Source organism: Frigoribacterium sp. CFBP9029, assembly GCF_034045305.1.
GTDB lineage: Bacteria > Actinomycetota > Actinomycetes > Actinomycetales > Microbacteriaceae > Frigoribacterium.
Genome location: NZ_JAXCWB010000007.1, coordinates 29174 through 86084, shown reverse-complemented (window position 1 = coordinate 86084; position 56911 = coordinate 29174). Strand labels below are relative to the sequence as shown.

Annotated in this window: 51 protein-coding genes and 1 tRNA gene; 22 read left to right on the top strand and 30 right to left on the bottom strand. The window is 71.5% G+C overall.

The features are described from left to right. The first annotated feature begins 65 nt into the window (after nucleotides 1-65). A complete protein-coding gene (locus SOM11_RS10775; RefSeq protein ID WP_192060065.1) occupies nucleotides 66-605 on the top strand; it encodes a Dps family protein in 540 nt (179 codons plus the stop codon). A gap of 86 nt (nucleotides 606-691) precedes the next feature. Next, complete coding sequence (locus SOM11_RS10770) at nucleotides 692-1870, top strand: FAD/NAD(P)-binding oxidoreductase (protein WP_320477997.1); 1179 nt, start codon at nucleotides 692-694, stop codon at nucleotides 1868-1870. Between the two features lie 110 nt (nucleotides 1871-1980). On the opposite strand, the gene SOM11_RS10765 is transcribed toward SOM11_RS10770, so the two are convergent. Continuing rightward, on the bottom strand, nucleotides 1981-2856 hold the full coding sequence (locus SOM11_RS10765) for an SMP-30/gluconolactonase/LRE family protein (protein WP_320477996.1): 876 nt from the start codon (nucleotides 2854-2856) through the stop codon (nucleotides 1981-1983). Between the two features lie 238 nt (nucleotides 2857-3094). Between SOM11_RS10765 and SOM11_RS10760 the strand changes: the two genes are divergently transcribed. Genes SOM11_RS10760 through SOM11_RS10750 form a run of 3 tightly spaced genes read left to right on the top strand, consistent with a single transcriptional unit; the run spans nucleotide 3095 to nucleotide 7631 of the window. After that, complete coding sequence (locus SOM11_RS10760) at nucleotides 3095-4915, top strand: glycoside hydrolase family 15 protein (protein WP_320478054.1); 1821 nt, start codon at nucleotides 3095-3097, stop codon at nucleotides 4913-4915. Continuing rightward, nucleotides 4912-7311, top strand: a complete 2400-nt coding sequence (locus tag SOM11_RS10755) for a phosphoketolase family protein (protein WP_320477995.1) — start codon at nucleotides 4912-4914, stop codon at nucleotides 7309-7311. The genes SOM11_RS10760 and SOM11_RS10755 overlap by 4 nt, the downstream gene beginning before the upstream one ends. Nucleotides 7312-7352: 41 nt before the next feature. Continuing rightward, entirely contained in the window at nucleotides 7353-7631 is a 279-nt protein-coding gene (locus SOM11_RS10750) for a DUF7218 family protein (protein WP_192060057.1), read from the top strand. A gap of 9 nt (nucleotides 7632-7640) precedes the next feature. On the opposite strand, the gene SOM11_RS10745 is transcribed toward SOM11_RS10750, so the two are convergent. Further along, nucleotides 7641-8588, bottom strand: coding sequence for a Ku protein (locus tag SOM11_RS10745; protein WP_320477994.1), 948 nt, complete (start codon nucleotides 8586-8588; stop codon nucleotides 7641-7643). Nucleotides 8589-8680: 92 nt separating this feature from the next. On the opposite strand from SOM11_RS10745, the gene SOM11_RS10740 reads away from it, so the two are divergent. From SOM11_RS10740 to SOM11_RS10730, 3 genes are all read left to right on the top strand, one after another. After that, nucleotides 8681-9568: an SDR family oxidoreductase gene (locus SOM11_RS10740; protein ID WP_192060053.1), complete on the top strand. Its 888-nt coding sequence runs from the start codon at nucleotides 8681-8683 to the stop codon at nucleotides 9566-9568. Nucleotides 9569-9752: 184 nt separating this feature from the next. Further along, complete coding sequence (locus SOM11_RS10735) at nucleotides 9753-12401, top strand: ATP-dependent DNA ligase (RefSeq protein WP_320477993.1); 2649 nt, start codon at nucleotides 9753-9755, stop codon at nucleotides 12399-12401. A gap of 182 nt (nucleotides 12402-12583) precedes the next feature. Then, complete coding sequence (locus SOM11_RS10730; RefSeq protein WP_320477992.1) at nucleotides 12584-14011, top strand: MFS transporter; 1428 nt, start codon at nucleotides 12584-12586, stop codon at nucleotides 14009-14011. 52 nt (nucleotides 14012-14063) lie between these two features. On the opposite strand, the gene SOM11_RS10725 is transcribed toward SOM11_RS10730, so the two are convergent. Continuing rightward, nucleotides 14064-14672 carry a MerR family transcriptional regulator gene (locus SOM11_RS10725; RefSeq protein ID WP_320477991.1) on the bottom strand — a complete coding sequence of 203 codons (609 nt, stop codon included), beginning with the start codon at nucleotides 14670-14672 and terminating at the stop codon, nucleotides 14064-14066. A 71-nt stretch (nucleotides 14673-14743) separates the two neighbouring features. Here SOM11_RS10725 and SOM11_RS10720 point away from each other — a divergent pair, with 71 nt between their 5' ends. Continuing rightward, nucleotides 14744-15259, top strand: coding sequence for a DUF4188 domain-containing protein (locus SOM11_RS10720; protein WP_243215169.1), 516 nt, complete (start codon nucleotides 14744-14746; stop codon nucleotides 15257-15259). Nucleotides 15260-15322: 63 nt separating this feature from the next. Beyond that, nucleotides 15323-15796, top strand: coding sequence for a 2'-5' RNA ligase family protein (locus tag SOM11_RS10715; RefSeq protein WP_192060043.1), 474 nt, complete (start codon nucleotides 15323-15325; stop codon nucleotides 15794-15796). Between the two features lie 76 nt (nucleotides 15797-15872). Here the strand turns inward: SOM11_RS10715 and SOM11_RS10710 are convergent, their stop codons facing one another. Next, nucleotides 15873-16424 (bottom strand): gluconokinase, encoded by a 552-nt coding sequence (locus SOM11_RS10710; protein ID WP_192060041.1) that lies wholly within the window; start codon nucleotides 16422-16424, stop codon nucleotides 15873-15875. A gap of 294 nt (nucleotides 16425-16718) precedes the next feature. Between SOM11_RS10710 and SOM11_RS10705 the strand changes: the two genes are divergently transcribed. Then, nucleotides 16719-17453: a FadR/GntR family transcriptional regulator gene (locus SOM11_RS10705; RefSeq protein ID WP_192060039.1), complete on the top strand. Its 735-nt coding sequence runs from the start codon at nucleotides 16719-16721 to the stop codon at nucleotides 17451-17453. A gap of 18 nt (nucleotides 17454-17471) precedes the next feature. Here SOM11_RS10705 and SOM11_RS10700 read toward each other — a convergent pair whose 3' ends face one another. Continuing rightward, the gene (locus SOM11_RS10700) at nucleotides 17472-18959 is read right to left on the bottom strand and encodes a fibronectin type III domain-containing protein (RefSeq protein ID WP_320477990.1); all 1488 of its coding nucleotides are present in this window, start codon (nucleotides 18957-18959) and stop codon (nucleotides 17472-17474) included. 177 nt (nucleotides 18960-19136) lie between these two features. On the opposite strand from SOM11_RS10700, the gene SOM11_RS10695 reads away from it, so the two are divergent. Next, nucleotides 19137-19448: a hypothetical protein gene (locus SOM11_RS10695; RefSeq protein WP_192060035.1), complete on the top strand. Its 312-nt coding sequence runs from the start codon at nucleotides 19137-19139 to the stop codon at nucleotides 19446-19448. A gap of 54 nt (nucleotides 19449-19502) precedes the next feature. Here the strand turns inward: SOM11_RS10695 and SOM11_RS10690 are convergent, their stop codons facing one another. The 13 genes from SOM11_RS10690 to rplU all read right to left on the bottom strand — a co-directional run bounded on the left by SOM11_RS10690 (nucleotide 19503) and on the right by rplU (nucleotide 28520). Continuing rightward, on the bottom strand, nucleotides 19503-19988 hold the full coding sequence (locus tag SOM11_RS10690) for a MarR family winged helix-turn-helix transcriptional regulator (protein ID WP_414655461.1): 486 nt from the start codon (nucleotides 19986-19988) through the stop codon (nucleotides 19503-19505). Next, nucleotides 19985-20245 (bottom strand): hypothetical protein, encoded by a 261-nt coding sequence (locus tag SOM11_RS10685; protein ID WP_192060033.1) that lies wholly within the window; start codon nucleotides 20243-20245, stop codon nucleotides 19985-19987. Before SOM11_RS10685 ends, SOM11_RS10690 begins: the two co-directional genes overlap by 4 nt. A gap of 104 nt (nucleotides 20246-20349) precedes the next feature. Continuing rightward, nucleotides 20350-21126 carry a general stress protein gene (locus SOM11_RS10680; RefSeq protein ID WP_243215166.1) on the bottom strand — a complete coding sequence of 259 codons (777 nt, stop codon included), beginning with the start codon at nucleotides 21124-21126 and terminating at the stop codon, nucleotides 20350-20352. Nucleotides 21127-21271: 145 nt separating this feature from the next. Continuing rightward, nucleotides 21272-21347, bottom strand: a tRNA-Ala gene (locus SOM11_RS10675). 219 nt (nucleotides 21348-21566) lie between these two features. Next, nucleotides 21567-21947, bottom strand: a complete 381-nt coding sequence (gene rsfS, locus SOM11_RS10670; RefSeq protein ID WP_192060030.1) for a ribosome silencing factor — start codon at nucleotides 21945-21947, stop codon at nucleotides 21567-21569. Nucleotides 21948-21986: 39 nt separating this feature from the next. Then, a complete protein-coding gene (locus tag SOM11_RS10665; protein WP_320477989.1) occupies nucleotides 21987-23228 on the bottom strand; it encodes a hypothetical protein in 1242 nt (413 codons plus the stop codon). Continuing rightward, nucleotides 23225-23875, bottom strand: a complete 651-nt coding sequence (gene nadD / locus SOM11_RS10660; protein ID WP_320478052.1) for a nicotinate-nucleotide adenylyltransferase — start codon at nucleotides 23873-23875, stop codon at nucleotides 23225-23227. Before nadD ends, SOM11_RS10665 begins: the two co-directional genes overlap by 4 nt. 38 nt (nucleotides 23876-23913) lie before the next feature. Beyond that, a complete protein-coding gene (locus SOM11_RS10655; protein WP_192060026.1) occupies nucleotides 23914-24132 on the bottom strand; it encodes a hypothetical protein in 219 nt (72 codons plus the stop codon). 35 nt (nucleotides 24133-24167) lie between these two features. Continuing rightward, nucleotides 24168-25436 carry a glutamate-5-semialdehyde dehydrogenase gene (locus SOM11_RS10650; RefSeq protein ID WP_192060024.1) on the bottom strand — a complete coding sequence of 423 codons (1269 nt, stop codon included), beginning with the start codon at nucleotides 25434-25436 and terminating at the stop codon, nucleotides 24168-24170. 10 nt (nucleotides 25437-25446) lie between these two features. Beyond that, nucleotides 25447-26271 carry a glutamate 5-kinase gene (proB, locus tag SOM11_RS10645; RefSeq protein WP_320477988.1) on the bottom strand — a complete coding sequence of 275 codons (825 nt, stop codon included), beginning with the start codon at nucleotides 26269-26271 and terminating at the stop codon, nucleotides 25447-25449. After that, nucleotides 26268-27803 carry a GTPase ObgE gene (gene obgE / locus SOM11_RS10640; protein WP_192060019.1) on the bottom strand — a complete coding sequence of 512 codons (1536 nt, stop codon included), beginning with the start codon at nucleotides 27801-27803 and terminating at the stop codon, nucleotides 26268-26270. The genes proB and obgE overlap by 4 nt, the downstream gene beginning before the upstream one ends. A gap of 121 nt (nucleotides 27804-27924) precedes the next feature. Further along, entirely contained in the window at nucleotides 27925-28179 is a 255-nt protein-coding gene (gene rpmA, locus SOM11_RS10635; protein WP_243215165.1) for a 50S ribosomal protein L27, read from the bottom strand. 29 nt (nucleotides 28180-28208) lie between these two features. Continuing rightward, a complete protein-coding gene (gene rplU / locus SOM11_RS10630; RefSeq protein ID WP_192058016.1) occupies nucleotides 28209-28520 on the bottom strand; it encodes a 50S ribosomal protein L21 in 312 nt (103 codons plus the stop codon). Nucleotides 28521-28607: 87 nt separating this feature from the next. Here rplU and SOM11_RS10625 point away from each other — a divergent pair, with 87 nt between their 5' ends. Next, complete coding sequence (locus tag SOM11_RS10625) at nucleotides 28608-29249, top strand: hypothetical protein (RefSeq protein WP_243215199.1); 642 nt, start codon at nucleotides 28608-28610, stop codon at nucleotides 29247-29249. Nucleotides 29250-29303: 54 nt separating this feature from the next. Here the strand turns inward: SOM11_RS10625 and SOM11_RS10620 are convergent, their stop codons facing one another. The 5 genes from SOM11_RS10620 to SOM11_RS10600 all read right to left on the bottom strand — a co-directional run bounded on the left by SOM11_RS10620 (nucleotide 29304) and on the right by SOM11_RS10600 (nucleotide 36198). Continuing rightward, nucleotides 29304-29642, bottom strand: coding sequence for a histone-like nucleoid-structuring protein Lsr2 (locus SOM11_RS10620; protein WP_192058014.1), 339 nt, complete (start codon nucleotides 29640-29642; stop codon nucleotides 29304-29306). Between the two features lie 197 nt (nucleotides 29643-29839). Continuing rightward, nucleotides 29840-31078, bottom strand: a complete 1239-nt coding sequence (gene manD, locus SOM11_RS10615) for a D-mannonate dehydratase ManD (RefSeq protein ID WP_192058012.1) — start codon at nucleotides 31076-31078, stop codon at nucleotides 29840-29842. Nucleotides 31079-31203: 125 nt separating this feature from the next. Then, on the bottom strand, nucleotides 31204-31539 hold the full coding sequence (locus SOM11_RS10610) for a TraR/DksA family transcriptional regulator (RefSeq protein ID WP_320477987.1): 336 nt from the start codon (nucleotides 31537-31539) through the stop codon (nucleotides 31204-31206). Beyond that, entirely contained in the window at nucleotides 31536-32558 is a 1023-nt protein-coding gene (locus SOM11_RS10605; RefSeq protein WP_320477986.1) for a glutathione S-transferase family protein, read from the bottom strand. Before SOM11_RS10605 ends, SOM11_RS10610 begins: the two co-directional genes overlap by 4 nt. Before the next feature lie 115 nt (nucleotides 32559-32673). Further along, nucleotides 32674-36198: a DNA polymerase III subunit alpha gene (locus SOM11_RS10600; RefSeq protein WP_320477985.1), complete on the bottom strand. Its 3525-nt coding sequence runs from the start codon at nucleotides 36196-36198 to the stop codon at nucleotides 32674-32676. 111 nt (nucleotides 36199-36309) lie between these two features. On the opposite strand from SOM11_RS10600, the gene SOM11_RS10595 reads away from it, so the two are divergent. Together SOM11_RS10595 and SOM11_RS10590 are read left to right on the top strand one after the other, a co-directional pair. After that, nucleotides 36310-37671 carry an FUSC family protein gene (locus SOM11_RS10595; RefSeq protein ID WP_320477984.1) on the top strand — a complete coding sequence of 454 codons (1362 nt, stop codon included), beginning with the start codon at nucleotides 36310-36312 and terminating at the stop codon, nucleotides 37669-37671. Nucleotides 37672-37874: 203 nt separating this feature from the next. Next, the gene (locus SOM11_RS10590) at nucleotides 37875-39239 is read left to right on the top strand and encodes a glucose-6-phosphate dehydrogenase (RefSeq protein ID WP_320477983.1); all 1365 of its coding nucleotides are present in this window, start codon (nucleotides 37875-37877) and stop codon (nucleotides 39237-39239) included. Between the two features lie 94 nt (nucleotides 39240-39333). Here the strand turns inward: SOM11_RS10590 and SOM11_RS10585 are convergent, their stop codons facing one another. The 5 genes from SOM11_RS10585 to SOM11_RS10565 form a co-directional block, all read right to left on the bottom strand. Then, complete coding sequence (locus SOM11_RS10585) at nucleotides 39334-41121, bottom strand: glycoside hydrolase family 15 protein (protein ID WP_320477982.1); 1788 nt, start codon at nucleotides 41119-41121, stop codon at nucleotides 39334-39336. A 21-nt stretch (nucleotides 41122-41142) separates the two neighbouring features. Next, complete coding sequence (gene pnuC / locus SOM11_RS10580) at nucleotides 41143-41832, bottom strand: nicotinamide riboside transporter PnuC (protein ID WP_243215599.1); 690 nt, start codon at nucleotides 41830-41832, stop codon at nucleotides 41143-41145. Nucleotides 41833-41956: 124 nt separating this feature from the next. Beyond that, nucleotides 41957-42283, bottom strand: a complete 327-nt coding sequence (locus SOM11_RS10575) for a DUF6504 family protein (RefSeq protein ID WP_192057999.1) — start codon at nucleotides 42281-42283, stop codon at nucleotides 41957-41959. Between the two features lie 107 nt (nucleotides 42284-42390). Then, complete coding sequence (locus SOM11_RS10570; RefSeq protein WP_192057997.1) at nucleotides 42391-43434, bottom strand: App1 family protein; 1044 nt, start codon at nucleotides 43432-43434, stop codon at nucleotides 42391-42393. 17 nt (nucleotides 43435-43451) lie between these two features. Continuing rightward, nucleotides 43452-44174 (bottom strand): SOS response-associated peptidase, encoded by a 723-nt coding sequence (locus SOM11_RS10565; protein ID WP_320477981.1) that lies wholly within the window; start codon nucleotides 44172-44174, stop codon nucleotides 43452-43454. Between the two features lie 147 nt (nucleotides 44175-44321). Between SOM11_RS10565 and SOM11_RS10560 the strand changes: the two genes are divergently transcribed. Continuing rightward, nucleotides 44322-44969, top strand: a complete 648-nt coding sequence (locus SOM11_RS10560; RefSeq protein ID WP_192057993.1) for a TetR/AcrR family transcriptional regulator — start codon at nucleotides 44322-44324, stop codon at nucleotides 44967-44969. Nucleotides 44970-45030: 61 nt separating this feature from the next. On the opposite strand, the gene SOM11_RS10555 is transcribed toward SOM11_RS10560, so the two are convergent. Further along, nucleotides 45031-45690 (bottom strand): DedA family protein, encoded by a 660-nt coding sequence (locus tag SOM11_RS10555; protein WP_243215593.1) that lies wholly within the window; start codon nucleotides 45688-45690, stop codon nucleotides 45031-45033. An 86-nt stretch (nucleotides 45691-45776) separates the two neighbouring features. On the opposite strand from SOM11_RS10555, the gene SOM11_RS10550 reads away from it, so the two are divergent. From SOM11_RS10550 to cydC, 4 genes are read left to right on the top strand one after another with little or no spacing between them, the layout of a single operon-like run. After that, complete coding sequence (locus SOM11_RS10550) at nucleotides 45777-47189, top strand: cytochrome ubiquinol oxidase subunit I (RefSeq protein WP_192057989.1); 1413 nt, start codon at nucleotides 45777-45779, stop codon at nucleotides 47187-47189. Next, nucleotides 47189-48190 (top strand): cytochrome d ubiquinol oxidase subunit II, encoded by a 1002-nt coding sequence (gene cydB / locus SOM11_RS10545; protein WP_320477980.1) that lies wholly within the window; start codon nucleotides 47189-47191, stop codon nucleotides 48188-48190. The genes SOM11_RS10550 and cydB overlap by 1 nt, the downstream gene beginning before the upstream one ends. A 10-nt stretch (nucleotides 48191-48200) precedes the next feature. Next, nucleotides 48201-49862: a thiol reductant ABC exporter subunit CydD gene (gene cydD, locus SOM11_RS10540; RefSeq protein WP_320477979.1), complete on the top strand. Its 1662-nt coding sequence runs from the start codon at nucleotides 48201-48203 to the stop codon at nucleotides 49860-49862. Then, nucleotides 49859-51628: a thiol reductant ABC exporter subunit CydC gene (gene cydC / locus SOM11_RS10535; RefSeq protein WP_320477978.1), complete on the top strand. Its 1770-nt coding sequence runs from the start codon at nucleotides 49859-49861 to the stop codon at nucleotides 51626-51628. Before cydD ends, cydC begins: the two co-directional genes overlap by 4 nt. 72 nt (nucleotides 51629-51700) lie before the next feature. Here cydC and SOM11_RS10530 read toward each other — a convergent pair whose 3' ends face one another. Then, complete coding sequence (locus tag SOM11_RS10530) at nucleotides 51701-52669, bottom strand: aminotransferase class IV (protein ID WP_320477977.1); 969 nt, start codon at nucleotides 52667-52669, stop codon at nucleotides 51701-51703. A gap of 12 nt (nucleotides 52670-52681) precedes the next feature. Here SOM11_RS10530 and SOM11_RS10525 point away from each other — a divergent pair, with 12 nt between their 5' ends. Both SOM11_RS10525 and leuS read left to right on the top strand, forming a co-directional pair. After that, the gene (locus SOM11_RS10525) at nucleotides 52682-54073 is read left to right on the top strand and encodes an anthranilate synthase component I family protein (protein WP_320477976.1); all 1392 of its coding nucleotides are present in this window, start codon (nucleotides 52682-52684) and stop codon (nucleotides 54071-54073) included. 147 nt (nucleotides 54074-54220) lie between these two features. Then, a complete protein-coding gene (leuS, locus tag SOM11_RS10520) occupies nucleotides 54221-56851 on the top strand; it encodes a leucine--tRNA ligase (protein WP_414655460.1) in 2631 nt (876 codons plus the stop codon). Nucleotides 56852-56911 lie beyond the last annotated feature (60 nt).

The window sequence follows — 56911 nt, the reverse complement described above, 5'->3', positions numbered from 1 at the left end:
CACCGGTGCGACGCACCCGCCGGTGCACAGACTCCGAAACGAACCCACGACGAACGGGAGACATCATGTTCCAGGGATCCGACACACTCCGCGACAACATGCAGAAGGTCCTCGTGGACCTCATCGAGCTGCACCTCCAGGGCAAGCAGGCCCACTGGAACCTCCTCGGCTCGAACTTCCGCGACCTCCACCTGCAGCTCGACGAGATCGTCGACGCAGCCCGCGAGTTCTCCGACGAGGTCGCCGAGCGCATGCGCGCCGTGTACCTCATCCCCGACGGCCGCTCGGCCATCGTCACGAAGAACACCAGCCTCGAGGAGTTCCCCGCCGGGCCCGTCGAGACCACCGCCGTCGTCGATCTCATCGTCGACCGCATGTACGCCGTCACCGAGACGATGCGCACCGTGCACGACGACGTCGACGACGAGGACCCGACGACGGCCGACGTGCTGCACGGCATCCTCGAGCGCCTCGAGCAGCTCGCGTGGATGACCGGCGCCGAGAACCGTCACCCCGAGAAGGACGCCCGCTCGCCCAAGACCCGCGATCGTGACGAGTCGGCCGCGGCCGAGGGTCTCGACCGCGTCGGCGCCATCGCCAACTGACCCGACCACCCCCTGACGGCACCGTCCTGGACCGCGCGACCCGCGCCTCCTGGGCGGTGCCGTCTCTCGTCCAGAGGATCGACACCATGAGCACGAGCTACGACCACGTCATCGTCGGCGGCGGCATGACCGCAGACGCCGCGGCGAAGGCCATCCACGAGACCACCCCCGAGGCGACGATCCTGATCGTCAGCGCCGACGTCGACGCCCCCTACACCCGACCCGCGCTGTCGAAGAAGCTCTGGATCGACCCCGACTACACCCCCGCCGACAACGACCTCGGCACCGTCGAGGCGTCGGGCGCCGAGCTGCGCCTGGGCACCATGGTCGAGTCGATCGACCGCGAGGCCCGCACCGTCACGACGAGCGACGGCGACACGGTCGGCTACGGCCGTCTGCTGCTGGCCACCGGCGGCAGTCCGACCGCGCTCGACCTGCCCGACGACGACCGCGTCGTGTACTTCCGCACCGCCGCCGACTACCGGAGGCTGCGCGAGCTCTCGGGCGACGGACGCCACGTCGCCGTGGTCGGCGGCAGCTACATCGGCACCGAGATCGCCGCCGCCCTCGCGCGGAACGACACGCGGGTCACCCTCGTGTTCCCCGACGACGTGCTCGGCGGGTCGATCTTCCCGGCTCCGATCGCGGCGACCTTCGAGAAGGCGTTCGAGGAGGCGCGGGTCGAGCTGGCCCGCGGTCGTCGCGTCGAGAGCGGCACGGCCGACGACGCCGGGGTGCACCTCGTGCTCGACGACGGGTCGACCCTCGACGCGGACGCCGTGGTGGTCGGACTGGGCATCTCGCCCGACGACTCGCTCGCGGCCGACGCCGGTCTCGACACCGACGACGGCGTCGTGGTCGACGAGAGGCTCCGGACCTCGGACCCCAACGTGTTCGCAGCCGGCGACGTCGCGGACTACCCCGACGCGATCCTCGGTCGGCGCCGTGTGGAGCACGTCGACAACGCGAAGTCGCAGGGCGCCGCGGTCGGCCGCATCATGGCCGGTTCGGACGAGGTCTACGACCACACGCCGTACTACTACTCGAAGGTGTTCGACATCTCGTACGAGGCCGTCGGCACCCTCGACGCCTCACTCGAGACGGTGCTCGACGACAAGGGCGAGGGTCGCGCCGTGGCCTACTACCTCGGTGACGACGGCGTCGAGGGCGTGCTGCTCTGGAACGTCGAGGGCGCTCGGGACGCCGCCCGCGAGGTCGTGCGCGAGTGCACGCCCGGCGACGTCGAGCTGGCCGGCCGCATCTGACGGTCGCGCACCCGGCAGGCGGGCGGCCCGGTCGACACGGGCCGTCCGCCTCCTGACGGGCCGTCCGCCCGTCCGGGTGGGCCGTCAGCTCAGCCGGGCGAGCCGTCAGCTCAGCCGAACAGGAAGCTCTCGCGACCGCGGCGGTCGAGCTCGACGGTGAAGAGACCGCCGCTCAGCGGAGCACGGGCCAGCTCGTCGTCGCTCATGTTCTCGCGGGCCGAGCCGACGAGGAGCGTCGACATGTCGGGACCGCCGATGGCGATGCCGGTCAGCTGCGGCGCCGGGAACTCGATGCGGTCGATGAGATCGCCGTCCTGGTCGAGGTGGACCACGACGCCCTCGCCGTAGATCGCGCCCCAGAACTCGCCCCGCTCGTCGCGCACGAGACCGTCGTGCATGCCGCCGCTCGTGAACGGCACGACCTCGGCCAGGTCGCCCTCGGGGCCCCACTGGGCCTGGAAGATGGTCTTCACGCCGGTGTCGGTGAACCACATGGTGCGGCCGTCGTCGTTCCATTCGAGCCCGTTGAAGGTCGTGAAGCCGCCGCGGAGGCGCGTCACGGCCTCGTCGGGGCCGATCCGGTACATCAGGCCGTCGGGGGCCTCGTCGGTGACGTCCATCGCACCGACGACGAAGGCGCCGAACGGGTCGCACTTGCCCTCGTTGAAGCGGATGCCGTCGTGCCGGTGCGGCAGGTGCGCGATCTCGTGCAGGTCTCCGCCGTCGTCGTCGGTCGTGACGATCCGGTCGCCGAGCGCCATGATCAGTCCGCCGCCCCGGCGACGCTGGAAGCTCGCGAGGGGCGCGGGCAGCTGCGTCGTGCGGTCGCGCGTCCCGTCGGCGCTCGTGCGGTGCAGCACGCCGGGCGTGATGTCGCACCAGATCCACTCCGCGGCGTCGGCGTCCCAGACGGGGCTCTCGACGAGCACCGCCTTCGCGTCGAGGAGGAGGCGGGGCTCGGTCGTCGTTCCGGTGGGGAGGGCCATCCCTCCGGTCTATCAGGCGACCGCCGACCGCGGCGCCTTCTGTCCCCCACAGGGCCGCCCGATCACCCCCCGGCTCACAGATGGCTGCGAGGTCGAGCACGAGGAGGCGCGCCGGGCCACCGTAGACGACGTGACCGATCTCCTGGACAGACCCGACGACACCGCCGCCACCACCGACCCCGGAGCCGCGCGCGCCGCCGGCGAGTGGCACCGACCCGAGCCCCGAGAAGACGGCTACATCGCCCTGCGGTCGTACGGGGCGATCGGCGACGGCCGGACAGTCGCCCTCGTGGCCCGAGACGGGCAGATCGACTGGCTCCCGATGCCCGAGCTGAACTCCGACCCCGTGTTCTCGGGCATCGTCGACGCCGGGAAGGGCGGTCGCATCGAGCTGCGGCCGGTCGACGACGACTTCGAGGTGCAGCGCCGGTACGTCGCGAACACCAACGTCCTCGTGACCCGCTTCCGCACCTCCACGGGCGTCGTCGAGGTGACCGACGCCCTGGTCACCGGCATCGCGGGTCGACTCCCCTGGGCCGAGCTCGCCCGACGGATCGACGGGGTCGAGGGCTCGGTCGACATGCGCTGGGCCGTCGTGCCCGGCAACACGTTCGGCACGCATCCGATCCGACGGTTCGACACGCTGCACGGGCCCGTCCTCCGAGCGGCCGACATCAACATCGCCCTGGTCGGCTTCGGCCACGGCCGCATCGACTCGACCGAGCCGGGCGACGGCGAGACGCACGGGGGCCCGCACCGCTTCTGGGGCGAGTTCACGACGGAGCCGGGGTCGCGCTCGCTCCTGTGCCTCTGCGGCGTCGAGGACGAACCCCTGCACCTGCCCGATCCGCACGTCGTCGACCAGGGGATCGACCGCACCATCGGCAACTGGCAGACCTGGTCCGACGAGTTCAACTGGGACGGCCCCTGGGCCGAGCAGGTCCAGCGCAGCGCCCTCGCCCTGAAGCTCCTCATCTACAGCCCCTCCGGCGCGATCGCTGCGGCGGCGACCGCCGCGCTGCCCGAGAACTTCACCGGCGACAAGAACTGGGACTACCGGTTCGCGTGGGTGCGCGATCTCGCTTACACGGTGAACGCCCTCGTCCGATTCGGCCTCCGCGAGGAGACCCAGGCGGCCGTGTCGTGGATGCTCTCGGCTCTCAAGGCCAACGGCCGCACGATGCACATCTTCCTCAACCTCGACGGCACCGTGCCCGACGGCACGCACGAGACCGGATCCGAGGGCTGGCGCGGCATCGGACCGGTCTACAAGGGCAACCCGGCCGGTGAGCAGCTGCAGCTCGGCACCTTCGCCGACATCCTGTCGATCATGAGCCAGTACGCCGACGACGGGAACATCCTCGACGTCTCGACCGGCGACCTCCTCGCGAGCTTCGCCGACGACGCCTGCCGTCGCTGGCAGGAGAAGGACTCCGGCATGTGGGAGCTCCCCGACGAGCAGCACTACGTCAGCAGCAAGATGGGCTGCTGGCAGGCGATCGACTCGGCGCTGCGGCTGACCGAGATCGGTCAGATGCACCCCGACCCGGACGACCTCGAGCACTGGAAGAAGAACCGCGACCTCATCGTCGAGTGGATCGACGCGCACGGCTGGTCGGAGGAGCTCGGGGCGTACGTGATGTACCCGGGCAGCGACAAGCTCGACGCCTCGGTGCTGCTGCACGCCCCCAGCGGCTTCGACCGCGGCGAGCGCATGTCGAGCACCATCGACGCCATCCGCCGCGAGCTCGGGGCGGGGCCGCTGGTGTTCCGCTACAGCGACGTCCACGAGGAGGAAGGCACCTTCGTGGCCTGCGCCTTCTGGATGGCGAGCGCCCTCGCCTGCGTCGGCCGACAGGAGGAGGCGGTGGCCCTGATGGACGAGCTCGTCGACCAGACCAACGACCTCGGTCTCATGACCGAGATGATCAGCGCCGACGACGGCCAGTTCCTCGGCAACATGCCGCAGGGGCTCAGCCACCTCGCGCTGGTCAACGCCGCCATCACCATCCACGAGCTGAGCACCGACGCGACCGACGACCAGAAGGAGGCCCCATGAGCAGCCCCGCACCCGCCCCCGTCCCGACAGCCGCCGAAGACGACCTCGCTCTCGTCGACGCGTGGTGGCGGGCCGCCAACTACCTCACCGTGGGGCAGATCTACCTGATGGAGAACGCGCAGCTCACGCGGCCGATCGCGCGCGACGACATCAAGCCGCGCCTCCTCGGTCACTGGGGCACGTCTCCGGCGCTGAGCTTCGTCTACGCGCACCTGAACCGCGTCATCCGCCGGGACGACCGCGATCTGCTCTACGTCTGCGGCCCGGGGCACGGCGGGCCGGCCATGGTGGCGAACACGTACCTCGAGGGCACGTACTCCGAGCTGTTCCCCGAGATCACGCCCGACGCGCGGGGGCTGCAGCGGCTCTTCAAGCAGTTCTCGTTCCCGGGCGGCATCCCGTCGCACGCGGCGCCCGAGACGCCCGGTTCGATCAACGAGGGCGGCGAGCTCGGCTACTCGCTGAGTCACGCGTACGGCGCCGTGCTCGACGACCCCGATCTCGTGGCCGTCTGCGTGATCGGCGACGGCGAGGCCGAGACGGGGCCGCTGGCCACCAGCTGGCATGCGAACAAGCTGCTCGACGCCCGCCACGACGGCGCCGTGCTGCCGATCCTGAACCTCAACGGCTACAAGATCGCCAACCCGACGGTGCTCTCGCGCATCCCCGAGAGCGAGCTGCTCGAGCTGATGCGCGGTTACGGTCACGACCCGATCGTCGTCGCGGGCGGCTTCGACGGCGAGGATCCGATGCGGGTGCACGAACGGATGGCGGCGGCCCTCGACCGGGCCTTCGCCCGCATCGACGAGCTGCAGCAGGAGGCGCGCACCGGCGACGGCGGCGAGCGCCCCCGCTGGCCGATGATCGTGCTCAAGACCCCGAAGGGCTGGACGGGGCCCGCGATGGTCGACGGAGAGCGCATCGAGGGCACCTGGCGCGCCCACCAGGTGCCGCTGAGCGGGGTCCGCGAGAACGACGAGCACCGTGAGCAGCTCGACGCGTGGATGCGCTCGTACCGACCGGACGAGCTCTTCGACGACGACGGGCGCCCCGTCGCCTGGCTCGGCGATCTCCGGCCCGAGGGCGAGAAGCGGATGAGCGCGATCCCGGTCTCGAACGGCGGGCTGGTGCGTCGCGATCTCACCCTGACCGACTACCGCCGGCACGCCGTCGAGACGTCGGACGACCGCCGGACGCAGGCCGAGGCCACGCGCGTGCTCGGCCGGTGGCTGGCCGAGATCGTGCGAGACAACCCCTCGACGTTCCGGCTGTTCGGGCCCGACGAGACCGTGTCGAACCGACTCGACCCGGTGTTCGACGTGACCGACCGGGTCTGGTCGGCCGACGTCTGGCCCGACGACGAGCACGTCGCCCGCAGCGGGCGGGTGATGGAGGTGCTGAGCGAGCACCTCCTGCAGGGGCTCATGGAGGGCTATCTGCTGACCGGGCGGCACGGGCTGCTGAACACCTACGAGGCGTTCGTGCACATCGTCGACTCGATGTTCAACCAGCACGCCAAGTGGCTCGAGAGCGCCGACGAGATCGACTGGCGCGCCCCCATCTCGTCGTTCACCTACCTGCTGTCGTCGCACGTCTGGCGGCAGGATCACAATGGGTTCTCGCACCAGGACCCGGGGTTCCTCGACGTGGTGGTCAACAAGCAGGCGCACCTCGTGCGCATCTACCTGGCACCCGACGCGAACACCCTGCTGGCCGTCGCCGACCACGCCTTCCGCACCACGGACACCGTCAACGTCATCGTGGCGGGCAAGCAGGAGTCACCCGCGTGGCTGTCGCTCGCCGAGGCGGAGGAGCACGTGCGCCGCGGCGTCGGCATCTGGGAGTGGGCCGGCACCGAGGGCGCCCCCGTCGACGGCGTCGACCCCGACGTCGTGCTGGCCTGCGCCGGCGACGTGCCGACCCTCGAGACCGTCGCCGCCGCCGATCTGCTGCGTCAGGTGCTGCCGTCGCTGCGCACCCGCGTGGTCAACGTCGTCGACCTCATGCGTCTGCAGGACGTCCGCGAGCACTCGCACGGGTTGACGAGCGACGACTTCGACGCGCTCTTCACGACCTCGAAGCCGGTCGTCTTCGACTTCCACGGCTACCCGTCGCTCGTGCACCAGCTGACCTACCGGCGCACGAACCACGACGAGCTGCACGTGCGGGGTTTCCAGGAGAAGGGCACCACGACCACGCCCTTCGACATGGCCATGCTCAACGACATCGACCGGTACCGGCTGGTGCTCGACGTGCTGCACCGCGTGCCGGGGCTGGCCGACGAGCACCCCGAGCTGGTGGCCGACTTCGAGTCGCGCCGCGAGGCCGCCCGGGCGTACGCGTACGAGCACGGCGAGGACCACCCCGACGTGACCGGTTGGCAGTTCGGCGCCTGAGGCGTGAGACAAGCCGCCGCGCCGGGCGTACGGTCGGGCGCATGACGCCGAAGGACGAGACTCCCCCGCAGCTGAAGAACCCCGACATGTACGAGGCGCTCCGCGACGAGGGGGCGTCGAAGGAGAAGGCTGCGCGCATCTCGAACGCCGCCGCCCAGAAGGGCGACAGCGAGAAGAAGGTGGCCGCCAGGGGCGGGAAGTCCGGTTCGTACGACGACTGGACGGTGGAGGAGCTCAGGGGACGCGCGAAGGAACTGGGCGTGACCGGCTACTCCGACCTGAAGAAGGCCGACCTGATCGAGGCGCTCCGCGAACACTGACCGTCGCGGTCAGCCGGCCTTCTTCTTCGGGGCCGCCTTCTTCGCAGGCGACTTCTTCGCGGACTCCTTCTTCGCGGACTCCTTCTTCGCCGCGGGCTTCGATGTCGACGACGAGGCGGCCGGCTTCTCGGCAGCGGCGGACTTCTTCGCGGGCTTGCGATGTCCGCCCGACCGGTTCTTCTCGACCGACTGGCGCAGCGCCTCCATCAGGTCGATGACCTCGCCACCCTCGTCGTCGTCCTCCGGCTTCTCGCCGAAGGTGGCGTCGGTGTCGAGCGACTCGCCCTCCTCCAGCTTCGCGTCGATCAGCTGGCGCAGCTCCTCCTGGTAGTCGTCGCTGAAGTCCGCCGGCTCGAAGTCGTCGCTCAGCGAGTCCACGAGCGACGACGACATGTCGAGCTCCTTGTCGGTGATCCGGGTCTGCTTCTCGAGCGCCGGGAACCGCGCCTCCCGCACCTCGTCGTCCCAGAGCAGCGTCTGCAGCATCAGCACGTCGCCGCGGACGCGCAGGGCCGCGAGCCGGGTCTTCTGCCGCAGCGAGAAGTGGACGATGGCCGTGCGGTCGGTCTCCTCGAGGGTCCGGCGCAGCAGCACGTAGGCCTTCGGCGACGTGCCGTCCGGCTCGAGGAAGTAGCTGCGGTCGAGCATGATCGGGTCGAGCTGATCGCTGGGCACGAACTCGAGCACGTCGATCTCGCGCGACTTCTCCTCCGGCAGCGACTTCAGGTCGTCGCCGGTGATGACCACGGTGCGGTCGCCGTCGTCATACGCCTTGTCGATGTGCTCGTAGTCGACGACCTTGCCGCAGATCTCGCACTTCCGCTGGTACCGGATCCGTCCGCCGTCGGCGTCGTGCACCTGGTGCAGAGAGACGTCGTGGTCCTCCGTGGCGCTGTACAGCTTGACGGGCACGTTCACGAGCCCGAACGTGATCGCGCCCTTCCAGATCGATCGCATGCCCGTCATCTTTCTCCGCATGGCCTCCGAATGCCCGTCTGCGGGGTACACCCCGTGAGCGCAGGAGGCGCGGTGCGAGCACCGTGGACGGCATGAGCCAATACGACAAGAAGAACCCGGTCGACCTCTACCCCGCGCCGCCGTTCCCGAAGCAGGAGCAGTCGCTGCCGGGCGAGGCCTGGAAGATGGACCCGAAGCCCGACCACGGCGAGACCAGCTACGTCGGCAAGGAGCGCCTCACCGGCTTCCGCGGCATCGTCACCGGCGGCGACTCGGGCATCGGTCGCGCCGCCGCGATCGCGCTCAGCCGCGAGGGCGCCGACCTCGTGCTCAGCTACCTGCCCAGCGAGCAGGAGGACGCCGAGGAGGTGCGCGACCTGCTCGAGGGCGAGGGCCGCCGCGCCGTGCTCGTGCCCGGCGACATCTCGGACGAGCAGTACTGCCGCGACCTCGTGCAGACCGCCGTCGACGAGCTCGGTGGGCTCGACACCCTGGTCATGGTGGCCGGCCGGATGAAGAGCAACGACGACATCCTCACGCTCACCACCGAGGACATCGACTCGACCATCAAGACCAACGTCTACTCGCTGTTCTGGCTGACCCAGGCGGCCATCCCCCACCTCGAGCCCGGCTCGTCGATCGTGACGACCGGCTCGGTGCAGGGCACGCAGCCGAGCCCCGACAAGATCGACTACGCGCTGACGAAGGGCGCCATCGGCGTCTTCACCGCCGGTCTCGCCCAGCAGCTGGCGCCCAAGGGCATCCGCGTCAACCAGGTCTCCCCCGGCCCGGTCTGGACCCCCCTGCAGCCCGGCTCCGACGACGCCGAGACGGTGTCGGAGTTCGGCGGCCAGGCGCCGTTCGGCCGCCCCGGCCAGCCGGCCGAGCTCGCCGCCGCCTACGTGCACCTGGTCAGCCCCGAGTCGAGCTACACCTCGGGCGCGACCATCACGATCGCCGGAGCGATGCCGGCGGTCTGACACCGCGCCTCCTCGGCTCCGTCGTTCCACCGCGGCCCGTCCTCCCGCTCGCGCGGGGTGGCGGGCCGCGGTCGATGGGGCGGGTTCGCGTCGTCGGCGGCGGGGCGGCGCCGACCCGCCGCCGATGACACGGACCCGATGCAGCCGGGTAGAACGAGAACCACACGACACGAGGAGGCGCGCGATGGCGGGCAAGGGACGCGGCGAGACCGTCGAGGTCGGCGGGCACCGGTTGCAGCTGACGAACCTCGACAAGGTGCTCTACCCCGACGCCGGCACGACCAAGGCCGACGTGCTCGGCTACTACGCCGCCGTCGCGGAGTGGATGCTGCCTCACGTCGAGGGTCGACCGGCCACCCGCAAGCGCTGGGTCAACGGCGTCGACGGCGAGGTGTTCTTCGAGAAGAACCTGCCCGACTCCGCGCCCGACTGGGTCGCCCGGCACACCATCGAGCACAAGGACCACGCCAACGTCTACCCGATGGTGAACGACGTGGCGACGCTCACCTGGCTGGCGCAGGTCGCCGCGCTCGAGGTGCACGTGCCGCAATGGCGGTTCGGCCCGAAGGGGGCGCAGCGGAACCCCGACCGGCTGGTGCTCGACCTCGACCCGGGCGAAGGCGTCGGCCTCGCCGAGTGCGTCGCCGTGGCGAAGCTGCTGCGGCCCATCGTCGAGGGCATGGGACTCGAGCTGATGCCCGTGACCAGCGGCAGCAAGGGCGTGCACCTCTACGCCCGGCTCGACGGGAAGCAGACCAGCGCCCAGGTCGGCGAGGTGGCCCACGAGCTGGCCCGCGCGATGGAGGCCGATCACCCCGACCTCGTGCTGAGCACGATGGGCAAGGCCGACCGCCGGGGCAAGGTGCTGCTCGACTGGTCGCAGAACAACGGCAATAAGACGACGGTCGCTCCGTACTCGCTCCGTGGGCGGACGCGGCCGACCGTCGCGATGCCGCGCACCTGGCGCGAGCTCGCCTCGAAGTCGCTGGTGCAGCTCGAGTACACCGACGTGCTCTCGCGGCTCAAGCGGCGTGGCGACCCCCTGGCCGACGTGTCGGCGCACGTGCCGGTGCCGTCGGGCGAGCTGGGCGAGGACTTCCGCAACACCGAGGCTCCCGACCACGACCCGTCCGAGAAGACCCGCGACCGCCTCGAGGTCTACCGCTCGAAGCGCGACGCGTCCAAGACCGCCGAGCCCGTGCCCGCCGAGGCCCCGGCCTCGACCGACGGCACGAGCTTCGTCATCCAGGAGCACCACGCCAGCTCGCTGCACTGGGACTTCCGCCTCGAGCACGACGGCGTGCTGGTCAGCTGGGCCCTGCCGAAGGGCGAGCCCGACGACCCGGGCACGAACCACCTCGCCGTCCAGACCGAGGACCACCCGCTCGAGTACGGCACCTTCGAGGGCACCATCGCGAAAGGCGAGTACGGCGCGGGCGAGGTCACGATCTGGGACTCGGGCGAGTACGACCTCGAGAAGTGGCGGGAGGGGAAGGAGGTCATCGTCGTGCTGCACGGCGAGCAGCGCGGCACCCGACGCGTCGCTCTGATCCACACGGGCCACGGCGGTGGGCGGGCCGAGTCGAACTGGCTGATCCACCGCATGAAGGACGACGCCGACGGGAGCGGGAAGAGCGGCGGCAACGGTAAGAGCGGCAGCCGCAGCGGCAGCGGCAAGAGCAACGGCAACGGTAAGAGCGGCAGCCGCAGCGGCAGCGGCGAGAGCAGCGGCGGCGACTCGCGCGTCGGCAACTCCTCACGGGTGTCGCGTTCGCGCGGCGACTCCCCCGGGAAGTCGGGCCGCGCCTCCTCGGCTCGCGACGGGAAGCAGGAGTTACCCGCACCCGAACCCGCAACCGCACCCGCAACCGCACCCGACCCGGTCGCACCGATGCTCGCCACGACGGGCGACGCTCACGACCTGGCCGACGGCGACTGGGCGTTCGAGATGAAGTGGGACGGCATCCGCGCCGTCGCGATCGTGCACGACGGAGCCGTCACGTTCACCAGCCGAAACGGCAACGACCTCACCCCCGCCTACCCCGAGCTGCAGGAGCTCGCCGAGCGGGTCGACAGCGAGGGAGGCGCGGTCCTCGACGGCGAGATCGTGGCAGTCGACGAGAAGGGGCGCCCCGACTTCGGCCTGCTGCAGCGCCGCATGGGGCTGAGCCGCCCGCGCGACATCGCCCGGGTCGCCGCAGACGCGCCCGTCCGGTACCTGCTCTTCGACGTGATGCGGGCCGAGGGCCGGTCGCTCGTGCGAGACCCGTACGACGATCGGCGCGAGGTGCTGACGCGCATCGTCGACTCGGGCGGCGCGATCGACGTGCCCCCGGCGTTCGACGGCGATCAGGAGGCGGCGGTCGCGACGTCGAAGCGGCTCCGACTCGAGGGGGTGGTCGCCAAGCGCCGCGACGCCGCGTACAGCGTCGGGCGGCGGTCCAGGGCCTGGATCAAGATGAAGCACCACCAGACGCAGGAGGTCGTGATCGCCGGGTGGCGGCCCGGTGCCGGGCGTCGGGCCGACGGGGTCGGCTCGCTGCTGATGGGGGTCCCCGGCGACGAGGGGCTGATGTACGTCGGGCGCGTCGGCACCGGCTTCACCGACCGCGAGCTCGACGAGCTGCTGCCGTCGTTGCGCGCGGCGGAGCGCAAGACCAGCCCGCTGGTCGGCGTGCCGGCGGCCGACGCGCGCGACGCCCACTGGGTGACGCCGTCGCGGGTCGGCGAGGTGTCGATCGCCGAGTGGACCTCGACCGGGCGGCTGCGTCAGCCCGCGTGGCGCGGCTGGCGGCCGGACAAGTCGCCGGAGGACGTCGTCCGCGAGGGGTGAGTGGCGCGGCGTGCGGTCTGCGCGACCCGGCCCGCGCCTCCCGCCGCCGCCACACCGCCACACCGCCACACCGCCACGAACTCGACATCCCGCCACCGAATCGCGTGGCGGCATGTCGAGTTCGTGGCGGCGTACGGTGACGGCGGGGTATCACTCGTGGTCCTCCGGGTGTTGAGTGCAGCATGAGCACACCTCCCCCGGCCCCGAGCGACGACGCCGCGACCCTGCGCGGCCGGCGCGTCGTCCTCGTCGTGGCGGTGCTGGCGTCGTTCGTGGCGTTCCTCGACGGCTCGATCGTGACGGTGGCGCTGCCCGCCATCGCGCGAGAGCTCGCGGGCTCGGGCACCGGGGCCACCGCCGGCGCCGACCTCGCCCTGCAGCAGTGGGTGGTCGACGCCTATCTGCTGGCCCTCGGCTCGCTGATGCTCGTGGCCGGCTCGCTCAGCGACACCTTCGGCCGCGTGCGGGTGCTGCGGGCCGGTCTGATCGCGTTCGCCGTCACGAGCGTGCTCGCCGCCCTCGCGCCCGACCCCGGTCTGCTGATCGCCGCGCGCGCTCTGCAGGGCGTGGCGGCGGCGCTGCTCGTGCCGAGCAGTCTCGCGCTGATCACGTCGACGTTCAGCGGCCCGGCACAGGGCCGGGCCATCGGCAGCTGGACGGCCTGGACGGGCGTCGCGTTCCTGATCGGCCCGCTGACCGGCGGGGCCCTCGTCGACACGATCGGCTGGCGCTGGGTGTTCGCCGTCGTGGTCGTGCCCGTCGTGCTGACCCTGCTGCTGATGACGCGCCTCCCCGGCGATGCGCACCGCGGCTCGGTCGCTGCTCCGCCGCGCGTGGACGCGATCGGCGCCGTGCTCGCCGCGGTCGGTCTCGCCGGCCCGGTCTTCGCGCTGATCGAGGGGCAGCGGGTCGGCTTCGGCGCCTGGTTCGTCGTCGTGCCGCTGGCCGTCGGCCTCGCCGCGCTGGTCGCCTTCGTCTGGTGGGAGCGCCGCGCCCCCGCCCCGATGATGCCGCTCTCGCTCTTCCGCACCCGCGCCTTCACGGTCGGCAACCTGGCCACCGTCGGCGTCTACTCCGCCCTGAACCTCGGCACGCTGACCATCCCGCTCGTCGTGCAGGAGCTCGCGGGGCTCTCGGCCACGCTCGCCGGGCTGGTGACGCTGCCCACCACGATCGTGTCGCTGCTGTTCTCGACCCTGTTCGGCACCCTCGCCGCCCGGCACGGCCCGCGCCCGTTCATGACCGTCGGGCCCCTGATCACGGCGGCGGGGTTCCTCTGGATGCTGCTCGTCCGCGAGCCGATCGACGTCTGGTGGCAGATCGTGCCGGGCGTCGTCCTGTTCGGATTCGGTCTCGCGGTGACGGTCGCGCCGCTCACCTCGACGGTGCTGTCGCAGATCCCGGCCGCGCAGTCGGGGATCGCCTCCGCCGTGAACAACGCGATCTCGCGGGTCTCCGGGCTGGTCGCGGTCGCGTTCCTGGGCGTCATCGCCGGAGGCGCGCTGACGGTCGACGGGTTCCATCGCGTCGTCGTCGTGGTCGCCCTGCTGCTCGGGGCGAGCGCGGTCGTCTCGTTCGTCGGTCTGCGGGGCGGGGCCCGCACCTCCTGAGGTCCGACCGGTCGACGGACGAGCCGCCCCGCGCCCGGCAGGAGGCGCGGTGTCAGACCCCGAAGCGGCGCCAGGAGGCGTCCTGCTGGGCCAGGCGACGGAGCGCGAGCAGCAGCGGCTCGACGAGCACCGTGCCGAGCACGACGTACTGCACGGCGGCGTCGACCGAGTCGACCGGGATGCCGGCGATCTCGGCCTCGGCGACCGTCGCCATGGCCTCGGCGTAGCCGTCCAGCCGGCCGTCGGGCAGATCGAAGCCGGCCGCCTCCAGCCCGGAGATCGCGACCTCGAGGGCCGCGAGGACGTCGTGCGAGCCGGGGTCGATCGTCCACCCCCAGCCGTCGACGAGGGCACGGGCGCGACCGACGTCGAGCCCGTCGACGGCGGTCGGGGTCACCGCCCCCTGGGCGACTCCGAGCATCTCGGCGACCGAGTCGTGCTCGGCGTCGAGCTGCTCGAGCACGCTGCGCGCCGTCGCGACGCTGAGGCCGCCGACGCCCACGAGGGCCCGGACGAGCCGGATGCGGCGCACGTGGTCGTCGCCGTACTGCGCCTGGGTGGCGCTCGTGCGCTCGCCCTCGGGCAGCAGACCCTCGCGCAGGTAGTACTTGATCGTGGCGACCGGCACCCCGGTCGTCTCGGCCAGCTGGGAGATGCGCACGGTTCCCCTTGACATTGGATAGCGGGACTCTCCATTATTGGAGAGCCGCACTATCCATCTAAGGAGAGACCATGACGAGAGTCAAGCCCAAGCCGAGCCGCACGACGCACGAGCACGACGGCGAGCTCGTGGTGTTCCTGATCGGCATGACCGTCAACCGCTGGTGGCGACCCGACCGCTGGCTGCCCGTCTTCGGCGCCATGACGCCGATGCTCACGGAGCTCATGCGCGACCCCGACAGCGGCCTCGCCGGCTTCCGCGTCACGATCGGCCGCGGCGGTCCGGTGCTCGTCCAGTACTGGACGTCGCTCGAGAAGCTCTACGCCTACGCGAGCTCGCCCGATCAGGCGCACCGCCCGGCCTGGACGGCCTTCAACCGTCGCGCCCGCTCGGCCCCGGGCGCCGTCGGCATCTGGCACGAGACGTTCGTGGTCGACCGCGCCGAGAGCATGTACGTCGACAGCACCGTGTCGGGTCTCGCGCAGGCGACGCGTTCGGTCCCGGTCGGTCCGCGCAGCGACACGGCACGGGCCCGCGCGGCGAGCGGTCGTACGCCGGGGTCGACGGGCCCGGCCCGCGCCTCCTGACGTGTCCCCCGACGGGGCCGCCGTCGGCGATCCGCGCAGGGGCCCGCGCGTAGCGTGACGGACGTGCCGCACTACGCCATCATCGCCCCGATCGACGCCCTCGTCGTCGGAGACCGCCACACCGTCGGGCGCCTGCCGCTGCACGCCACCGTCGTGCCGCCGTTCACCGCCCTGTCGGGGCGCCACGCGGTCGAGGAGGCCGTCGCTGGCGTCGCCGCGGGCACCCAGCCCATCCCCACGGCGATCGGCGCCACGGCCCGGTTCGGGCGCGACAGCGACACGCCCGTCGCCCTGGTCGAGCCCGAGCTGCTGACCGCGCTGCACACCAGCCTGCTCGCCGCGCTCGAGTCGATCGGCTGGGCCGCGGACGACCCCGATCGGAACGGCGCGGGGTATCGACCGCACGTCACGGCGACCCGGCAGGCGGCGTTGTCGGTCGGCGCCGTGCTCATCCTCGATCACCTCGCGGTCATCGATCTCGACCGCGACCAGGCCACGGTCGTCTCGGTGGCGGCCCTGGCCGGCGCGCCCGCCTGACCCGGAGCACTCGCCTGACCCGTCGGATCCGTCCGACCCGCCTGGTCCCGGCGAGGTCGGCCCCGCTCGGCCCCGCTCAGGCGCGCGTCAGACCCAGCAGCCGGATGACGTCGTCGACCTCTTCGGCGGGTGCGCGCCCTGCGTCGACGACCACGTGCCGCTCGTCGGCCTGCGGCGGCTCGAGCGTGGCGACCTGCGAGTCGAGCAGAGCGCTCGGCATGAAGTGCCCCTCGCGCGACGCCATGCGGTCGCCGAGCATCTCGCGGGTGCCCCGGAGGTAGACGAAGACGACGTTGTGCTCGCGCAGCACGTCGCGGTACTTGCGCTTCAGCGCCGAGCAGGTGATGACGCCCGGCACGCCCGCCATGGCGTGCTCGATGATCCACGACGACACCGTGTCGAGCCAGGGGGCCCGGTCGTCGTCGTCGAGGGGCGTGCCCGCGGCCATCTTGGCGACGTTCTCGTCGGGGTGCAGGTCGTCGCCCTCGTAGAAGTCCCAGCCGAGCTGCTCGGCCAGCATCGCGGCGAGGGTCGACTTGCCCGAGCCGGAGACGCCCATCACGACCAGCACGGGATCGGTGGCGTACGGCCCCGAGGAGGCGCGACCCGCGTTCTCGACGACGGCCATCAGACGACCCCGCCTGCCGACACGGGCGTCTCGCTGCTCGGAGTGGTGGGGGCGGCGGGTGCCGCAGCGCTGGGGGTCATGCTGTCGCGTCCTTTCGAGGACGCGTCGTCGCGACCTCGTCGTCAGGGGGATGGTGCGGGTTCGAACGGGCGGGGCCTCGCGCCGGCCACCCGTCGATCTGGCAGTCTTGAGGCGCGAGTCGATCTGATCGATGCTGATAAATCAGATTTATGGAGTCTGCCACAGGGCGACCCACCCGGCAAGGCGCCCTCGCCCCGATCCCAGGAGCTGACGATGACGCCCGGACTCCAGTCATCCCGTGAGCGCGGTCTGCACGCTCAGGTGGTCGACGTCCTCGGTCAGGAGATCGTCGACGGTCGACTCGGTCCGGGGTCCATCGTGAACCTCGACGAGCTCGCCGTCCGATTCTCGGTCTCCCGCTCGGTGCTGCGCGAGTCGCTCCGGGTGCTGCAGTCGCTCGGCATGGTCGAGCCGCGCCAGCGGGTCGGCACCCAGGTGCTCCCCCGCGCCTCGTGGGATCTGATGAGCCCGCAGATCATCGTGTGGCGCGGCCGCGGGCCCGAGTACCACACGCAGATGCGCGAGCTGCTCGAGCTGCGACTCGGCCTCGAACCGGTGGCCGCCCGCCTCAGCGCGGGGCGGCTCGACCCCCTGCAGGCGGCGCTCGTCCGCCAGGCGGCCAGCGCGATGGTCGAAGCCGGCGTCGAGGGCGACGGGCGGAAGTACCTCGAGGCCGACATCGCGTTCCATTCGGCGATCCTGCACGGCTCGGGCAACGCCGTCATCGGCCACTTCGCCACGACGGTCGAAGCGCTGCTGCGTACCCGCACCGAGGAGCGACGCTTCACCATCACCGAGTACACCCCCGCCAGCGCCGCCCGGCACCACGCCCTGGCGGACGCCCTCGCCGACGGCGACGCCGACGGGGCCTTCGCCGCCGCGCAGGCGCTGATCACGGCCACCGTGGCCGAGTTCGACGACGAGCGCGAAGCGGCCCCTGGCCTCTGAGACGACGCGCCGGAGGGGTCAGTCGATCACCTGCACGTCGGTGAAGGCGCCCTCCTCGACCAGCTGCGCCGCGCCTCCTGCGGGGGCGATGCTCCACAGCCCGGGGGTGGCACCGCTGGCGAGCCCGACGAAGAGGACCCCGTCGGCGTCGGCCGCGATGCTGCCGGGTCGCGTCTGGCTCTGCAGGGCGAGACCGGTGGCGGGCACCACCGTGCGGACGCCGCTCGGCGAGGTGACGGCGACGTCCTTCGTGGCGAGGTCGGCCGTGCACGGCGGGCGATTCGCGCCCTGCGGCAAGCAGAACGTCGTCGCCTGCAGCGAGTAGAACGAGCCGTTCAGACCGTAACCGCCCGCGGCGTAGATGGTGCGGTCGGTGAGCGACGGGCTGCCGCCCGAGGTGCCGGAGCCGTCGTCCGTCGACCAGAACTGGAGACCCACGGCGCCGCCGCTGTTGGCCTCGAAGTAGTTCGTGCGACCGGCGCCGGCGACGAGGTCGGCGAGACGGGTGGTGCCCTGCGAGAAGGTGCTCTCGACCGGGGCGCCGCCGCCGGCCGGGTAGGTGCGCAGCACGCTGGTGTACAGCACGACGACGTCGCCGTTCGCCCGCACGGTCAGCTGCAGGGGCGCCGAGGGGAACGACTCGGCGACCGTGCGGCGGGTGCCGTCGACGCCGAACTCGACGAGCGCGCCCGAGGCGGTGAGCAGGTACGCGACGCCCTTCGGCGACACATGCAGCTCGTCGGAACCCGCCAGCCCGGTGGCCAGGGTGACCGGGGCCGCCCGGGTGGAGGGGTACCGGACGAGAGTGCCGGCCGTCGAGTCGAGCACCGTGACGTCGCCGTTCGCGGCCACGTCGTAGCCGCCGGGTGCGGCCGGCGCCGCAGCGACGTCGAGGGGCGACGAGTCGACGGTCGGGAACACCACGATGCGTCCGTTCGTCACGGCGAAGACGGCGGTCCCCTCGTCCACGGGGGTGACGGGCGCGGTCGCGGGCGTGAACGACACCGCGGCGGCGACGCTCGAGACCGACGCGTTCCGCGCCCTGACCTCGAGACGCGCGCGGCTGCCGGGGGTCAGCCCGGTGATGCGAGCGGTCCGCACCGTCGGGCCGACCCGGATCGTCCGTCCGACGGCATGCCCGCCGACCGAGACGAGGGTGACCGAGTAGCCCGCGAGGGCCGGCGAGCCGGACGACGCCGGGGCCTTCCAGCCCACGTCGACGGAGGTCGCCCCGACCGCGGTGGCCGTGACCGACCGCGGGGCGGAGGGGGCCCTGACGACGGCCTTCTTCTTCGGGCCGGTCGCGGTCTTCGGGCCGGTCGCGGTCTTCGGGCCGGTCGCGGTCTTCGCCGCGGTCGCGGTCTTCGGGCCGGTCGAGCCCTTCGTGCTGCTGGTGCTGCTCGTGCTGCTGGTGCTGTTCGTGCCCGAGGGGGCTGCGACGGCCGGGGCCGCCACCCCCAGAGACAGGATCGCTGCCACGGCGACGATGCCGGCGAATCGGTTCATGGGGGTGTTCTCCTGACGGGTGGCGGGTTCGGGTTCCGCCAGAGGCGACGATATCGCCCGCGGAGCCGATCCCCCAAGAAGGGGACCGGGTGACTCCCGCCCACCCGCGGATGACTCTCGGCCGGCCCGACACGTCCCGTTCACCCCGTGGACGCCTCGGCAGGGCAGCATGCCCGCATGATCGCGATGAGCGCCCGTGTGACGCCGACCACCGGCAGCGACTCCGTGCGCCTGCTCGAGCGCAGCCTCCGCAGCCACTACGAGAGCCTCCCGATCGCCGCGCACCAGTACCTCGTGCGCTTCTCCGACGGCCCCGTGCTCGTGACCGACGAGGTCGGCTCGCTGCGGCTCGACGTCGTCGTGGCCGACGAGCGATCGGCGCGTCACTTCGAGGACTCCCTCCGCTCCGAGCTCGCCATCCGCACGCTCGACGACTCGCTCGCCGTCAGCTGGTCCCGCGACGCGCACGCACCGCTGCCCCTCCGCTGAGCCCGTCGCGGCGTCGTCGCCCGGCGCGCCTTGACCCCGCCGAGGAGGCGCGGGTCAGCCCTCCGCCGCGGCGATCAGCTTCGACATGGTCCGGTGCAGCACCACCAGCTCGTCGCGCTCGACCCCGAGGCGCTCCATCATCCGCGCCGGGATCGACTCGGCCTCGGCCCGGAGGGCGGCACCGGCGGGGGTGAGTGCGATGGCGAGCGTGCGCTCGTCCGCCGACCCGCGCCTCCTCGTCACGAGCCCCTGCGCCTCGAGCCGCTTGACCAGCGGCGAGAGCGTGCCGGGGTCGAGACGCAGCGCCGTCGCCAGGTCTTTGAGGGCGAGCGCGGGGCCCTGCCAGAGGGCGAGCATCACGAGGTACTGGGGGTGCGTCAGCCCGAGCGGCTCGAGCACCGGGCGGTAGGCGGCGACGACGCTGCGGGACGCGACGGAGAGCGCGAAGCAGATCTGACTCTCGAGGGCGAGCGGGTCGACCTCCGGACGCTGGGCCGCGGGCGAGCCGGTCGGCACCGCCTGAGCGATGGGCGTGGTCACCGCTCGGCCTGCGGTGCCGGGCAGTGCAGCATCGTCCGCACACCGGAGCGGTCGACGACGTGCTCGTCCATCGGGTGGCCGCAGAGCGGGCAGGCTCCCCCGTGGACGGGCGGCACGAGGGGCGCCTCGTTCTTGAGCCCGAGCTGCGCCCCGCCGATGTACGGACGCAGACGCCGGTTGAGCCCCTCGATCAGGTCGCCGAAGCGGCTGCCGTGCTCGTAGCTGCGGGGTTCGCGGTCATCTCGTCTCGGGCTCACGATCAGTTAGTGTACCAATGATTCGCACACCAAGCGATGTCCTGACGCACGAGCGGCCCGCCGCACGGATGCGACGGGCCGCCCTGTGGTGCCGATGGGTCGGACTACGGCGTCATGCCCCGACCTTGAGACAGCAGCTGGTGCGCCTGCGTCGCGAGCTCGCCGCGCACGAGCACCTCGTAGCTGCCGGCCTCCATGGTCTTGGTCGACGCGAAGTCGCGACGTCCCCGCAGGGCCGCATGCCCGACGAAGCCCCAGAGGGCACCCCAGAGGGCGCCGCCGCCCACGGCGATCAGCAGGATGCCGATGAAGGCGACGTTCGTGGCGAAGAGACCGAAGAGGAGACCGAGGAAGAGCCCGAACCAGGCACCTCCCCCGGCGCCGCGTGCGGCGGCCCCTCCCTTGGTGAGACGACCGGAGACGTTCTCGACGGTGCGGATGTCGTGACCCACGATGGAGACGCTCTCGACCGGGAACCCCTGGTCCGAGAGCAGATCGACCGCGGACTGCGCGTCTTCGTAGCGGGAGAACGTCGCGAGCGTCTGCGGGTGACCGGCGCCGGCGAACGCCCCGGTGCCGCGCGGGCCCGGGGTGCCCTCGGTGGTCGTCGGCCGCCCGGCGACGGGAGCTGCAGCAGGGCCCGCAGGGGCGGATGAACCGGGCACCTGGGCCTGACCGGGCTGCGGCGTCGTCGGAGTCTGCCCGGGCTGCGGCTCGGAACCGGCCGCGGGCGTCGGCGCGTACTCGCCGTAGGCCGGTCGCGGACGGGAGTCGGGGGCGGGCGCAGTCACCTCGGGTCGCGCCTGGGGGTCCGGCTCGTGGGAGGCGGGGGTCGCGTGCTGTTCGGGTGTGCTGCCGGTGCCGGGCTGGTCGTTGCTCATGCATCAGTTCTACCGTCGCGCCCTGAGGCGTGGAGCGGATATGCAGAGCGCTCCCAGAAAGAGATCGGGGGCGACGCCGGCTGCGCAATGGTGACGCCGTGGTGAAACGACGAAAGGCACCCGCTGAGCGGATGCCTTTCGGTGTTGGTGGATCTGAGGGGACTCGAACCCCTGACCCCCTGCATGCCATGCAGGTGCGCTACCAGCTGCGCCACAGACCCATGTTCAGTTGTCTTGCTTGTCGTGCCCCTTGCGAAGCAACTCGTCAACCCTACTACAGAAATCGAGCGGTGCTGAACACGGCCCTTCTCGACCATCGCCCCGCGCCTCCTCCGCGCGCTCCGCCCGTCGCGGATTCGGCCCGCGACATGCGAGAGGTGAACGACACGCCGCGATGCGGTGTCTCGTTCACCTCGCGGTGTTCGACAGGACGGGGCGGGTCACGCCTCGTTCTGAGCGGGCTCGGGCAGCTCGATCGGGATCGTGGGGCAGTCGCTCCACAGACGCTCGAGCGAGTAGTACTGACGGTCTTCGTCGTGGAACACGTGCGCGACGATGTCGCCGAAGTCGAGGAGGATCCACCGGCCTTCGGCGCGACCCTCGCGACGGAGCGTCTTGACGCCGGCCTCGAGCATCTTGTCTTCGATCTCGCCGGCGATCGCGACGACGTTGCGCTCGCTTCGACCGGAGGCCAGCAGGAAGATGTCGGTCAGCGGCAGCGGCTCGGAGACGTCGAGCGCGACGAGGTCGTCGGCCTGCTTGTCGTCGGCGGCGCGGGCCGCGATCTGCAGGAGCTCGATGGCGCGAGGAGTGGCTGTCACGGATGCCTTACGTGTCGGTGGTGCGGAGGATGACGAGGGTCACTGACCCAGGATGCCCGTCGCGAAACCCGCGACGACCACACCGATGATACCTGCTCCGATGATGCCCCCGCCGATGCCGAGGAACAACGGCAGTCGACTCGACTTCGGCTGCGACGCCGCGAGCACGACGGCCCGGGTCGAGGTGTGGGTGCTGATGGCCCGACTGGCCCGCACGGGAACGGCGTCGGTCTCGGCGTTCTCGGCGTCGCCCTGCTCGAGGAGGCGGTCGATGTCGGCGTTGTCGACACGGGCCTGCGACCCCGTCGCGCCGAGGCTCCGCGGCAGGTCGATCGACCCGGTGATGATGATCTCGCCGGTGGCGTTGAGCGCCCCGGTGACGTCGGCGATCTGCTGATCGGTGAGGATCAGCGCGTTCGTCTGCCCGGTGTGCGTGCCGAGCGCGCGACCGGGAGCCGTCTCGTCGTCGGGCGCCGCGCTCTGACTCGTCCAGTGGCCGACGGGCGGCACGAGGCCGTTCGACTCGGGCGCCGACGCGGGGACGGTCGGGACGATCGGGCGCACAGCGGCAGGAGCCGCCGGCGCGGAGTCGTCGCGCCGTTCGAACGACGCGGGTCGCAGCGCGGGGGTCTGCCCCGAGGAGGCGCGGGTCGAGTCGTCGGCATCGCCGTCGATCGCCCCGTCGACGGGCCCCGACGGGTTCTGACCGGCGGGCGTGGGGAGCGGGGACGAATCGGCGACGGAGGAGTCGTGGTCGCCACCGACACCCGATGCGCCACCCGGCGCGATGAACTCGTCGACGGTGCTGAGCGCCTCGGAGAGCGGTCGGCGCGGCTCGGGCCCGGGAGCCTGGAGCGGCACGGGCTCGGCGGACCGGCCCGACTGCGACTCGCGGAGCGCCCGCAGCTCGCGGCGTGTGAGTCCACGCTCGGGCGACGAGACGGAGCCGGGGGCCGGGACGGAGGCCGGCGCCTGGTCGGCTGACGACACGGGGTCGGGGGCCGACGCCGGCGCGACTGCGGGCTCGGGAGCCGAGTCCGGGCTGGCCGGGCTGGGAGCCGACGCGGGCTCAGGAGCCGAGGCGGGCGCCGCCGGACTCGGAGCCGACGAGCGCTCGGGAGCCGAGGCGGGCGTCGGCATCGACGCCGGAGCGGCGGTCGGAGACGACGACGGGGCGCCGACGGGGACGGCGCCGGTGATCGCCTGGCCCGCCTCGCGCGCACGCTCGAGGTCTCGAACCTGCCGTCGGGTGAGAGGCGGCTGGCCGTCGGACGAACTCATGCAACGCTCCGATACAGGTGGTGCTTGGAGATGTACTGGACGACCCCGTCGGGGACCAGGTACCAGACCGGGGAGTCTCGGGCGACCCGAGCGCGGCAGTCGGTCGACGAGATGGCCAGCGCGGGGACTTCGAGCAAGCTTACGTCGCTCTCGGGCAATCCGGAAACGGTGAGGTCGTGACCCGGCCGGGAGACCGCGACGAAGTGCGCGAGGTCCCAGAGCTCCTGGACGTCCTTCCAGTCGAGGATCTGCGCCACGGCGTCGGCGCCCGTGATGAAGAAGAGCTGCGCGTCGGGTCTTTGGGCCCGGACGTCGCGCAGGGTGTCGATCGTGTAGGTGGGCCCCTGCCGGTCGATGTCGAGCCGGCTGACGGTGAACATCGGGTTCGACGCGGTCGCGATCACCGTCATGAGGTACCGGTGCTCGCCGTCGGTGACACCCGTCTTCATGTAGGGCTGACCCGTGGGGACGAACAGCACCTCGTCGAGGTCGAACGACGACGCCACCTCGCTGGCGGCGACGAGGTGGCCGTGGTGGATGGGGTCGAACGTGCCACCCATGATGCCGACGCGGGGTCGACGGACCGACTCGGTCGCGCCTCCGTCCGACGACTCGTCACCGGTCGACGTCGCGCCCGACGACGACATCGGGCTGTCCGCCGCGACCATGGTGTCCGTCTCTCGCGTCAGTGCGATTCGGGGTGGCCGTATTCGTCGATGGGCCCGGCCTTGTGCTCCTGCGTCTTCGCCTTGCGGGGGCTTCGGTTCGCGACGTCGCGGTAGCTCCACACGACGTAGCCGAGGAACAGGAAGAAGACGCCGAACACCAGCGAGATCACGACCGGGGGCGCCAGCAGGGGCGCGAGTTCTTCGTGGGCCGCGGCGAGCAGTGTGACGTCGAGCATGGGTACTCCGTTTCGAGAGGACGATCCGGGACAGTCTAGCCGCGCACCTGGCCGCTGCCGCGCACGATCCATTTGGTGCTCGTCAGCTCGCCGAGTCCCATCGGCCCTCGGGCGTGCAGCTTCTGGGTCGAGATGCCCACCTCGGCGCCGAAGCCGAACTCGCCGCCGTCGGTGAACCGCGTCGAGGCGTTGACCATCACCACCGCGCTGTCGACCTCGGCCAGGAACCTCTCGGCGTTGGCGTGGTCGTTGGTGACGATGCTCTCGGTGTGACGCGTCGACCAGCGGTCGATGTGCGCCATGGCCGCGTCGAGGTCCGCGACGACGGCGACGGCGAGGTCGAGGCTCATGTACTCGGCCGCCCAGTCGTCGTCCGTCGCGGGCACGACGCCCGCGACGAGCCCCTGGGTCCGCTCGTCGCCGTGCACGGTGACGCCGGCCTCGTGCAGGGCGGCGACGATCGACGGCAGCAGCCGTTCGGCGGCGGACTCGTGCACGAGCAGGGTCTCGAGGGCGTTGCAGACGCTCGGCCGGCTCGTCTTGGCGTCGAGCACGATGTCGATGCTCATGGCGGCGTCGGCCGTCTCGTCGAGGAACACGTGCACCACACCGGCCCCGGTCTCGATGACGGGCACCGTCGAGCGTTCGACCACCGTGCTGATCAGCTGCGCGCTCCCCCGCGGGACGAGCACGTCGACCAGGCCGCGCGCCGTCATCAGCCAGCCGGCGCCGTCGCGTCCGAACTCGTCGACGGTGACGACCGAGTCGGCGGGGAGTCCCGACCCGACCAGCGCCTCCTGCACGATCTCGACGAGGGCCGCGTTCGTGTGCAGCGCCGCACTGCCGCCCCGGAGGACCGCCGCGTTGCCGCTCTTCAGCGCGAGGGCGGCGATGTCGACGGTGACGTTCGGCCGGGCCTCGTAGATGGCGCCGACGACCCCGAACGGGACGCGGACCTGATCGAGGCGGAGGCCGTTCGGCAGCACGCGCCCGCGCACGGTCTCGCCGATCGGGTCGACGAGGGTCGCGACGAGCTCGGTGGCCGCGGCGAGTGCCGCCAGCCGGTCGCCGTCGAGGCGGAGACGATCACGCAGCGACTCCGACAGACCGGCCTCGGCGGCCGCCTCGAGGTCGAGGGCGTTCGCGGCGACGATGCGAGGCTCGGCGGTCACGAGTGCACGGGCGATGGCCCGGAGGGCCGCGTTCTTCGCGTCGGCCGTCGCCGTGGCCAGCACGCCGGACGCGGACCGGGCCGCGGTCAGCTTGTCGACGAACGCGGGGGCGACGACTTCGGAGGGCGACATGCCCCTGATCTTACGGTCGCGCAGCCTCGAAGAACGTGCCGACGTCGTCGCCCGACAGCGCCCGCGAGACGTTCGCCGTCGAGGTCACGAGCACCGGGGTGCCCGCCTCGGCGGCGTAGCGCGCGGCGGCCACCTTGGTGCCCGCCCCGCCCGTGCCGACGCCCGCGGCGCCGACGTCTCCGAAGGTCACGCCGGTCAGCTGATCGCCGAAGGGCACGTCGGTGATCTTGACCGCTCCGGGCTCGTGCGGCGGTCGGGTGTAGAGGGCGTCGACGTCGCTCAGCAGCACGAGGGCGTCGGCGGCGATCAGCTTCGAGACGAGGGCCGCGAGGCGGTCGTTGTCGCCGAAGCGGATCTCCTGGGTGGCGACGGTGTCGTTCTCGTTGACGATCGGCAGGATGCGAAGGTCGAGCAGGCGCGACATCGCCCTCTGGGCGTTGCTCCGGTGGGTCGGGTTCTGGATGTCGCCGGCCGTCAGCAGCACCTGTCCGGCGACGATCGAGTACCGCCGGAGGCTCTGCTGGTAGCGGTAGATCAAGACGTTCTGCCCGACGGCGGCCGCGGCCTGCTGGGTCGCGAGATCGGTCGGTCGCGAGTCGAGCCGCAGATGCGGCATGCCCGTGGCGATCGCCCCCGACGAGACGAGCACGATCTCCGCGCCCCGCCCGTAGGCGGCCGCGAGGGCGTCGACGAGCGGCTCGATCTGACCGGCGTTGTCGCCGCTGATCGACGACGAGCCGACCTTGACGACGATGCGCCGAGCCGACGCGATGCCGGCCCGGTCGGTCACCCGGGGGCCCTCACGGCGGTCCGCCGACGACGCCGTGTCGCTCATGCCTTGTCGTCGCCCTCTTTCACGAGGAAGCCCTCGTCGTCCGTCCAGATGCCCGACGCGCGCTCGCGCTGCAGCTCGGCGCGGGCCTCGGCCTTGGCGTCCATCCGCTCGAAGTACTCCTCGCGGCGCTGGTTGCGCGTCGGGCGGTCGTTCTTGATCAGACGCGGGTCGGTGCCGCGCGCGCTGGTCATCAGCTCGGCGGTCGACGTGAGGGTCGGCTCCCAGTCGAAGACGATGCCGCCCTCGGGCCCGATGACGACCGTCGAACCGGCCTGAGCGCCGGCCTTGAACAGGGCGTCTTCTACGCCGATCGTGTTGAGCCGGTCGGCCAGGTAGCCGACGGCCTCCTCGTTGTTGAAGTCGGTCTGCACCACCCAGCGCTGCGGCTTCTCGCCCAGGATGCGGTAGACGTTGCCGTACGTGCCGCCCTCGACCCGGATGACGAACGGCTTCTCGTTGACGGCGCGCGGTCGCATGACGAGCCGAGGAGGCGCGGGTCGGGCGGCGATCTCGGCCCGGCTGGTCTCGACCACCTCGGCCAGCGCGAACGAGAGGTTGCGGAGACCCTCGTGGCTCACCGCCGAGATCTCGAAGACCTTGTAGCCGCGCGCCTCGAGCTCGGGCGTGACGAAGTCGGCGAGCTCGCGGCCGTCGGGGACGTCGACCTTGTTGAGTGCGATCAGCTGCGGGCGCTCGAGCAGGGGCAGCTGCCCCTCGGGCACCGGGTACGCCTCGAGCTCGCCGAGGATGATCTCGAGGTCGGTCAGCGGGTCGCGGCCGGGGTCGAGGGTGGCGCAGTCGAGCACGTGCAGCAGGGCCGAGCAGCGCTCGACGTGACGGAGGAACTCGAGACCGAGCCCCTTGCCCTCGCTCGCGCCCTCGATGAGACCGGGGACGTCGGCGACGGTGTAGCGCGTCTCGCCCGACTCGACCACGCCGAGGTTCGGGTGCAGCGTCGTGAACGGGTAGTCGGCGATCTTGGGCTTCGCCGCCGAGAGCGCGGCCACGAGGCTCGACTTGCCGGCCGACGGGTAGCCCACCAGCGCGATGTCGGCCACGACCTTGAGCTCGAGCAGCACGTCGCCCTGCCAGCCGGGCGTGCCGAGCAGCGCGAAGCCGGGGGCCTTGCGCTTGGTCGACGACAGCGCCGCGTTGCCGAGGCCGCCGATGCCGCCCTGCGCGGCGACGAAGCGCATGCCGGGCTCGACCATGTCGATCAGCTCGGTGCCGTCTTCGGACTTGACCACCGTTCCGACCGGCACGGTCAGCTCGAGCAGCTCGCCGTTCGTGCCGCTTCGGTGGTCGCCCATGCCGAAGCCGCCGTTCTCGCTCGAACGGTGCGGCGCGCGGTGGAAGCCGAGCAGCGTCGTGACGCCGGTGTCGCTGACCAGCACGATGTCGCCGCCGTGCCCGCCGTTGCCGCCGTCGGGGCCGGCGAGGGGTTTGAACTTCTCGCGCTTGACGGAGACGCAGCCGTTGCCGCCGTTGCCGGCGCGGAGGTGCAGGGTGACGTGGTCGACGAATGTGGCCATGGGTGTGCAGTCATTTCGGTTCTCGGGGGCCGGGGATGGACTCCCGGGTCGAACACGTATGGGCGAGCAACGCTCGCCCATACGGTGTGTCGCAGCTGGTGCCGCGCCTCGCGGAGGAGGCTCAGGCGCCGGCGACGATGTTGACGACCTTGCGGCCGCCCTTGTTGCCGAACTCGACGGAGCCGGGTGCGAGGGCGAAGAGGGTGTCGTCGCCGCCGCGGCCGACGTTGGCGCCGGGGTGGAAGTGGGTGCCGCGCTGGCGGACGATGATCTCGCCGGCGAGGACGACCTGGCCGCCGAAGCGCTTGACGCCGAGGCGCTGGGCGTTCGAGTCGCGGCCGTTACGGGTGGACGATGCGCCCTTTTTGTGTGCCATGTGCTGTCAGCTCCTGATCTTCTACAGTGCTACTTGGTCGTGATCGAGGTGATCTTGACGCGGGTGAGGTCGGCACGGAAGCCCATGCGACGCTTGTACCCGGTCTTGTTCTTGTAGTTCTGGATGACGATCTTCGGGCCGCGGAGGTCGTTCAGGACCTCGCCCTCGACAGTCACCTTGCCCAGGTCGTCGCCCGAGAGGATCGTGTCGCCGTCGACGTGCAGGACGGGGACGAACGAGACGGTGTCTGCGGTGGAGGCCTTGAGGCGGTCGACGGTCAGAATCGTTCCGACCTCGACCTTCTCCTGACGGCCACCGGCGCGCACGATTGCGAAAGCCATGGGAACTCCAAAGTGAGGGGGGTGTGACGCCCGGACTGCCGAGCGACGTCGTGGTGCCACGAGGGCAACTTGGATAGTCTTTCACAAATGTCACGACCGATCAAACTTCGCCGGCCGCCCCAGTTCACCGCCGAGATCGTCGACGACGCCCGAGAGCGCCTCGTCGACCTGCTGGAGGACCTGCGACGCATCACGACCGAGCACGCCGACGACATCGAGGTGTGGGGCTCCGCCGTCACCACGGCCGGCTGGGAGATCGCGAGCCTGGGCCAGTGGCTGGGGCTCGAGGGCGAGGCCGTGCTGCTGCTGGGCGGCGCCTCGTATCCCGAGATCGCCGAGCATCAGGGCACCAGCCCGTCCGCCGTGTACGCCCGGGTGGGGCGCTCGCTGACGCTGGCGCCCTACGCGCAGGCGTCAGGCTCCGACGGGGCGTCGAGTCGCGTGTCGGCCGAGGGCGTCGACCTCGCGAGGGCGGAGTACCTGCAGGAGGCGCACGGGAGCGGTTCGGACTCGCCCGGTCCCGAGGGGGTCGGTGCGGGCGACTCGCTGGCCGACCGCATCCCCGAGATGCTGCGGGCGGGCGAGCTCCGCACGACGGAGATCGCGGCGGCGCTGCCCGACTACCGGCGGAGCAGCGTGCTCTCCACGCTCAGCGTGCTGACCAGGCAGGGTCGAGTCGAACGCGTGGGTCACGGCGTCTACGCTCTGCCCCGCCCGACCACCCCGTAGACGGGAGCGCCGGCGGCCGGTGGTCGCCACCCCGCCGCCGGCGCCCCCGGTGGATCAATGAGCGGCGTCGTAGGCCTCGCGGACCGAACCCGAGACGCGGCCGCGATCGGACACCTCGTGGCCGTTCGCGCGCGCCCACTCGCGGATCGCCTGCAGCTCCGCCGGGTTCGACTTGCCGGCGGGGCCCCGGCTCGGGGTCTGCTTCCGCCCCGTCCGGCGGCCGGCGGAGACGAACGGCGAGAGCGCGGAGGTGAGCTCGTCGACATGCGAGTCGTGCAGATCGATCTCGTACGTGGCGCCGTCGAGGGAGAAGGTCAGAGTGCGGCCCTCGCCATCGGCGATGGGCGAGCCGTCGAGATCGTCGACGAGTTGGATAAAGGTCTTCTGGGCCACGGGAATCCTTTGTTCGGCGATTAGACAAATCACAGAGGCGACTTATCGGATTCACTATGGCTTATTTCCGCGCTAATCGCACCTGGAGCTTTTCTCACGAATCCACTGAACAATGACGTATTCGACGAGCCGTTCGCTTTATCAGGGGCGATGGGATATCCGCATATGTCCTTCCGAGAGGGTGCGATCTCTCCGGTTCACCAGTCGTGCACCGTGCCATCGGCCAGCCGGTTGTACGGCAGATAGGCCTTCTCGTACGGATACCGGCCGGCCTCGTCGACGTCGAGCTCGACTCCGATGCCGGGTCGATCACCCGGGTGCAGCATGCCGTCGACGAAGGTGAATCCCTGGTCGAAGACCAGATCGGTGCGCGCACCGTGCTTCATGTACTCCTGGATCCCGAAATTGTGGATCGAGAGACCGAGGTGCATCGCGGCGGCCATCCCGACGGGCGAGATGTCCGTCGGGCCGTGCATGCCCGACTTGATCTGGTATTGCGCCGCATATTCGAGAACCCGTTTGAGATGCGTGATGCCGCCGGTGTGGGTCACGGCGCTCCGCACGTAGTCGATCAGCTGCTCGCGGACGATCTGCTGGTAGTCCCACACGGTGTTGAAGATCTCGCCGATCGCCAGAGGCGTCGTCGTGTGCTGGCGGACGAGGCGGAGGGCCTCGGGGTTCTCGGCCGGGGTGACGTCTTCGAGCCAGAAGAGGTCGTACGGCTCGAGGCTCTTTCCGAGGGAGGCCGCCTGGATCGGCGTCATGCGGTGGTGCCCGTCGTGCAGGAGGGGGATCTCGGGGCCGAACTCGTTGCGGACCGCCTCGAAGACGGTGGGGACGTGACGCAGATACGAGCGGGTGTCCCAGTCCTCCTCGTTCGGCAGCGCACCCCGTTGAGCGGGCTCGTGGTCGTAGCGGACGCCGGTGTTGGCGTCGAAGGTCGCGTTGGACGCGATGCCGTAGATCGACTTCAGCCCGGGCACTCCGGTCTGCACCCGGATCGCCTTGTACCCCTGCTCCTGGTGATCCCGGATGCTGTCGAAGAGCTCCTCGAGGTCCTTGCCGGAGGCGTGCCCGTAGGTCAGCAGCCCTGTCCGGGAGGCGCCGCCGAGCAGCTGGTAGAGCGGCATGCCGGCGGTCTTCGCCTTGATGTCCCAGAGGGCGACGTCGACGGCGGCGATCGCCGCCATCGTCACCGGCCCCCGGCGCCAGTACGCGCTGCGGTACAGGAACTGCCAGGTGTCCTCGATGCGGGCGGGGTCCCGTCCGACGAGGAGGGGGACGACGTGCTCGGTGAGATACGCGACGACGGCGAGCTCCCGGCCGTTCAGCGTGGCGTCGCCGAGTCCGGTGATCCCCTCGTCGGTCGTCAGCTTCAGTGTCACGAAGTTGCGATCGGGGCTCGTGACGATCACATCGGCGCTGTCGATTCTCATTCCGTCTCCTTCGACCGAATCCGTGCTCGGGCGAGGGCCCGGGCACGGACCAGCTTAGGGAGACGACTCCGGGAGGGGCGGGCGGCAGCCGACCCGCGCCTCCTCGGCTCGGCAGGAGGCGCGGGTCAGCGCGCGCAGTCGATGCAGAGTCGAGCGGTCGGCCGGGCGTCGAGCCGGGCGTCCCCGATGCGCGCCGAGCAGCGCTCGCAGCGGCCGAAGGTCCCCGCGGCGAGGCGCTCGAGAGCGGAGCGCGCGTCGTCCGCCCGGTCGAGCGCCGACCGGCGGATGGCGTCGAGCTGCGACCTCTCGTAGGCGATCGTCGAGCCCTCTGGGTCGTGCTCGTCGTCAACGTTCGCCGACTCGCGGGCCTCGGCCACCGCCTCCATGTCGCTGCGGAGGCGCTCGGCGAGCGAGAGGGCATCGTCGCGGATGCCCTCGAGGCGGGCGACGGGCCCGATCACGAGACGACGAGCGGGGGCACCTCTTCGCCCGCACGGGGCGGCGCCGGGGGAGTGCCGTCGCCGAAGGGCCGTCCGCCGAGCTGCTCGCGACCGTGCGCGGTCAGCCAGCCCGACGGGTCGGGCCCGGCGGGGACGATGCCGGTCGGATTGATGTCGCTGTGCACGATGTAGTAGTGCTTCTTGATCTGGTCGAAGTCGATCGTGTCGCCGAATCCGGGGGTCTGGAACAGATCGCGGGCGTAGGCCCAGAGCACGGGCATCTCGGTGAGCTTGTTCCGATTGCACTTGAAGTGGCCGTGGTAGACCGCGTCGAAGCGGGCCAGGGTCGTGAAGAGGCGGATGTCGGCCTCGGTGATCGTGTCGCCGACCAGGAACCGCTGATCGGTCAGTCGCTCGGACAGCCAGTCGAGTCGCTCGAAGAGGGTGCGGTAGGCGCGCTCGTAGCTCTTCTGCGACCCGGCGAAACCGGCACGGTAGACGCCGTTGTTCACGTCGCGGAAGACCACGGCGTTCACCTCGTCGATCTCGGCGCGCAGGTGCTCGGGGTAGAGGTCGGGTGCGCCGTCGCGGTGGAGGTCCGTCCACTCGGTGGCGAAGTCGAGGGTGATCTGCGGGAAGTCGTTCGTCACGACCTTGCCGCTCGGCACGTCGACGATCGCCGGCACCGTGATGCCGCGCGGGTAGTCGGGCGTGCGGGCGAAGAAGGCCTCTTGGAGGCGCTCGATGCCGAGGACGGGGTCGCGCCCGTCGGGGTCCAGATCGAAGGTCCAGCTGCGGGCGTCGTGCGTCGGGCCGGGCAGTCCCAGCGAGATCGCGTCTTCGAGGCCGAGCAGTCGGCGTGAGATGACGCTGCGGTTCGCCCAGGGGCAGGCCCGCGCCGCGACGAGGCGGTAACGGCCCGACTCGACGGGCCAGCCGTCGGCGGCGTCGCGCGTGATGCGGTCCTCGATGTAGTTGGTGTCGCGGGTGTACTCCTGGCCGGGCTCGACGTAGGTGCCCTTCGCGTGCTGCTCGCTCATGCCGCCACCCTACGCACGCCCGGTCGGCAACTCCTGTCCGGTGTCACGCCGGGCCGCGACACGCCGACGTCCGGTGCGGCCGGGCGGCAGGGAGGAGGAGTTGCCGACGCGCGGGTCAGGCGCCGACGTCGACGGCGTCGAGACCGGCGGCCGAGGAGGCGCGGGTCGCGCTCCACTCCCGCCACATCGTCTTGAGATCCCAGGCGTCGTCGGCCTCGAGCGAGATCCCCCGCTCGCCGGTGCGACGGGTGCGGCCCTGGATCAGCATGAGCTGCGTGCCGAACAGGAGGGAGCCGGCGCGCTGCTGCGCCTCGTCGAAGAACGTCGAGTCGGAGACGCCGCTGCCGTCGTCGAGGCTGATGAACACGACGCGCCGACCGCTGCGCATCGGCGGGGTCTGGGTGGCGATGCGGATGCCGGCCACGAGGACGGTCGTGCCGTTCCAGTGGTCGCGCAGGTCGGCGGCCCGGACGACGCCGAGGTCGTCGAGCATCGGACGGTAGCTCTCGATGACGTGCTCGCTGACCTCCATCGACAGGATGTCGAGCTCGTCGCTCACCCGGTCGCGGACTCCGACGTCGGGGGTGCCGGTGGGCACGGTGTCGGAGTCGTCGACGACGAAGTCGAGCTGGTTCTCGACGTCGGCCGCCCGGGGCCGTGACGACCTGCCGGTCAGCGCGCGCACCCTGGCCAGGACATCGCCCCTCGTCCGCCCCGGGCCGGCGAGCGAGTCGAGCGCCCCGACCTGGGCGAGTCGCTCGAACAACGACCGCGACGGTGTCGCCCGCTGCCAGAAGTCGGTGATCGATTCGTACGGGCGACCCACGACGACCCGGGCGAGCTCGGCGTCGCTGATGCCGTGCACGTCGACGAGCGACAGCCGGATGCCGAGGTCGCCGGTGCGAGTCGGCGCGATCGGGGTGGCGGGTGCGCGCAGCCGTTCGACGCGGTAGACGTCGGTCGAGGCGTTGACGTCGAGCGGCAGCACCGGGATGCCCATCCGCCGCGCCTCGGTCAGGAGCAGCCGCTTCGGGTACATGCCGGGATCGTGGGTCAGGATGCCGGCGAGGAACTCGGCCGGGTAGTGCGTCTTCAGCCATGCGCTCTGGTACGTGGGCAGGGCGAAGGCGGCACCGTGCGCCTTGCAGAAGCCGAACGATCCGAAGCCCTTCAGCACGGCCCAGATGCGGTCGACGTCGGCGTCGTCGTAGCGGCGCAGCCCGGTCTCGGGGGCGACGTTGGCCCGGGTGCGGGCGCGGAACGTCGCCTCGAGGGCGTCGTCGTCGCCCTTGCCCATGTGACGTCGGATCTCGTCGGCCTCGGCGAGGCTCACCTGCATCGTCGCCTCGAGGATCCGCAGGACGTGCTCGTGGTAGATCACGACGCCGTAGCTGTCGTCGAGGAACCCCGCGAAGCTCGGGTGGATGTAGTCGGGATGCTGGAACCCGTGCTTCGTGTCGAGGAACGGCACGATCATGTTGCCCTTCATCGGCCCGGGGCGGAACAGGGAGATGTCGGCGATGAGGTCGGAGTAGCGGTCGGGCTGCATCTTGCCGATCAGCTCGCGCTGCCCCGGGCTCTCGATCTGGAACATGCCGAGCGTGTGCGTCGTCCGGATCGCCGCGAACGTCGGCTCGTCGTCGTGCGGGATCTCGTCGAGCTCGATCCGCCCCTCTCTGTTCACGTACCGTGCGTCCACCGGCAGCGCACCGGCCACCGCGGCCCTCGAGCCGTTCACGCGCTCGATCTCGTCGAGCGCGTACGCCAGCGTGCTCTGCATGCGCACCCCCAGCACGTCGAGCTTCAGCAGACCGGCGTCGTTCATGTCGTGCTTGTCGAACTGGCTCATCGGCAGACCGATGCCGCTCGGCTGGACCGGCGTCATGCTGAGCAGACCGGAGTCGCCGAGGATCACCCCGCACGGATGCATCGAGATGTGCCGCGGCAGCCGGTCGAGTCGCTCGCTGAGATCGACCAGCAGGTCGATCTGCCCGTCGCTGCGGGCCAGCTCGGCGATCTCGCGCAGCTCGGGCTTCTCGGCCAGGGCCGTCCGCAGGTCGCGGGCGTTCGAGCGCCAGACGTTCTTGGCGACGAGGTCGATCTGCTCGTCGTCGAGACCGAGCGCCAGACCGGCGTCACGGACGGCGCCTCGCCCCCGGTAGGTCGACTGCATCGACATGAGTGTCACCCGGTTGCTGCCGTACCGGTCGAAGATCGCCCGGTAGACCTCGTGCCGCCTCGCCGACTCGACGTCGATGTCGATGTCGGGGAGCGTCTCCCGCTTGTTGCCGAGGAACCTCTCGAACAGCAGATCGTGCTCGATCGGATCGACGTTCGAGATCCGCAGCAGATAGGTGACGAGGCTGCCCGCCCCCGACCCGCGTGCGGCGTTCCGCACCCTCATGTCGCGCATCAGCTTCGACACGTCGGCCACGGTCAGGAAGTACCCGGCGAAGCCGAACCCCGTGATGATGCCGAGCTCGTAGCGCATGCGCTCGTCGACCTTCTCGCGCAGAGCGCGACCGGCGTCGCCGAACCGCTCGGTGATCCCCGCCTCCGCCCGGCGGAACAGCACCTGGTCGGGATCGCCGTCGACTCCGATCGCACTCGGCTCGGGGACCTTCGGCCGACCCCAGCCCAGATCGGCGGCGGGGTCGAGTCGGCACCGGTCGGCCAGCCGCTCGGTCGCGGACAGCATCTCGTCGGCGGAGCTGCGAGGCAGCGAGGAGGCGTCGGTCACCATCCGCGCGACGGCGCGCATCGCATCGGCCGACTTCAGGAACGCCTGCGCGTTCGGCTGCGGGCGGAAGCTGCCCAGGGCGGCGAGGTGCCCCGCCGAGTCGAGGACGTCGGCGGTGACCGCTTCGTCGGGGTCGAGGTAGCGGACGGCGTTGGTCAGCACGGCCGGCACCCCGACGTGGTCGGCCAGCTCGAGCATGCGGGCCGCGTGCCGGATGCTGCGGCTCTCGCCCGGCTCGGTCAGATGGCAGACGACCTCGACCACCACGCCGCCCGGCAGCTCGGCCGCCCAGTCGGCCAGCGACGCCGCCGCCTCGGTGTGCCGACCCGCCTGCACCAGTCGACCCACGTCGGAGTCCGGGCCGAGCAGCACGGTCGCGGCGGGCCCCGACTCGCCCTGGACGAACGCCCGCACCCGTGACCGGCCGATGGTCGCCACGCTGTTCGCGCTGCCGCTCGCCTTCCGCGTCGCCCGGCCGTGCGCGGCGCTGATCAACCGGCAGAGCGCCGCCCACCCCGCACCCGGAGCGCCGCCGTCGATCGACCCGTGCGCCAGCACGACGATCCGATCGACCGGAGCACCCGTGCCCGCAGCACCAGCGCCTCCGGCAGCTCCTCCGCCGGCACCCGCGCCCGCAGCACCAGCGCGTCCGCCGGCACCGGCGCCAGCCCCGGCACCGGCCCGATCGTCGCGGCACCCCAGCTCCACCCCCACGATCGGGTCGACGCCCGCGGCGCGACACGCGCCGATGTGCCGGATCGCCCCGTAGAGCCCGTCGCGGTCGGTGATCGCCGCGGCGTCGGCCCGTCGCCCGGCCACGGTCTCGACGAGGGTCTTCGGGTGGGCGGTGCCGTAGTGCGCGCTGAACGACGACGCGACGCGGAGATGGGTGAAACGCATGACTGGTGCCTCGTGCTCAGACCCCCGGCCGGGTCGGTTCGAACAGATGTTCGATCAGTGTACGTGGTCGACGACCCGGCGGCGACGCCCGCCGGCTGGCATCATCGAGCCATGACCGACCGCCGCTCGACCCTCGACCGGGACGCCCGCGCCGTCGGGCACTGGACCCGCGTGCTGCTCGCCCAGCCGCGCCTCCTGCTGGCTGTGAAGACGGCGTTCGCCGCGGGGCTCGCCTACTGGATCGCCCCGCAGATCCCCGGCACGGCGGCCGACTATCCCTACTACGCGCCGCTCGGCGCGGTCATCGCCATGTATCCGACGCTGCGGGCCTCCTTGCGACAGGGCATCCAGGTGCTGCTGGGCGTCGTCGTCGGCATCGCCCTCGCCACGGCGGTCTTCGCCCTGCAGGACGGGCCGCCCGGAGTCCTCGCGGTCGGCGTGCTGGTCGGCATCGGCGTCGTGCTCGCCGGCATCCGCTGGCTCGGGGCCGGTCGCGACTGGGTGCTCACCGCGGGCCTGTTCGTGCTGCTGCTCGGAGGATCGGACACCGAGTCGTACGGCATCGGCTACATCGTCCAGCTCGGCGTCGGCGTCGTCGTGGGCGTCGTCGTCAACTTCGTGATCGTGCCGCCTCTGAACACCTCGCGCGCCGAGACGCGGCTCCGGCGGGTCCGGCAGGCGCTCGCCGACCGGGCCGACGAGATCGCCGGCGTCTTCGAGACGCCCTGGCCCCTCGAGGACGACGACTGGGAGGAGCGCGTCGGCGAGCTGCCCGCGACCCTCCACAGCGTGCGCTCGTCGGTGCAGTACGCCGACGAGTCGCGGCGGATGAATCCCCGGTGGCTGCTGCGTCGACGCGATCTCGGCCACGAGTACGCCGAACTGGCCGCGTTCGAGCGGGTCTCGTTCCATCTGCAGGACATCGCCGAGGTCTCCGGGGTCCTCGGCAGACGCATCGGCCGCCAGATCGGCATGCCCGACTCGCTCGCCCCGGCCGTGGCGCACACCCTGCACGGGGTCGCCGAGGTGATCAGGCGCCACGACTCCGACGCCGACGTGTTCGTCGAGGCGCGCCGTCGCATCGCCGACCTCTGGGAGGCGATCGACGCCCACCGCGACCGCCCCACCACCGACACCAGCGGCGGGGTGTCGATCGCCGTCTCGCTCGGTCGCATCGTCGCCGCGCTCGACCCCGACGACGGCACCGCGCCCCGGCCCTCCGAGACGGACGCGGGGACGGCGGAGGCCGGGACCGACACCCAGGAGGCGCGCCCCGGATCCGACGGAGCCGACGGAGACGAGACGACCGGCGCCGACGACACCGCCACCGCCGACGACTCCGCGGATGCCGACGACTCCGCGGATGCCGACGACTCCGCGGATGCCGACGGCACCACGGGCGACGACGGCACGGCCAGGGCCACGGAGGACGACGAGGCGCCCCGCGACACCGTCCGACGCGACGCCGACTGACGGGGTGCGACGCCCGCCGCCCAAGAGCAGTACGGTTGACCGGGCACCGACGCCGAGACGCGACCCGTGCCCTGACCGGCCGGGGCGGTCGACGGGAATGCCCGTCCGCCCTGTGCGTTGACACTCGTGGCCTGAGCACCCCACCCGCCGCCAGATCGACAAGCGACGATCCGTTCGCCGCCCTCATCCATGAAAGCCGCACAGTGACAGACACCACCACCCTCATCATCCTCGGAGCCAGCGGAGACCTCACCGAGCGTCTGCTGCTCCCCGGCCTCGCCAGCCTGCTGAAGAGCGACCGCGGAGTCGACGTGCAGCTGATCGGCACCGGCCGCAGCGAGCGCAGCGCCGACGAGTGGGACGACGTCGTCAAGACGGCGTTCAACGGCGACGCCGGCAGCGACCTCGCCAAGAAGACCCTCGCGTCGAGCCGCTACATCCAGGGCGACCCCACCACGGTCGAGCACCTGAAGGCGCTGTTCGAGGCCAGCGAGGGCACGCCCGTCATGTACTTCGCCCTCCCGCCGGCGATCAGCACGAAGGTCATCCAGTCGCTGGCCGAGATCGACCTCCCCGAGGGTCTCCGCCTCGCCCTCGAGAAGCCCTTCGGCTCCGACGAGAAGAGCGCTCGCGAGCTGAACGCCGAGCTGCTGAAGATCGTCCCCGAAGAGCGCATCCACCGCACCGACCACTTCCTCGGTCGTGCGACCGTGCTCAACATGATCGGCCTCCGCTTCGCGAACCGCCTGTTCGAGCCGGTCTGGAACAGCGAGAACATCGAGAAGGTCGAGATCTTCTACGACGAGGTGCTCGGTCTCGAAGGCCGCGCCCAGTACTACGACAAGGCCGGCGCCCTGATCGACATGATCCAGAGCCACCTCCTCCAGGTGCTCGCGGTCATCGCGATGGACGCCCCGTCGTCGATCGACTCGGTCGAGCTGCGCAGCGAGATCGCGCGCGTGCTGCGTGCCACCTGGGTCAAGGGCGGCGACCCCGTCGCGTCGAGCCGTCGCGCCCAGTACTCCGCCGGCACCATCGACGGCAAGGACGTCCCCGCCTACGCCGACGAGGACGGCGTCGACGACGAGCGTCAGACCGAGACCCTGGCCGAGGTCGAGTTCGAGGTCAAGACGCGTCGCTGGGCCGGCGTGCCGTTCATCCTCCGTTCGGGCAAGGGCATGACGAAGATCCGCAAAGAGGTCCTCATCACCTTCAAGCCCGTGCCGGCGCTGCCCGAGGGGCTCAACGGCTCGTCGACGCCCGACACGCTGCGCATCGAGATCAGCCCCGAGACGATGGAGCTCGGCGTCACGACCAACGGCTCCGGCAACCCCTTCGACCTCGAGAAGTCGACCATGTCGGTGACCCTCGGCAAGCCGGAGCTCACCCCCTACGGCGAGGTGCTCAGCGGCATCTTCCACGACGACCCGACCCTCTCGATCCGAGGCGACGTCGCCGAGCGCTGCTGGGCCATCGTCGCTCCCGTGATCGACGCGTGGCAGGCCGGCCAGGTGCCGCTCGACACGTACGCGGCCGGCTCGACCGGTCCGGCGGACTGGCCCGCCTGATCCACCGGCCCACCTGAACCACGGCAGCACCCCGACGGCCGCCCCGCTCGCATCGAGCAGGGCGGCCGTCGTCCGTTCCGCCGACCCGTGGAGCCTAGGAGGCGCGGGTCGCCTGCGCGCGCCCGATCGCGTCCGCCGCACGGACCAGCGCCAGGTGCGACAGCGCCTGAGGCGTGTTGCCGACGTGTCGCCCCGTCGCGACCTCGATCTCCTCCGACAGCATGCCGACGTCGTTGCAGTAGCCGACCAGGCGATCCATCAGGGTGACGGCGTCGTCCACCCGCCCCGAGGCCGCGTACTGCTCGGCGAGCCAGAACGAGCAGGTCAGGAAGGGGTTCTCGTCGCCCGCCAGCCCATCGACGCCGCTCTCGGTGCGGTAGCGCAGCAGCAGTCCGTCGTGCAGCAGGTCGTGCTCGATCGCGGCGACGGTGCCGAGCATGCGGGGGTCGTCGGCGGCGACGAAGCCGACCTGGGCGAGCTGCAGCAGCGAGGCGTCCACCTCGGTGGTGTCGTAGTGCTGCGTGTAGGAGTTCCGGTCGGCGTTCCAGCCGTCGCGTTCGACCTCGGCCCGCACCTCGTCTCGGAGCTCGCGCCAGCGGTCGACCGGGCCGTCGAGGCCGAACTGCTCGACGCCCGCGATGGCGCGATCGAGCGCGGCCCAGATCATGACCCGCGAGTGGGTGAAGTGCTGCAGCTCGCCGCGGATCTCCCAGATGCCGCTGTCGGGCCGGGTGCGATTGTCGTCGACGTACTGCATCAGGGCCCGCTGCAACGGCCACGAGTACTCGGTCTCGTCGACGCCGAGCTGGCGGGCCTCGTGCAGGGCGATCATGACCTCGCCGAAGATGTCGCCCTGGTACTGCTTGTAGGCGGCGTTCCCGACCCGCACCGGAGCGGCGCCCCCGTAGCCGGGCAGGTGGTCGATCTCGCTCTCGTGCAGGTGGCGCTCGCCGGCGAGGCCGTACATGATCTGCACGTCGGCCGGGTCTCCGGCGATCGCCCTCAGCAGCCAGCCGCGCCAGCGATCGGCCTCCTCGACGTAGCCGTGCAGGATCAGCGCCTGCAGCGTCATCGACGCGTCGCGGAGCCAGACGTAGCGGTAGTCCCAGTTGCGCGAGCCCCCGAACTGCTCGGGCAGGCTGGTCGTCGCGGCGGCGACGATGCCCCCGGTGTCTTCGTGCGTCAGCGCTCGGAGGATCAGCAGCGAACGGCGGACCTCGCGTTCGTAGGCCGGGGGAGTCGTGCACCGTGCGGCCCAGGCCTGCCACCAGCCGACCGTGTCGTCGATGGCCGCGTCGATGTCCACCGCCGCGGGTGGCTGCCGGTGCGAGGGGTACCAGGTGAGTGAGAGGTCGACGACCTCGCCGGCCGCGACGTCGAACTCGGTCGCATGGGTGTGGTCGGTGGCGGTCAGGCGCGGCCCTCGGACGACGACGGCGTCGGGGCCGGCCGTCGCGACGAGTGCGGTGTCGTCGCCGTCGGTCACCTGCCGCACCCAGGGCATGGCGCTGCCGTAGCCGAAGCGGATGGCCAGATCGACGTGCAGGGTCACGGTGCCCGAGACCCCCGTCACCCGGCGCACGACATCGGCGCGGCGGTCGCCGTAGGGCATCAGATCGGTGACCTCGACGACGCCCGTGGCGGTCTGCCACCGCGTCACGAGCACGAACGTGTCGTCGATGTAGCGACGGGTCGCGGTGGCGTCGGCGTCGGTCGGGGCGATCAGCCACCGCCCGGCGTCGTGGTCGCCGAGCAGGGCGCCGAAGGTCGAGGCGGAGTCGAAGCGGGGCAGGCACAGCCAGTCGATGCTGCCGTCGGTGCCGACGAGGCATCCGGTGTGCAGATCACCGATCAGGGCGTAGTTCTCGATGGGCAGGGGCATGCGGCCATCCAAGCAGTCCGGTCAGCGACCCCGCTGGAGGGTGGGGTCGGGCCAGCGTGTCTCGATCTGAGGCTTCTGCCGGCGGGTGCGCGCCCAGACGACGAAGCCCATCAGGGTGAACGCGCCGTAGAAGACGTACATGAACGCCGAGGCGTAGTAGCCGGCGCTGAACAGCAGCGGTGTGCCCACGAGGTCGACGGCGACCCAGATCAGCCAGAACTCGACCCAGCCCTTGGCCATGCCGTACGTCGCCAGCAGCGAGCCCATGAAGATCCAGGCGTCGGCCCAGACGGGCTCGTACGAGCCCAGGGCGCCGAAGATCGGGGTGAGCACGGCCGTGCCGCCGAAGAGCGCCACGACGAGCAGGACGCGGTTGCGCCAGCCGGCCCACCGCGGCTCGACCGCAGCGCCGGCCCCGGTCTCGCTCTGCCGCCAGCGGCGCCACCCGTAGATCGAGACCACGATGAACATCACCTGACGCCCGGCCTGGCCGAGCAGATTGACCGGGTTCGGCGTGTCGAAGACCGCGCCGAGGAACACCGTGAAGAGCAGGGCGTTGCCGACGATGCCGATCGGCCAGGCCCAGACCTTCCGGCGCATGCCGCCCAGGGCGCTGAGCAGACCGAAGACGTTGCCGACGATCTCTCGCCAGAGGATGGTCTGATCGCCCAGCACGAGCTGAGCGTCGAAGAGCCACCGGATCACCTGCACGTCGTCCTCCTGGTCGTGGCGACGACGGTCTCCGTGATCTGCCACGGCGCTCGAGTCGCCGAGGTCGGAACGAGCGGGGTGCGTCGTTCATTCCCGAGTGTCGGCATTCCCGAGTGCCGGCCGATCAGGCGAACAGCTGCTGCTCGACGCGGTCGTCGAAGACGCCGAGCAGCAGCCATGAGCCCAGCGCGGGGTCGAGGGCGAGGTCGAAGGTGCCGTCGATCCGATGGGCGCCGTCGGTCAGCGGCAGGGCGTCGACCCGCCAGACCGGCAGCTCGAGCAGATCGACCGCCCCGCCCCGAGGCGCCCGGGCAGCCGACCGCCACCACTCTCGGCGGGTGATCCACCGCTCGGGCGGGCTGACCACGCCGTACACGACGCCCCGCCACACGAATCGCAGCGGCGCCCCGTCGTCGGTCGTCTCGACCGGTACCTTCTCGTCGACCTTCATGTCGTCTCGCCCCGCTCGTCGTCGTTCGAATGTGTGTTCGAACGAAGTGTACGGTCGGCCGCCGACATCCGACCCGCGAGAGGGAGGATCGAGAGGCTGCTACGCCCTCACTCGACGACGCCGGCGTCGGCGAGCTGATCCCAGAGGCCCGCGCCGTCGGGGGCGGACACCCAGGGGGTGTCGCTGCCCTGGGCGTGCTCGGAGCGCGTCGACCGGCCACCCGCGAGGACGGCCTCGCTGGGCGACAGCTGGCGGATCGCCACGGCGGCGACCGAGTCGGGGTGCTCGTGCAGGAACCGCCCGTAGAGCTCTTCGTCGTGCTGGCCGTCGTCGCCCACCAGCAGCCAGCGCATGTGCGGGAACTCCTTCGCCAGCCGGTCGAGCGACGCGTGCTTGTGCTCGCGTCCGCTGCGGAAGAAGCGGTCGTGCGTCGGGCCCCAGTCGGTCAGCAGCAGCGGACCGCTCGGGTAGAGGTTGCGCGAGAGGAACCGCGAGAGGGTGGGGGCGACGTTCCAGGCGCCGGTCGAGAGGTAGATCACCGGGCAGCCGCCGGCCGTGCGCTGCAGTCGCTCGTAGAGCACCGACATGCCGGGCACGGGGCGTCTGGCGTGCTCGTTCAGGACGAACGTGTTCCAGGCGGCCAGGAAGGGCCGGGGCAGCGATGTCACCATGACCGTGTCGTCGATGTCCGACACGACGCCGAACCGCACGTCGGGGTCGATCACGTAGACCGGGGCGTCGACGGGCAGCGAGCCCTCGCAGCTGACGGTGGCGACGTGCCAGCCCGGTTCGAGGTCGACCTCGACCCGCACGTCGAGCACGCCGCCGCGGTCGGTCGTCAGGTGGTGCGTGCGCCCGCCGAGCACGACGTCGACCCTGGCCTTCTCGACCGGCACGCTGGTGAAGCTGCGCCAACCGCGCACGTTCGCCCGGTCGATCCCCTCGAGGGTTCCCTTGCGGGTCAGCAGCACCCGCGACAGCACGCGGGCCCAGCCGGACGAGCCGTAGCCCGTGTAAGGGACGACTGTCGGGAGGAGGCCCCGCTTGCGGGCGCGCTTCTCGCGGAACCGGTGGACCGAGTTCTCGATGCGGGCGGCGCGGTGCAGCAGCGGCTCGACTCCGGCCGGTGCCGGTCTACGGGTGTCGGGCATGCGCCCATCCTGTCACGTCAGACCGGTTCGACGAGGGCGGGGGAGTCGGACGACACCGAGCCGACCTCGGACGAGACCTCGTGGAACGACATGCGGTCCGCGATCTCGGGTGCGAGCCCCGCGACCCCCTGCACGAGATCGTCGTCGCCCTCGGTCTCGGGATCGAGCCAGTCGTCCATCACGTCGGCCCCCACGAAGACCGGCATCCGGTCGTGCAGGGTCTCGAGCGGCCCCGAGGAGGCGCGGGTCAGGATCGTCGTCGACAGCAGCCACCGGGACGGTGCGTCCGGTGCCGCCCGCGGGTCGCGCCACCACTCGTACAGCGCGGCGAAGAGCATGACCTCGTCGTCGGGGAGGCGCACCAGATGGGGGTGCTTGACGCCCGCGGGGTCGGTCGTCCATTCGTAGTAGCCGGTGGCCGGCACCAGCCCGCGGCGGGCCGCCACCGCGTCGCGGAACATCGGCTTCTCGGCCGCCGTCTCCGATCGGGCGTTGAACACCGGGGCGCCCTCGGGCCCGTTCGACCCGCCGGGCACGAGTCCCCATCGGGCCGCCGCGAGCCGCCGCACAGGCGGGCCGCCGGCGTCGGCGCCGCGGGGGGCGGCGTCGACCAGCAGATTCACCGGGCGGGTCGGAGCGATATTCCAGGAAGGATCTGGGAGAGTGTCTCCTGATACATCAACGTCGAACAGGGCCACCAGGTCGCTCGAGGCGCGAGCCATCACGAATCGTCCGCACATGCGTCCATTCTCCCGGCTCGCACCGACATCGGCCGCCACCGACGGGCGGAGCGGTGCACGAGGTCGGTGCGCACCGCGCTCACGGCGCCCTCGATCGACGTCCAGCACCATGTCGCGACGACGTCGCGAATCGCAGAAGGAGAACCGTTGCTCGCCACCGAGGTCACAGAAGCACTGCCCGGGGGATCATCACTGCTCAGGAACGAGCCGGTCCAGGCCCGGAGCTCCGCGCGTCTCACGGGGCTGCTCGACGCCGCGGCGTCGATCATCGACGAGATCGGTTACGAGCGCCTGACCACCGCAATGGTCGCCGAGCGCGCGGGCGCCTCGATCGGCACCGTCTACCGGTACTTCCCCGACCGCATCGCCGTGGTCGACGCCCTCGCACTGCGCTGCATCCAGCGCCTCACGGCGACGGTCGCCGAGCGGGTGGCCGACCCCGACATCGTCGACTGGCGTCGTGCCATCGAGGCGCTCATCGACGCCAAGGCCGAGATGTACCGCGACGAGCCCGGGTTCCGCGCCATCAGGTTCGGCGACGCTCCCGACCTCGGCGCGCCGCACGAGGCGCCCGCGGGCAGCCCTCTCGCCGATCGCATCACGAGTCTGCTGGTCGACCGCTTCGGGGTCGTCCGCGACGCCGAGACCGAGCTGGCGGTCGAGGTCGTCGTCGAGATCGGCAACTCCCTCCTCGCCCGGGCGTTCGTGTCCGGCGGCGACGGCGACCCGCGCTTCATCGACGAGTGCCGACGCGTCGTCGTGGCCTACCTCGAGCCGGTCCTCGCCGTCCGCTGACCCGAGCGGTCACCCTGATCGGGCGCTCCGGACGCTGACTCCGGGCGCTCGCCACGAGCGGTCATTCCGAGGGGGCGTCGTCGGGAGCGGACATGTGCCGCTCCTCCCGAGCGTGCACGATCCTCTTGACGACGACCACGGCCACGCCGAAGACGACGATCACCGCGACGAAGAGGTAGCCGGCCCAGTGCAGCCGGTCGGCGATCTCCCGGTAGCCGCCCGCGGCGGCGGCACCGACCGAGACGTACGCCGTCGACCACAGGATGCAGGCCGGGGCCGTCCAGGCCAGGAACGTCCGGTAGCGCATCGGGCTCATGCCGACCGTCAGCGGGATGAGCGAATGCAGCACCGGTAAGAAGCGCGAGACGAACACGGCGACCCCGCCGCGACGCGCCAGGTAGTTCTCGGCCCGGACCCAGTTGCGCTCGCCGAGGCGCCGCCCGACCGCACTGCGGCGGATCGCGGGGCCGAAGCGCCGACCCAGGGCGAACCCCACGCTCTCGCCGATCAGAGCCCCGGTCACGAGCGCCAGCACCAGCGCGACGAACTCGAACGGCGTCGCGACCGCCGTGGCCGACACGATCGCCACGGTGTCGCCCGGCACGACGAGTCCGAGCAGCACCGAGGTCTCGAGCACCATGGCGAGACCGGCGAGGAGGGTCCGCAGCACCGGATCGACCGATTGGACGAGGTCGAGGAGGCTGCCGAGGAGGTCGTTCACGAGCTCGATCCTATTCACAGCCGTTCGGCAGCGACCAGAACCGCTAAACGACACCTGTTGTGTAACTGGGGACGCATACTGTCTCTGTGAACGACCTCCTCGACCCGCTCCTCCTCTCGCGGTGGCAGTTCGGTCTGACGACGATCTACCACTTCCTCTTCGTGCCCCTGACGATCGGCATGGCCTTCACGGTCGCGGTCTTCCAGACGGCATGGGTGCGCACCGGGAAGCTGCACTATCTGCAGCTCACCCGGTTCTTCGGCAAGATCTTCCTGATCAACTTCGCCATGGGCGTCGTGACCGGAATCGTGCAGGAGTTCCAGTTCGGCATGAACTGGTCCGACTACTCGAGGTTCGTCGGCGACGTCTTCGGGGCGCCGCTCGCCCTCGAGGGTCTGCTCGCGTTCTTCCTCGAGGCGACCTTCATCGGCATCTGGATCTTCGGCTGGGACAAGGTCCCGAAGAAGCTCCACCTGGCGAGCATCTGGGGTGCCACCGTCGGCAGCATCCTGTCGGCCTACTTCATCATCGCCGCGAACGCGTTCATGCAGAACCCTGTCGGCTACGCGATCAACGAGGAGAAGGGCCGGGCCGAGCTCACCAGCCTCTGGGAGGTCCTCACCAACAAGGTCGCCCTCGCCGCGTTCCCCCACACGATCTTCGCCTGCTTCATGGTGTCGGCCGCGGTCATCGTCGCGGTGGCCGCCTGGCACCTCTCGCGCAACCAGAACCTCGAGACCATGCGGCCCGCGCTGCGCTTCGGTCTCTGGACGATGGTCGCCGCCGGCGCCCTCACCGTCCTCACCGGTGACCAGCTCGGCCTCGCCATGGTCGAGACCCAGCCGATGAAGATGGCGGCCGCCGAGGCGCTCTACAAGACCTCGACCGGTGCCGACGCCTCGTTCTCGATCTTCACCCTCGGCACGCCCGACGGGGTGCACGAGCTGTTCAGCATCCGGGTCCCGTACCTCCTGAGCTTCCTGTCGACGCACACGTTCGACGGCACGGTCGAGGGCATCAACGACCTGCAGGCGCAGTACGTGCAGCTCTACGGCCCCGGCGACTACACGCCGATCATCTGGGTGACCTACTGGTCGTTCCGCTGGATGATGGGCCTCGGCATGGTCGCCATCCTCATCTCCCTCGTCGGCCTCTGGGTGACCCGCAAGGGCCGCCTCCCGGTCAACCGGTGGGTGTGGCGCGCGGCCGTCTGGTCGTACCCCCTCCCGTTGATGGCGATGATCGTCGGCTGGGTCTTCACCGAGATGGGACGACAGCCCTGGCTGGTCTTCGGGCTGCTGAAGACCGAGGACGGCGTCTCGCCCAACGTGACCGGTCTGACCGTGCTCATCTCGTTGATCGCGTTCACGCTCATCTACGGCAGCCTCGCGGTCGTCGAGTTCCGACTGATCGTCAAGGCCGCCCAGAAGGGGCCGGGCGAGGCGCCCGTGCCCGACCCCGAATCCGGCGAGATCCGCCACGAAGCGACGGTGTACTGATGGACCTCCCCACCCTCTGGTTCCTGCTGCTCGCGTTCTTCTTCGTCGGCTACTTCGTGCTCGACGGGTTCGACTTCGGCGTGGGCATGTCGTTGCCGTTCCTCGGCAGGGACGACACCGACCGTCGGGTGCTGATCAACACGATCGGCCCCGTCTGGGATCTGAACGAGACCTGGGTCATCGTGGCCGGCGCGTTCATGTTCGCGGCGTTCCCCGAGTGGTACGCGACCCTGTTCAGCGGCTTCTACCTGCTCCTGCTGCTGATCCTGCTGGCGCTCATCGCCCGCGGCGTCTCGTTCGAGTACCGCCACCAGCGCCCCGAGGCCGCCTGGAAGCGCCGCTTCGACCTGATGATCACCGTCGGCTCGGCCGTGCCCGCCTTCGTCTGGGGACTCGTCTTCGCCAACGTCGTCCGCGGGGTGCCGCTCGACGAGGGGTTCAACTACACGGGCGGCCTGACCGATCTGCTCAACCCCTACGCCCTGCTCGGCGGCTTCACGACCCTCCTGCTCTTCTTCACCCACGGCCTGGTCTTCGTCTCGCTGAAGACCGAGGGCGAGATCCGCGAGCGGGCACGGCGACTCGCGGTGCGGGCCGGGCTGGTCACGATCGTCGTCGCCGCGTCGTTCCTGGTGATCACGACGCTGATGCACGGCACGATCGCGTCGGCCGTGCTCTCCGCGGCGGCCGCGGTGACCCTCATCGCCTCGTTCGCCGCCAACCTCCGGGGACGCGAGGGGCGGGCGTTCGCCCTGATGGCCGTGACCATCGCCTTCGCCGTGGCGAGCCTGTTCGCCGCCCTGTTCCCCGCCGTCATGCCGGCCAGCAACGACCCCGCGAACAGCCTCACCATCGCGAACGCGGCGAGCTCCGACTACACCCTCACCGTGATGAGCTGGGTCGCCCTCGTCTTCGTGCCGCTCATCCTCGGCTACCAGGGGTTCACGTACTGGATCTTCCGCAAGAGGATCAGCCGCGCGACGATCCCGGCCGCCTCGTGAGCCGACGACCGTGAAGCCGCTCGACCCGCGCCTCCTCGGCTACGCCGCCGCCGCCCGCACGTTCCTCGTGATCGGGGCGGTGCTCGGGGTCGTGCAGACGGCGTGCGTCATCGCGGTCGCCTGGTCCGCCTCCCGCTCGGTGGTCGCCGTCGTCGACGGCCGCGGCGCACCCGCCCTCACCGAGGCGCTCGTCGGGCTGGCGCTCGCCGTGATCGCCCGCTCGCTCGTCTCGTGGGCGCTCGAGGCCGTCGCCGCGCGGACGGCTGCCGTGGTGAAGAGCCAACTGCGCCGCCGCGTCGTCCGAGCCGTCACCGACCGGGGCCACGAGTGGCTCGCTCGCCGGAACTCGGCCCGGCTCGCCACCCTGATCGGCCCGGGCCTCGACGCCCTCGACGACTACTTCGCCAAGTACCTGCCGCAGCTGATCCTCACGGCGCTCAGCACCCCGCTCATCGTCGCCGTGATGGGCGCGAACGACTGGCTCTCCGCGCTCATCGTCGTCCTGACCCTGCCGCTGATCCCCGTCTTCATGGTGCTCATCGGCTGGACCACCCGCACCGCCCAGGCCCGGCAGTGGGATCGGCTCGCCGGTCTCGCCTCGTCGTTCCTCGACGCGGTGAACGGCCTGTCGACCCTCAAGGTCTTCGGCCGCGAGCGACGCCAGGTCGCCCGCATCGGCCGACTGACCGACGACTACCGGACGCAGACCATGTCGGTGCTCCGCGTGTCGTTCCTCAGCGGCTTCGCACTCGAGCTCGCCGCCTCGCTCTCCGTCGCCCTCGTGGCCGTGTCGATCGGCATCCGGCTCGTCGACGGGTCGCTCGGGCTGCCTGTCGCGCTGTTCGTGCTGCTGCTCGCCCCCGAGGCCTACCTGCCGCTGCGGCAGGTGGGGGCGAACTTCCACGCCGCCTCCGACGGCGTCGCCGCCGCGACGGAGGTCGTCGAGCTGCTCGACGACGCCGACCGGGAGACGACCACCGCCAGTGGCGCCGCCGACCCCGCCCGCGCCTCCGCCCCCCTCGCCGCCGTCGGTCCGACCGACGCCCTCATCGTCTCCGAGGTCGCCGTGCACCGAGGAGGCGCGCCCTCGTCCCCGACGACGTCGTTCGTCGCCCCCGTGGGCAGCCTCGTCGCGATCGTCGGACCGAGCGGCGCCGGGAAGACCTCGCTGCTCGCCGCCCTCCGGGGTGCGGTGCCGTCGGAGGGCGAGGCGCGCTGGCAGGATGCCGACCGCGCCCCCGCCCCGCACGAGATCGCCTGGTCGGGGCAGACCCCCGGGCTCGTCTCGGGCACCGTCGCCGACAACATCGCACTCGGCGACGAGGTCGACCCCGAGGCCGTGCTCGCGGCGCTCGCGGCCGCCGGGGGGCAGGGCATGGACCCCGCGGTCGAGCTGGGCGCGGGCGGCACGGGGCTCTCCGGCGGGCAGGCGCAGCGGGTCGCGCTGGCCCGGGCCGTCTACCGGCTGCGGCGTCGCGGCGGCCGGCTGCTGCTCGTCGACGAGCCGTCGTCGGCGCTCGACCCCGTCACCGAGACCAGGATGATCGACGGGCTGGTCGACATCGCGCGCTCGGGCGTCGCCGTGATCGTCGTGACCCATCGGGCAGCCGTCCGCGATGCGGCCGACACCGTCGTGACCCTGTCCGCCCTCGACCGGAGCGCCCTCTCATGACGACCTCCCTGCTCCGCACCGCCCAGCCGACGGCGCGACGCTCGCTGCCCGGCATCGTCTTCGGCGTGCTGAGCGCCCTGAGCGCCATCGCGCTGCTCGCCGCGTCGGCGCACCTCATCACGCACGCCGCGGAGCAGCCGCCGATCCTCTTCCTCACGCTGTCGATGGTGGGGGTGCGCGCGTTCGCCCTCGCGCGGGCGTTCTTCCGCTACCTCGAGCGGTTGGCGAGTCACGACGCCGCCTTCCGTCAGCTCGCGGTCGTGCGGACCGAGCTCTACCGCCGACTCGTGCGAATCGCCCCGGCGGGGCTCGGCGGCACCGACCGCGGCGATCTGCTCTCGCGGATGGTCAGCGACGTCGACGCGCTGCAGGACCTCCCTCTCCGCGTCGTCCAGCCGCTGATCGTGTCCGGTGTCGCGTCGGCCGTGTCCGTCGCCGGTGTGGCCTTCTTCTCGCCCCGGGCCGCGCTCGTGCTCGCCGCCGGGCTCGCCGTCGCCTTCGTCGTCGGCTGCGCGGCGGCGGACGCCCTGGCGCGTCGCAGCGAACGCGCACTCGCCGACCGACGGGGCGCGCTCTCGGGCGCCGTGCTCGACACCGTGCAGAACCTCGACGTGCTGACGGCCTTCGACGCCCTCGACGGTCAGCTCGACCGGGTCGCCCGGCTCGACGACGACCTGCGGCGGGCGGCCCGCCGCCGGGCCACCTCGACCGGGGTGGTCGCGGCGCTGATGTCGCTGCTGTCGGGCGCCACCGTCTTCGCGACCATCGTCGTGGCGGCGCCGACGGTGGCGGGCGGCGACCTCTCGGGGCCCTCCTTCGCCCTGGTCGCGCTGGTGCCGTTGGCCGTGTTCGAGGTCGTCGGCTCGGTGCCGACGGCCGTGCTCGCCTGGCGTCGGGTGCGGGCCAGCGGGGAGCGCCTCGAGTCGGCGGTCCCGGCCGTCGCCCCCGCGGGCGTCGTCGTCGACGAGGTGCCGGGGGACGCCGGGCCCGCGGAGCCCGCCGAGCCCGGCGACTCCGCCGCGGCGGACGGGGCCGACGGGGCCGACGTGGTCGATGCGGCCTCGGCCCGGCTGCCGCTGCCGCCCGCGGGCGGCACCGCCCTCCGCCTCGCGGCCCTGTCGGCGGCCTGGCCCGGGTCGACCTCGCCGGCGCTCGACACCGTCGACCTCGACCTCCGGGTCGGCGAGCGCGTCGTCGTCGAGGGACCGAGCGGGGCGGGCAAGAGCACGCTGGCCGCCGTGCTGGTGAGGTTCCTCGACCACCGGGGTCGCTACGAGGTCGGCGGCGTCGACGCGTCGACGGTCCCGGCCGACCGGGTGCGGGCCACCGTCGGCCTGATCGAGCAGGCGCCCTACCTCTTCGACGAGTCCGTCCGCCAGAATCTGCTCTTCGCCAGGGACTCCGCCACAGACGACGACCTCTGGGCCGTGCTCGACCGGGTCGACCTCGCCGACTGGGTGCGGGCCCGCGGCGGCCTCGACGCCCGACTCGGTGAACGCGGCGCCCTGGTGTCCGGCGGTCAGGCGCAGCGGATCTCGCTGGCCAGGGCCCTGCTGCACGGGTTCCCGGTGCTCGTGCTCGACGAGCCGACGGCCGGGCTCGACGCCGACCTGGCCGAGCGTCTCGTCGCCGACGTGCTCGCGACGGCACAGCAGGAGGGCACGACCGTGCTGCTCATCTCGCATGTGCCGGTCGACGACGCACTCGTGACCCGTCGGGTCCGGGTCGAGGCGGGGCGGATCGTCGACGCGACCCGCGCCTCCTAGGCTCCATGCCTCCATGCCTCCGTGCCTCAGGGCCCCCGGGCCTGATCGCCTTCGCGCCTGAAGGGGGCGCCGTCAGACCGACGGCAGCGGACGGCGCAGGGCGTCGAGCCGTGACCGCCAGAGCGCCAGCCGACCGGGCTGCTCGGCGGGCGACGGGCCGTCGACCCAGCCTGTCGCGATGCGGATGCCGTGCAGAGCGCTCGTGGTCCAGACCTCGAAGCCGCTCAGCTCGTCGGGTCGGGCGTGCTCGTGCAGCACGTCGACGCCCATCACCGCAGCGAGGGTGGCCAGAGTCCGCACGGTGACGCCCGGCAGACGCGGCAGATCGTCGGACGGCAGGCAGAGGGCGTCGCCGCGCCACCAGACGATCGAGCTCCACGCCCCGTCGACGACATGACCGTCTCCGCTCAGGACGACCGCCTCGTCGGCTCCCCGCGAGCGGGCCTCGTCGCGCACCCGGCCGAGCGCCATGAGATCGGGCCCCTTGACGAGCGGGCTGATCCGCGGGTCGTGGGTGGCCGTCGCCAGCACCACGGTCGCGCTCGCCGGGGGAGCGGGCCGCAGCCGCAGTCGCAGGGCGACCGAGGAGGCGCGGGTCGAGTCGGCCCCGTCGGTCGAGTCGGCCCCGCCCGTCGTGTCGGCCCCGCCGGTCGCGTCGGCCCCGCCCGTCGTGTCGGCCCCGCCGGTCGTGTCGGCCCCGCCGGTCGCGTCGTCCCCGGCCGCCACCAGCTCGACCCGGGGGAACCACCGGCCCGTGCGCGGCAGCCGGGCGACCACGGCCGTCCAGAACGCGTCGACGTCGTCCGGGGTCGGCCGACCGGTCATCCCGGCCGTCGCGGCGTCCACCGACCCGGCGAACCGGTCGCGGTGCACGTCGAGGGCTCGGACACGACCCTCGTCGACCAGCCAGGAGTCGGCGACCAGCAGCGTCGGCTCGGCCGCACCGGTGTCGGCCGCACCGACGCCGTCGGCACCTCGCCGGGCGTCGGGCAGGGGCTCGAGGAGTCCGCCGCGCCAGAGGAGGGTCGTCGCGGTGCTCATACACTCAAGGCTATGCGTCCTCCGGTGGTCCGTGCGCCGCTCGAGTGGCGCGACCCAGAACTCGTGGTGTCGTCTCTCGCGGCCGAGGGAGACGTGGTCTGGATCGACGCCGGGCTCGACGCCGCGACCGGTCGATCGGTGGTGGCGTGGGGCGAGGCCGTGACCGCCTCCGCGTCCGGCGGTCGACTCGACGCGGTCTGGTCGGCGCTGCACGACGACCTCTCCGCACCGCGCGCCGACGCGGATCCGCTCGGCTGGGCCGGCTGGCTCGGCTACGGGGTCGGCCTCTGGCTGCTCGACCGCGACGGCGGACTCGGTCGCGGGGCGCACCCCGTGATCGACGCGGGCGAACGCGCCGACGGCACCGCGCCTCCTGATCTCGCCCTGCTCCGGACCGACCGGGCGCTCGTCTTCGATCACGCGCTCCGCACGGTCGAGGCGGTCAGCACCGCCGCGCCCGACTGGCTCGAGGGCGTCGTCGCCCGGTGGGACCACCTGGAGGCCGAGGAGGCGCGGCTCGAGACCGCCCCGCACCGCGCCTCCTCGACGCACCCCCGCTGGGATCACGACGCCGAGTCGTACCTCGCGCTCGTGGCCCGCTGCCAGGAGGCGATCGTCGCCGGCGAGGTGTACGTGCTCTGCCCCACGACCCGGGTCGCGGTCGACGGAGCCGTCGACGATCTGGCGGTCTACCGGCGCCTCCGACGCACGTCGGCCGCCCCGCGCGCGTCGTTCGTGCGGATCGGCGAGACCTCGGTGCTGGGCGCGTCGCCCGAGGCCTTCGTCGAGGTCTCGGCCGACGGCACGGTCTCGTCGTCGCCGATCAAGGGCACCCGCCCGCGGGGGCGCGACGCACTCGCCGACGCGGAGCTGTCCGACGAGCTCGCGACGAGCGAGAAGGAGCTCGCCGAGAACCTGATGATCGTCGACCTCGTGCGGAACGACCTGACCCGCGTCTGCACCCCCGGCAGCGTCGAGGTCGTCGAGCTCTTCGCCGTGCACTCGTACCCCGCGGTGCACCAGCTCGTCAGCACCGTGCGCGGGCGCCTGCGACCCGGGCTCACGGGGCTCGACGCCGTCGCCTCGATGTTCCCCGCGGGGTCGATGACCGGCGCGCCGAAGCGCCGGGCCGTCGAACTGCTGACGGCGTGGGAGGCGCGCCCCCGGGGGATCTACTCGGGCGCGATCGGCACGTTCGGACTCGACGGCACCGTCTCGCTGGCCATGGTGATCCGCTCGATCGTCGTCGACCGGGCCGGGGCGGACGGCGTCGGCACGGCGTCCGTCGGGGTCGGCGGGGGAGTGACCTCCGCGTCGGTGCCCCGCGCCGAGTGGGACGAGGTGGGGGTGAAGGCGGCCGCCCTGCTGGCGGTGCTGGCGGACGGGCCGACCCGCGCCTCCTGAGCTCCCCCTCCTGTGCCGGCCTGAGGGCGGCTTCCCCAGCGGCGGATCCGGGTTCGGCGGACGGCGGGCCGGTCATCTACGCTAGATCGTCGGGTCGCCGTGCCCGCACGTCGACGTGCGTTGCAGCAGGTGCGTCCCTCCCCAGGAATGAATGAGAGTCCCGTGGCACACGAGCACGACAACACCGCGCCTTCCGAGAAGACCGCCGCCGGCGAGCGTCCGCCCCGCCCCGAAGAGGAGCGCGAGTACGACGTCGCGCGTCTGCAGCGCAAGTGGCAGGCCATCTGGGAGGAGGCGAAGCCGTTCGCCGTCGACCCCGACGACAAGCGCCCGCGCAAGTACATCCTCGACATGTTCCCGTACCCGTCGGGCGACCTGCACATGGGGCACGCCGAGGGCTACGCGCTCGGCGACGTGATCGCGCGCTACTGGCGTCAGCAGGGCTTCAACGTGCTGCACCCGATCGGGTGGGACAGCTTCGGCCTGCCGGCCGAGAACGCGGCCATCAAGCGCGGCGTCGACCCCCGCGAGTGGACCTACGCGAACATCGAGCAGCAGAAGCAGAGCATGAAGCTCTACGCGCCCTCGTTCGACTGGGACCGCGTGCTGCACACCAGCGACCCCGAGTACTACAAGTGGAACCAATGGCTGTTCCTCAAGATGTACGAGAAGGGCCTCGCCTACCGCAAGGACAGCTGGGTCAACTGGGACCCTGTGGACCAGACCGTGCTCGCGAACGAGCAGGTGCTGGCCGACGGTACGAGCGAGCGCTCGGGCGCCGTCGTCGTCAAGAAGAAGCTGACGCAGTGGTACTTCAAGATCACCGACTACGCCGACCGTCTGCTCGACGACCTGAACCAGCTCGAGGGCCGCTGGCCGTCGAAGGTGCTGAACATGCAGCGCAACTGGATCGGCCGGTCGGTCGGCGCCGACGTGCACTTCGAGATCGAGGGGCGTGACGAGCGGGTCACGGTCTTCACCACCCGACCCGACACGCTCTACGGCGCGACCTTCATGGTCGTCGCCCCCGACTCGGACCTCGCCGCCGAGCTCGTGGCCGACGCCACGGACGACGTGCGCCAGCGCTTCGCCGAGTACCTGACGGCCGTGCAGAAGACGACCGAGATCGAGCGGCAGTCGACCGATCGACCCAAGACCGGCGTGCCCCTCGGGCGCGTCGCGGTCAACCCGCTGACCGGCGACCCGATGCCGGTCTGGGCGGCCGACTACGTGCTGGCCGACTACGGGCACGGCGCCGTCATGGCCGTGCCGGCCCACGACCAGCGCGACCTCGACTTCGCGATCGAGTACGACCTGCCCGTGCGCGTCGTCGTCGACACGAACGCGCCGGTGACGGGTGTCATCCCGAAGCTCGAGCTCGACGCCGACGGTCAGGCGATCCTGCCCGACGACCTGCCCGAGCTGAACCCGCGCGAGACGGGGGTCGCGCTCTCTGGCGACGGCCGCCTGATGAACTCCGGTCCGCTGACCGGGCTCAGCAAGTCGAACGCGATCAAGCGCGTGATCGAGCTGCTCGAGGCCTCGGGCGCCGGCAAGGGCGCCAAGACCTACCGTCTGCGCGACTGGCTCATCTCGCGTCAGCGCTTCTGGGGCACGCCGATCCCGATCGTGCACGGCGCCGACGGCACCGAGATCCCGGTGCCCGAAGACCAGCTGCCGGTGCTGCTGCCGCCCACCGAGGGTCTCGACCTGAAGCCCAAGGGCAGCTCGCCGCTCGGCGCGGCCACCGACTGGGTGAACGTGCCGAACCCGATCGACGGCACCCCGGCGAAGCGCGACGCCGACACGATGGACACCTTCGTCGACAGCTCGTGGTACTTCCTGCGGTTCCTCAGCCCGACCGACGCCGACCGCGCCTTCGACCCCGCCGTCGTCAACCGCTGGGCGCCGGTCGATCAGTACGTCGGGGGCGTCGAGCACGCGATCCTGCACCTGCTCTACGCGCGCTTCATCACGAAGGTGCTGTTCGACCTCGGTCACCTCGACTTCACCGAGCCGTTCAGCGCGCTGCTGAACCAGGGCATGGTGCTTCAAGACGGCGCGAAGATGAGCAAGAGCAAGGGCAACCTCGTCACTCTCTCCGAAGAGGTCGAGAAGCACGGCGTCGACGCGATCCGCCTCACCATGGCGTTCGCCGGCCCGCCGGAGGACGACATCGACTGGGCGGACGTCTCGCCCGCCGGCTCGGCGAAGTTCCTGGCTCGGGCGTTCCGGCTCTCGGGCGAGGTGTCGAGCCCTCGCGACGTGGTCTGGGCCGACGGCGACCAGGCCCTCCGCCGGGTCACGCACCGGTTCCTGGCCGAGGCCCCGGGGCTGACCGAGGCGTTCAAGTTCAACGTCGTCGTCGCCCGCCTGATGGAGCTGGTCAACGCCATCCGCAAGGTCGTCGACTCGGGTGCCGGTGCGGGCGACCCGGCGGTCCGCGAGGCCGTCGAGACCGTGACCCTGGGGCTCTCGCTGTTCGCGCCCTACACGGCGTCCGAGATGTGGGAGAAGCTCGGCTACGACGGCGTCTCCGTCGCGAAGCACGGCTGGCGGAAGGCCGACCCGACCCTGCTGGTCGAGACGAGCGTCACCGCCGTCGTGCAGGTCAACGGCAAGGTGCGCGATCGACTCGAGGTGTCGCCGAAGATCGGCTCGGAGGAGCTCGAGGCCCTGGCCAGGGCTTCGGCCGCCGTGCAGCGCTCGATCGGCGAGAAGGAGATCGTGAACGTCATCGTGCGCGCGCCGCGACTGGTGAACATCGCGGTGAAGTGACCTCGCCGGGGCGGATGATTCCTCCCCGACCGCGACGGCCGCCCTGGTGTCCCCAGGGCG

Coding starts and splice junctions, on each gene's coding strand:
- SOM11_RS10775 (WP_192060065.1), top strand. CDS start 66: ATGTTCCAGGGATCCGACACACTCCGCGACAACATGCAGAAGGTCCTC.
- SOM11_RS10770 (WP_320477997.1), top strand. CDS start 692: ATGAGCACGAGCTACGACCACGTCATCGTCGGCGGCGGCATGACCGCA.
- SOM11_RS10765 (WP_320477996.1), bottom strand. CDS start 2,856: ATGGCCCTCCCCACCGGAACGACGACCGAGCCCCGCCTCCTCCTCGAC.
- SOM11_RS10755 (WP_320477995.1), top strand. CDS start 4,912: ATGAGCAGCCCCGCACCCGCCCCCGTCCCGACAGCCGCCGAAGACGAC.
- SOM11_RS10750 (WP_192060057.1), top strand. CDS start 7,353: ATGACGCCGAAGGACGAGACTCCCCCGCAGCTGAAGAACCCCGACATG.
- SOM11_RS10745 (WP_320477994.1), bottom strand. CDS start 8,588: ATGCGATCGATCTGGAAGGGCGCGATCACGTTCGGGCTCGTGAACGTG.
- SOM11_RS10740 (WP_192060053.1), top strand. CDS start 8,681: ATGAGCCAATACGACAAGAAGAACCCGGTCGACCTCTACCCCGCGCCG.
- SOM11_RS10735 (WP_320477993.1), top strand. CDS start 9,753: ATGGCGGGCAAGGGACGCGGCGAGACCGTCGAGGTCGGCGGGCACCGG.
- SOM11_RS10730 (WP_320477992.1), top strand. CDS start 12,584: ATGAGCACACCTCCCCCGGCCCCGAGCGACGACGCCGCGACCCTGCGC.
- SOM11_RS10720 (WP_243215169.1), top strand. CDS start 14,744: ATGACGAGAGTCAAGCCCAAGCCGAGCCGCACGACGCACGAGCACGAC.
- SOM11_RS10710 (WP_192060041.1), bottom strand. CDS start 16,424: ATGGCCGTCGTCGAGAACGCGGGTCGCGCCTCCTCGGGGCCGTACGCC.
- SOM11_RS10705 (WP_192060039.1), top strand. CDS start 16,719: ATGACGCCCGGACTCCAGTCATCCCGTGAGCGCGGTCTGCACGCTCAG.
- SOM11_RS10700 (WP_320477990.1), bottom strand. CDS start 18,959: ATGAACCGATTCGCCGGCATCGTCGCCGTGGCAGCGATCCTGTCTCTG.
- SOM11_RS10695 (WP_192060035.1), top strand. CDS start 19,137: ATGATCGCGATGAGCGCCCGTGTGACGCCGACCACCGGCAGCGACTCC.
- SOM11_RS10680 (WP_243215166.1), bottom strand. CDS start 21,126: ATGAGCAACGACCAGCCCGGCACCGGCAGCACACCCGAACAGCACGCG.
- SOM11_RS10665 (WP_320477989.1), bottom strand. CDS start 23,228: ATGAGTTCGTCCGACGGCCAGCCGCCTCTCACCCGACGGCAGGTTCGA.
- nadD (WP_320478052.1), bottom strand. CDS start 23,875: ATGTCGTCGTCGGGCGCGACGTCGACCGGTGACGAGTCGTCGGACGGA.
- SOM11_RS10655 (WP_192060026.1), bottom strand. CDS start 24,132: ATGCTCGACGTCACACTGCTCGCCGCGGCCCACGAAGAACTCGCGCCC.
- SOM11_RS10650 (WP_192060024.1), bottom strand. CDS start 25,436: ATGTCGCCCTCCGAAGTCGTCGCCCCCGCGTTCGTCGACAAGCTGACC.
- proB (WP_320477988.1), bottom strand. CDS start 26,271: ATGAGCGACACGGCGTCGTCGGCGGACCGCCGTGAGGGCCCCCGGGTG.
- obgE (WP_192060019.1), bottom strand. CDS start 27,803: ATGGCCACATTCGTCGACCACGTCACCCTGCACCTCCGCGCCGGCAAC.
- rpmA (WP_243215165.1), bottom strand. CDS start 28,179: ATGGCACACAAAAAGGGCGCATCGTCCACCCGTAACGGCCGCGACTCG.
- rplU (WP_192058016.1), bottom strand. CDS start 28,520: ATGGCTTTCGCAATCGTGCGCGCCGGTGGCCGTCAGGAGAAGGTCGAG.
- SOM11_RS10625 (WP_243215199.1), top strand. CDS start 28,608: ATGTCACGACCGATCAAACTTCGCCGGCCGCCCCAGTTCACCGCCGAG.
- manD (WP_192058012.1), bottom strand. CDS start 31,078: ATGAGAATCGACAGCGCCGATGTGATCGTCACGAGCCCCGATCGCAAC.
- SOM11_RS10605 (WP_320477986.1), bottom strand. CDS start 32,558: ATGAGCGAGCAGCACGCGAAGGGCACCTACGTCGAGCCCGGCCAGGAG.
- SOM11_RS10600 (WP_320477985.1), bottom strand. CDS start 36,198: ATGCGTTTCACCCATCTCCGCGTCGCGTCGTCGTTCAGCGCGCACTAC.
- SOM11_RS10595 (WP_320477984.1), top strand. CDS start 36,310: ATGACCGACCGCCGCTCGACCCTCGACCGGGACGCCCGCGCCGTCGGG.
- SOM11_RS10585 (WP_320477982.1), bottom strand. CDS start 41,121: ATGCCCCTGCCCATCGAGAACTACGCCCTGATCGGTGATCTGCACACC.
- SOM11_RS10575 (WP_192057999.1), bottom strand. CDS start 42,283: ATGAAGGTCGACGAGAAGGTACCGGTCGAGACGACCGACGACGGGGCG.
- SOM11_RS10570 (WP_192057997.1), bottom strand. CDS start 43,434: ATGCCCGACACCCGTAGACCGGCACCGGCCGGAGTCGAGCCGCTGCTG.
- SOM11_RS10565 (WP_320477981.1), bottom strand. CDS start 44,174: ATGTGCGGACGATTCGTGATGGCTCGCGCCTCGAGCGACCTGGTGGCC.
- cydB (WP_320477980.1), top strand. CDS start 47,189: ATGGACCTCCCCACCCTCTGGTTCCTGCTGCTCGCGTTCTTCTTCGTC.
- cydC (WP_320477978.1), top strand. CDS start 49,859: ATGACGACCTCCCTGCTCCGCACCGCCCAGCCGACGGCGCGACGCTCG.
- SOM11_RS10530 (WP_320477977.1), bottom strand. CDS start 52,669: ATGAGCACCGCGACGACCCTCCTCTGGCGCGGCGGACTCCTCGAGCCC.
- SOM11_RS10525 (WP_320477976.1), top strand. CDS start 52,682: ATGCGTCCTCCGGTGGTCCGTGCGCCGCTCGAGTGGCGCGACCCAGAA.
- leuS (WP_414655460.1), top strand. CDS start 54,221: ATGAATGAGAGTCCCGTGGCACACGAGCACGACAACACCGCGCCTTCC.